56 protein-coding genes and 3 pseudogenes (2 of these 59 cut by a window edge) are annotated in these 54,648 nt (G+C 71.9%); 34 read left to right on the forward strand and 25 right to left on the reverse strand.

Going from position 1 to position 54,648, the window contains the following annotated elements; translation table 11 throughout:
* Positions 1–540 carry the 5' portion of a YhjD/YihY/BrkB family envelope integrity protein gene (locus ACIBJC_RS06275; protein ID WP_399289795.1) on the reverse strand. 285 nt of this gene lie to the left of the window's left edge, so the window shows 540 of its 825 coding nt (coding positions 1–540); its start codon is at positions 538–540; its stop codon lies off the left edge, out of view.
* Positions 541–670: 130 nt separating this feature from the next.
* Positions 671–1,027, reverse strand: a complete 357-nt coding sequence (locus ACIBJC_RS06280; RefSeq protein WP_399288671.1) for a PRC-barrel domain-containing protein — start codon at positions 1,025–1,027, stop codon at positions 671–673.
* Positions 1,028–1,197: 170 nt separating this feature from the next.
* Here ACIBJC_RS06280 and ACIBJC_RS06285 point away from each other — a divergent pair, with 170 nt between their 5' ends.
* Entirely contained in the window at positions 1,198–1,686 is a 489-nt protein-coding gene (locus ACIBJC_RS06285; protein ID WP_399288674.1) for a GNAT family N-acetyltransferase, read from the forward strand.
* 45 nt (positions 1,687–1,731) lie between these two features.
* On the opposite strand, the gene ACIBJC_RS06290 is transcribed toward ACIBJC_RS06285, so the two are convergent.
* From ACIBJC_RS06290 to ACIBJC_RS06305, 4 genes are all read right to left on the reverse strand, one after another.
* Positions 1,732–2,103 (reverse strand): VOC family protein, encoded by a 372-nt coding sequence (locus tag ACIBJC_RS06290; protein WP_399288677.1) that lies wholly within the window; start codon positions 2,101–2,103, stop codon positions 1,732–1,734.
* Between the two features lie 90 nt (positions 2,104–2,193).
* On the reverse strand, positions 2,194–2,895 hold the full coding sequence (locus ACIBJC_RS06295) for a phosphatase PAP2 family protein (RefSeq protein WP_399288680.1): 702 nt from the start codon (positions 2,893–2,895) through the stop codon (positions 2,194–2,196).
* Entirely contained in the window at positions 2,892–3,512 is a 621-nt protein-coding gene (locus ACIBJC_RS06300; protein ID WP_399288684.1) for a phosphatase PAP2 family protein, read from the reverse strand. The genes ACIBJC_RS06295 and ACIBJC_RS06300 overlap by 4 nt, the downstream gene beginning before the upstream one ends.
* Positions 3,512–4,204: a DedA family protein gene (locus ACIBJC_RS06305; RefSeq protein ID WP_399288687.1), complete on the reverse strand. Its 693-nt coding sequence runs from the start codon at positions 4,202–4,204 to the stop codon at positions 3,512–3,514. Before ACIBJC_RS06305 ends, ACIBJC_RS06300 begins: the two co-directional genes overlap by 1 nt.
* A gap of 115 nt (positions 4,205–4,319) precedes the next feature.
* Here ACIBJC_RS06305 and ACIBJC_RS06310 point away from each other — a divergent pair, with 115 nt between their 5' ends.
* Positions 4,320–4,691 carry a BlaI/MecI/CopY family transcriptional regulator gene (locus ACIBJC_RS06310; RefSeq protein WP_329825809.1) on the forward strand — a complete coding sequence of 124 codons (372 nt, stop codon included), beginning with the start codon at positions 4,320–4,322 and terminating at the stop codon, positions 4,689–4,691.
* On the forward strand, positions 4,688–5,635 hold the full coding sequence (locus ACIBJC_RS06315; RefSeq protein ID WP_399288690.1) for a M56 family metallopeptidase: 948 nt from the start codon (positions 4,688–4,690) through the stop codon (positions 5,633–5,635). The genes ACIBJC_RS06310 and ACIBJC_RS06315 overlap by 4 nt, the downstream gene beginning before the upstream one ends.
* A gap of 186 nt (positions 5,636–5,821) precedes the next feature.
* On the opposite strand, the pseudogene ACIBJC_RS06320 reads toward ACIBJC_RS06315, so the two are convergent.
* Positions 5,822–6,214: pseudogene (locus ACIBJC_RS06320) on the reverse strand (hypothetical protein); the annotation flags it as partial.
* 307 nt (positions 6,215–6,521) lie between these two features.
* Here ACIBJC_RS06320 and ACIBJC_RS06325 point away from each other — a divergent pair.
* The 3 genes from ACIBJC_RS06325 (at position 6,522) to ACIBJC_RS06335 (ending at position 8,980) form a co-directional block, all read left to right on the forward strand.
* Complete coding sequence (locus ACIBJC_RS06325) at positions 6,522–6,839, forward strand: metalloregulator ArsR/SmtB family transcription factor (RefSeq protein WP_329825811.1); 318 nt, start codon at positions 6,522–6,524, stop codon at positions 6,837–6,839.
* Positions 6,836–7,708: an SRPBCC family protein gene (locus ACIBJC_RS06330; protein WP_399288693.1), complete on the forward strand. Its 873-nt coding sequence runs from the start codon at positions 6,836–6,838 to the stop codon at positions 7,706–7,708. The genes ACIBJC_RS06325 and ACIBJC_RS06330 overlap by 4 nt, the downstream gene beginning before the upstream one ends.
* A 159-nt stretch (positions 7,709–7,867) precedes the next feature.
* A complete protein-coding gene (locus tag ACIBJC_RS06335) occupies positions 7,868–8,980 on the forward strand; it encodes an acyltransferase family protein (RefSeq protein ID WP_399288696.1) in 1,113 nt (370 codons plus the stop codon).
* A 74-nt stretch (positions 8,981–9,054) separates the two neighbouring features.
* On the opposite strand, the gene ACIBJC_RS06340 is transcribed toward ACIBJC_RS06335, so the two are convergent.
* Positions 9,055–9,510, reverse strand: a complete 456-nt coding sequence (locus tag ACIBJC_RS06340) for a tellurite resistance TerB family protein (RefSeq protein WP_329825814.1) — start codon at positions 9,508–9,510, stop codon at positions 9,055–9,057.
* A gap of 83 nt (positions 9,511–9,593) precedes the next feature.
* On the reverse strand, positions 9,594–11,603 hold the full coding sequence (locus ACIBJC_RS06345; RefSeq protein WP_399288700.1) for an ABC transporter ATP-binding protein: 2,010 nt from the start codon (positions 11,601–11,603) through the stop codon (positions 9,594–9,596).
* Positions 11,604–12,226: 623 nt separating this feature from the next.
* Between ACIBJC_RS06345 and ACIBJC_RS06350 the strand changes: the two genes are divergently transcribed.
* Positions 12,227–12,868, forward strand: coding sequence for an alpha/beta hydrolase (locus ACIBJC_RS06350; protein WP_399288703.1), 642 nt, complete (start codon positions 12,227–12,229; stop codon positions 12,866–12,868).
* Positions 12,869–13,045: 177 nt separating this feature from the next.
* Complete coding sequence (locus tag ACIBJC_RS06355; RefSeq protein ID WP_399288706.1) at positions 13,046–13,747, forward strand: dienelactone hydrolase family protein; 702 nt, start codon at positions 13,046–13,048, stop codon at positions 13,745–13,747.
* 30 nt (positions 13,748–13,777) lie between these two features.
* On the opposite strand, the gene ACIBJC_RS06360 is transcribed toward ACIBJC_RS06355, so the two are convergent.
* Positions 13,778–14,656: a UbiA family prenyltransferase gene (locus ACIBJC_RS06360; protein ID WP_399288709.1), complete on the reverse strand. Its 879-nt coding sequence runs from the start codon at positions 14,654–14,656 to the stop codon at positions 13,778–13,780.
* A gap of 119 nt (positions 14,657–14,775) precedes the next feature.
* Between ACIBJC_RS06360 and ACIBJC_RS06365 the strand changes: the two genes are divergently transcribed.
* From ACIBJC_RS06365 to ACIBJC_RS06375, 3 genes are read left to right on the forward strand one after another with little or no spacing between them, the layout of a single operon-like run.
* Complete coding sequence (locus ACIBJC_RS06365) at positions 14,776–15,828, forward strand: type III polyketide synthase (protein WP_399288712.1); 1,053 nt, start codon at positions 14,776–14,778, stop codon at positions 15,826–15,828.
* Between the two features lie 36 nt (positions 15,829–15,864).
* On the forward strand, positions 15,865–16,389 hold the full coding sequence (locus ACIBJC_RS06370) for an isoprenylcysteine carboxyl methyltransferase family protein (protein ID WP_399288714.1): 525 nt from the start codon (positions 15,865–15,867) through the stop codon (positions 16,387–16,389).
* The gene (locus ACIBJC_RS06375) at positions 16,386–17,411 is read left to right on the forward strand and encodes an NAD(P)/FAD-dependent oxidoreductase (RefSeq protein WP_399288716.1); all 1,026 of its coding nucleotides are present in this window, start codon (positions 16,386–16,388) and stop codon (positions 17,409–17,411) included. The genes ACIBJC_RS06370 and ACIBJC_RS06375 overlap by 4 nt, the downstream gene beginning before the upstream one ends.
* Before the next feature lie 68 nt (positions 17,412–17,479).
* Here the strand turns inward: ACIBJC_RS06375 and ACIBJC_RS06380 are convergent, their stop codons facing one another.
* Positions 17,480–18,736, reverse strand: a complete 1,257-nt coding sequence (locus ACIBJC_RS06380) for a DUF4032 domain-containing protein (protein WP_399288719.1) — start codon at positions 18,734–18,736, stop codon at positions 17,480–17,482.
* A 233-nt stretch (positions 18,737–18,969) separates the two neighbouring features.
* Here ACIBJC_RS06380 and ACIBJC_RS06385 point away from each other — a divergent pair, with 233 nt between their 5' ends.
* On the forward strand, positions 18,970–20,472 hold the full coding sequence (locus ACIBJC_RS06385; RefSeq protein WP_399288722.1) for an MFS transporter: 1,503 nt from the start codon (positions 18,970–18,972) through the stop codon (positions 20,470–20,472).
* Positions 20,469–21,047, forward strand: a complete 579-nt coding sequence (locus ACIBJC_RS06390; protein ID WP_399288725.1) for a TetR family transcriptional regulator — start codon at positions 20,469–20,471, stop codon at positions 21,045–21,047. The genes ACIBJC_RS06385 and ACIBJC_RS06390 overlap by 4 nt, the downstream gene beginning before the upstream one ends.
* Before the next feature lie 60 nt (positions 21,048–21,107).
* Here the strand turns inward: ACIBJC_RS06390 and ACIBJC_RS06395 are convergent, their stop codons facing one another.
* Positions 21,108–22,850, reverse strand: coding sequence for a TIGR03767 family metallophosphoesterase (locus ACIBJC_RS06395; protein ID WP_399288727.1), 1,743 nt, complete (start codon positions 22,848–22,850; stop codon positions 21,108–21,110).
* Positions 22,851–24,096: 1,246 nt separating this feature from the next.
* On the opposite strand from ACIBJC_RS06395, the gene ACIBJC_RS06400 reads away from it, so the two are divergent.
* Together ACIBJC_RS06400 and ACIBJC_RS06405 are read left to right on the forward strand one after the other, a co-directional pair.
* Positions 24,097–25,104: a hypothetical protein gene (locus ACIBJC_RS06400; RefSeq protein ID WP_399288730.1), complete on the forward strand. Its 1,008-nt coding sequence runs from the start codon at positions 24,097–24,099 to the stop codon at positions 25,102–25,104.
* Positions 25,105–25,206: 102 nt separating this feature from the next.
* Complete coding sequence (locus tag ACIBJC_RS06405; protein WP_399288732.1) at positions 25,207–26,736, forward strand: amino acid permease; 1,530 nt, start codon at positions 25,207–25,209, stop codon at positions 26,734–26,736.
* A 79-nt stretch (positions 26,737–26,815) separates the two neighbouring features.
* On the opposite strand, the gene ACIBJC_RS06410 is transcribed toward ACIBJC_RS06405, so the two are convergent.
* The 3 genes from ACIBJC_RS06410 to ACIBJC_RS06420 form a co-directional block, all read right to left on the reverse strand.
* On the reverse strand, positions 26,816–27,616 hold the full coding sequence (locus ACIBJC_RS06410) for a glycoside hydrolase family 75 protein (protein WP_399288735.1): 801 nt from the start codon (positions 27,614–27,616) through the stop codon (positions 26,816–26,818).
* Positions 27,617–27,765: 149 nt separating this feature from the next.
* Complete coding sequence (locus ACIBJC_RS06415; protein WP_399288738.1) at positions 27,766–28,260, reverse strand: NUDIX domain-containing protein; 495 nt, start codon at positions 28,258–28,260, stop codon at positions 27,766–27,768.
* 289 nt (positions 28,261–28,549) lie between these two features.
* On the reverse strand, positions 28,550–29,479 hold the full coding sequence (locus tag ACIBJC_RS06420; protein WP_399288741.1) for an oxidoreductase: 930 nt from the start codon (positions 29,477–29,479) through the stop codon (positions 28,550–28,552).
* A gap of 231 nt (positions 29,480–29,710) precedes the next feature.
* On the opposite strand from ACIBJC_RS06420, the gene ACIBJC_RS06425 reads away from it, so the two are divergent.
* Both ACIBJC_RS06425 and ACIBJC_RS06430 read left to right on the forward strand, forming a co-directional pair.
* Positions 29,711–30,364 (forward strand): GntR family transcriptional regulator, encoded by a 654-nt coding sequence (locus ACIBJC_RS06425; RefSeq protein WP_399288742.1) that lies wholly within the window; start codon positions 29,711–29,713, stop codon positions 30,362–30,364.
* A 36-nt stretch (positions 30,365–30,400) separates the two neighbouring features.
* Positions 30,401–31,255 carry a hypothetical protein gene (locus tag ACIBJC_RS06430; RefSeq protein ID WP_399288744.1) on the forward strand — a complete coding sequence of 285 codons (855 nt, stop codon included), beginning with the start codon at positions 30,401–30,403 and terminating at the stop codon, positions 31,253–31,255.
* A 100-nt stretch (positions 31,256–31,355) separates the two neighbouring features.
* On the opposite strand, the gene ACIBJC_RS06435 is transcribed toward ACIBJC_RS06430, so the two are convergent.
* The 3 genes from ACIBJC_RS06435 to ACIBJC_RS06445 form a co-directional block, all read right to left on the reverse strand.
* Entirely contained in the window at positions 31,356–32,249 is an 894-nt protein-coding gene (locus ACIBJC_RS06435) for an ABC transporter substrate-binding protein (protein WP_399288747.1), read from the reverse strand.
* Between the two features lie 128 nt (positions 32,250–32,377).
* Positions 32,378–33,037 carry a response regulator gene (locus tag ACIBJC_RS06440; protein ID WP_399288750.1) on the reverse strand — a complete coding sequence of 220 codons (660 nt, stop codon included), beginning with the start codon at positions 33,035–33,037 and terminating at the stop codon, positions 32,378–32,380.
* A 2-nt stretch (positions 33,038–33,039) separates the two neighbouring features.
* Positions 33,040–34,023, reverse strand: coding sequence for a histidine kinase (locus ACIBJC_RS06445; protein ID WP_399288753.1), 984 nt, complete (start codon positions 34,021–34,023; stop codon positions 33,040–33,042).
* Positions 34,024–34,244: 221 nt separating this feature from the next.
* On the opposite strand from ACIBJC_RS06445, the gene ACIBJC_RS06450 reads away from it, so the two are divergent.
* The 3 genes from ACIBJC_RS06450 (at position 34,245) to ACIBJC_RS06460 (ending at position 36,750) form a co-directional block, all read left to right on the forward strand.
* The gene (locus ACIBJC_RS06450; protein ID WP_399288756.1) at positions 34,245–34,535 is read left to right on the forward strand and encodes a DUF3040 domain-containing protein; all 291 of its coding nucleotides are present in this window, start codon (positions 34,245–34,247) and stop codon (positions 34,533–34,535) included.
* A gap of 420 nt (positions 34,536–34,955) precedes the next feature.
* A complete protein-coding gene (locus ACIBJC_RS06455; RefSeq protein WP_329825836.1) occupies positions 34,956–35,441 on the forward strand; it encodes a TrkA C-terminal domain-containing protein in 486 nt (161 codons plus the stop codon).
* Between the two features lie 7 nt (positions 35,442–35,448).
* Positions 35,449–36,750, forward strand: coding sequence for a cation:proton antiporter (locus tag ACIBJC_RS06460; protein WP_399288759.1), 1,302 nt, complete (start codon positions 35,449–35,451; stop codon positions 36,748–36,750).
* Between the two features lie 121 nt (positions 36,751–36,871).
* Here the strand turns inward: ACIBJC_RS06460 and ACIBJC_RS06465 are convergent, their stop codons facing one another.
* Complete coding sequence (locus ACIBJC_RS06465) at positions 36,872–37,447, reverse strand: TerD family protein (protein WP_399288762.1); 576 nt, start codon at positions 37,445–37,447, stop codon at positions 36,872–36,874.
* Between the two features lie 218 nt (positions 37,448–37,665).
* Between ACIBJC_RS06465 and ACIBJC_RS06470 the strand changes: the two genes are divergently transcribed.
* Both ACIBJC_RS06470 and ACIBJC_RS06475 read left to right on the forward strand, forming a co-directional pair.
* On the forward strand, positions 37,666–38,109 hold the full coding sequence (locus ACIBJC_RS06470) for a BlaI/MecI/CopY family transcriptional regulator (protein WP_399288765.1): 444 nt from the start codon (positions 37,666–37,668) through the stop codon (positions 38,107–38,109).
* A 4-nt stretch (positions 38,110–38,113) separates the two neighbouring features.
* On the forward strand, positions 38,114–39,100 hold the full coding sequence (locus ACIBJC_RS06475; RefSeq protein WP_399288768.1) for a M56 family metallopeptidase: 987 nt from the start codon (positions 38,114–38,116) through the stop codon (positions 39,098–39,100).
* A gap of 38 nt (positions 39,101–39,138) precedes the next feature.
* Here ACIBJC_RS06475 and ACIBJC_RS06480 read toward each other — a convergent pair whose 3' ends face one another.
* Positions 39,139–39,354: a hypothetical protein gene (locus ACIBJC_RS06480; RefSeq protein WP_399288771.1), complete on the reverse strand. Its 216-nt coding sequence runs from the start codon at positions 39,352–39,354 to the stop codon at positions 39,139–39,141.
* 83 nt (positions 39,355–39,437) lie between these two features.
* On the opposite strand from ACIBJC_RS06480, the gene ACIBJC_RS06485 reads away from it, so the two are divergent.
* Entirely contained in the window at positions 39,438–39,872 is a 435-nt protein-coding gene (locus tag ACIBJC_RS06485; RefSeq protein WP_399288774.1) for a hypothetical protein, read from the forward strand.
* 354 nt (positions 39,873–40,226) lie between these two features.
* On the opposite strand, the gene ACIBJC_RS06490 is transcribed toward ACIBJC_RS06485, so the two are convergent.
* The 3 genes from ACIBJC_RS06490 to dhaK form a co-directional block, all read right to left on the reverse strand.
* Positions 40,227–40,634, reverse strand: coding sequence for a PTS-dependent dihydroxyacetone kinase phosphotransferase subunit DhaM (locus ACIBJC_RS06490; RefSeq protein ID WP_399288777.1), 408 nt, complete (start codon positions 40,632–40,634; stop codon positions 40,227–40,229).
* Positions 40,634–41,260 (reverse strand): dihydroxyacetone kinase subunit DhaL, encoded by a 627-nt coding sequence (gene dhaL / locus ACIBJC_RS06495; protein ID WP_399289797.1) that lies wholly within the window; start codon positions 41,258–41,260, stop codon positions 40,634–40,636. Before dhaL ends, ACIBJC_RS06490 begins: the two co-directional genes overlap by 1 nt.
* Positions 41,261–41,375: 115 nt before the next feature.
* Entirely contained in the window at positions 41,376–42,368 is a 993-nt protein-coding gene (gene dhaK, locus ACIBJC_RS06500; protein ID WP_399288779.1) for a dihydroxyacetone kinase subunit DhaK, read from the reverse strand.
* 572 nt (positions 42,369–42,940) lie between these two features.
* Between dhaK and ACIBJC_RS06505 the strand changes: the two are divergent.
* From ACIBJC_RS06505 to ACIBJC_RS06525, 5 genes and pseudogenes are all read left to right on the forward strand, one after another.
* Positions 42,941–43,143 (forward strand): annotated as a pseudogene (locus ACIBJC_RS06505) (IS5/IS1182 family transposase); the annotation flags it as partial.
* A 411-nt stretch (positions 43,144–43,554) separates the two neighbouring features.
* Positions 43,555–43,914, forward strand: a pseudogene (locus ACIBJC_RS06510) (phosphotransferase); the annotation flags it as partial.
* Between the two features lie 498 nt (positions 43,915–44,412).
* The gene (locus ACIBJC_RS06515) at positions 44,413–44,775 is read left to right on the forward strand and encodes an alcohol dehydrogenase catalytic domain-containing protein (RefSeq protein WP_399288782.1); all 363 of its coding nucleotides are present in this window, start codon (positions 44,413–44,415) and stop codon (positions 44,773–44,775) included.
* Positions 44,776–45,274: 499 nt separating this feature from the next.
* On the forward strand, positions 45,275–46,327 hold the full coding sequence (locus tag ACIBJC_RS06520; RefSeq protein ID WP_399288785.1) for a zinc-binding alcohol dehydrogenase family protein: 1,053 nt from the start codon (positions 45,275–45,277) through the stop codon (positions 46,325–46,327).
* Between the two features lie 404 nt (positions 46,328–46,731).
* The gene (locus ACIBJC_RS06525) at positions 46,732–46,881 is read left to right on the forward strand and encodes a hypothetical protein (protein ID WP_399288788.1); all 150 of its coding nucleotides are present in this window, start codon (positions 46,732–46,734) and stop codon (positions 46,879–46,881) included.
* A gap of 213 nt (positions 46,882–47,094) precedes the next feature.
* On the opposite strand, the gene ACIBJC_RS06530 is transcribed toward ACIBJC_RS06525, so the two are convergent.
* Positions 47,095–48,765 (reverse strand): thiamine pyrophosphate-binding protein, encoded by a 1,671-nt coding sequence (locus ACIBJC_RS06530; protein WP_399288791.1) that lies wholly within the window; start codon positions 48,763–48,765, stop codon positions 47,095–47,097.
* Entirely contained in the window at positions 48,758–50,248 is a 1,491-nt protein-coding gene (locus tag ACIBJC_RS06535; protein ID WP_399288794.1) for an aldehyde dehydrogenase family protein, read from the reverse strand. The genes ACIBJC_RS06530 and ACIBJC_RS06535 overlap by 8 nt, the downstream gene beginning before the upstream one ends.
* A 175-nt stretch (positions 50,249–50,423) precedes the next feature.
* Between ACIBJC_RS06535 and ACIBJC_RS06540 the strand changes: the two genes are divergently transcribed.
* The 6 genes in view from ACIBJC_RS06540 to ACIBJC_RS06565 are tightly spaced (at most 37 nt apart) and all read left to right on the forward strand, a layout consistent with a single transcriptional unit that may run on beyond the window.
* Positions 50,424–51,845, forward strand: a complete 1,422-nt coding sequence (locus ACIBJC_RS06540) for a Rieske 2Fe-2S domain-containing protein (protein WP_399288797.1) — start codon at positions 50,424–50,426, stop codon at positions 51,843–51,845.
* Entirely contained in the window at positions 51,842–52,462 is a 621-nt protein-coding gene (locus ACIBJC_RS06545) for a 3-phenylpropionate/cinnamic acid dioxygenase subunit beta (protein ID WP_399288800.1), read from the forward strand. Before ACIBJC_RS06540 ends, ACIBJC_RS06545 begins: the two co-directional genes overlap by 4 nt.
* A complete protein-coding gene (locus ACIBJC_RS06550) occupies positions 52,459–52,800 on the forward strand; it encodes a hypothetical protein (protein WP_399288802.1) in 342 nt (113 codons plus the stop codon). Before ACIBJC_RS06545 ends, ACIBJC_RS06550 begins: the two co-directional genes overlap by 4 nt.
* A complete protein-coding gene (gene hcaB, locus ACIBJC_RS06555) occupies positions 52,797–53,582 on the forward strand; it encodes a 3-(cis-5,6-dihydroxycyclohexa-1,3-dien-1-yl)propanoate dehydrogenase (RefSeq protein ID WP_399288805.1) in 786 nt (261 codons plus the stop codon). Before ACIBJC_RS06550 ends, hcaB begins: the two co-directional genes overlap by 4 nt.
* Before the next feature lie 37 nt (positions 53,583–53,619).
* A complete protein-coding gene (locus ACIBJC_RS06560) occupies positions 53,620–53,817 on the forward strand; it encodes a ferredoxin (protein WP_399288808.1) in 198 nt (65 codons plus the stop codon).
* Positions 53,814–54,648, forward strand: the 5' portion of a protein-coding gene (locus tag ACIBJC_RS06565; protein ID WP_399288811.1) for an NAD(P)/FAD-dependent oxidoreductase. It continues 401 nt past the right edge of the window; only the first 835 of its 1,236 coding nucleotides appear in the window; the start codon lies at positions 53,814–53,816; the stop codon falls past the right edge of the window. Before ACIBJC_RS06560 ends, ACIBJC_RS06565 begins: the two co-directional genes overlap by 4 nt.

The following is a 54,648-nucleotide window of genomic DNA, read 5'->3' on the forward strand; positions in this document are numbered from 1 at the left end:
CGCCCGCCAGCGCACCCGCCCGGCGAGCAGGACGTGCTGGGACCACCAGAAGAAGAGAAACGTTCCGATCAGGTCGCCGATCGTGACGAGCGTCAGCTCGATGAGCGAGTCCGATGTCACCGGCGTATTGACGAACACCACCAGGAAGACGACGAGCACCGCCAGCCACACCACATGGCGCCACATCGTGTGCCAGCGGGCCGTCGGCAGCTCCCAGACCCGCTCGTACCCCGTCTGCACGGCGGCGCCGAACGTCAGCCCGAACGCGGCGAGCGCCGCGAGCCCGAACGCCGTCGTCCGCTGCAGCGCCTGCCCCGGCCGGCCGAACAGCTCCTGGATCTGCTGCTGCGACGACGCGGAGACCCCGAGCCCCTGCCCCAGCCAGCGCGCGAACCCCTGCCCGCTCGCCGGGTCCGCCGCGGCGACCAGGATCAGCAGCGGGACCAGGGTCAGAAAGCCCAGTGCGGCGAAGCTGGTGGCCCGGTGCATCAGCTCCATCTGGCGCCCGCGGTTCCAGGCGAGCACGGTGTACGACGCCATCCGCCGGGGCAGGACCGTGAGCCGGTGCCTGGCCTCCGGCGCACCGAAACGTCGACAGGTCATGTCACGTCCCTACCCCGGTTCCGGGCGCGGGGGCGCGGCGCGGCGCCGACGGCCCCCGGATGGCTCCTCAGCGGCGGCCGAGCCTGCGCTCGCCGCTCGCGCCGGTGCTGTACGGAAGTCCGTAGTGGGCGAAGATCTCCGGCTCGTTCTCCGCGAGCAGTTCGCCGTCCGTGTCGATCGAGGGGGCTTCCTTGGCCAGCTTCCTGTCCCACGGGACCTTCAGATATCCCGGTCCGACCGTGGCCCCGGCCAGCGGTACGAAGACCAGTCGCCGCTTGGTCGGCAGTCCGATGGTGACCGTGGCGAACGAGGGGGTGTCCGTCGCCGTGTCGACGTAGACCGCCTCCAGGGAGCCGATCTTCCGCTTCCCGGTGTCCACCACGTCGTGGCCCCGCCACTCCCGGATGTCTTCCGCTTCGAACATGTCCGTCCCGCCTCTTCGTCCGCCGGCCCGCTGAGTGGGTGCGGCGCACGCCGCCCGGCTCCCGCGTACCCCAGATTTCCAGGACCAGCGCCGGATCAGCGGTGCGAACCGCCGACGCCCGTGCGAAAAAGTACTGGTGGACGCCCGGGTCGTACCGGCATCCTGTCCCCATGTTGATCAGGGAAGCCACCACCGAGGACTGGCCCGCCATCTGGCCGTTCTTCCACAAGATCGTCGCGGCCGGCGAGACCTTCACCTATCCGACCGGGCTCAGCGAGACCGACGGCCGCGACTGGTGGCTGCAGGTGGCGCCGAACCGTTCCGTCGTGGCCGTGGACGACGCCGGTACGGTCCTGGGCACGGCGAAGATGAACGTCAACCACCTCGGCAACGGCTCGCACATAGCCGGCGCCAGCTACATGGTCGACCCGGCGCGGGCGGGGCGCGGCGTGGGCCGGGCGCTCTGCACATATTCCATCGACTGGGCCCGCGCGGCCGGCTTCCGCGCCCTGCAGTTCAACGCCGTCGTCGAGACCAACACGTACGCGGTGAAGCTGTACCGGTCGCTCGGCTTCGAGATCCTCGGCACGCTCCCCGAGGGGTTCCGCCACCCCACGGAGGGCTATGTCGGCCTGCACATCATGCACCTCAAGCTCTGAGCCCGCGGCGGGCTCACCGCTCCGTGGGATCACCCCTCCGTGCGATCAGCGTTCCTGGAGGACGGAGAGGATGTTCCCCGCCGGGTCCGTGAACCACGCGATGTACGGGCCGCCGCCCCGGAAGACGCCCTGGTCGTCCGTGTCCATCCCGGGGTAGCGCTCGAAGCGCACGCCCCGGCCGGTGAGTTCGGCGACCGCCGCGTCGATGTCGTCCACCGGGAAGTTGAGGATCGTGAACGTCGCCGGGGTGTGGCCCGGCTTGGGGTAGACGAGCACGGTCGCGCCGCCGGCCAGCCCCAGGTGGAGCATGCCGTACTCCTCGGTGACCGCCAGCCCCAGCGTCTCGCCGTAGAAGCGCCGCGCCGCGTCGATGTCGTCGACGGCGAACCCGCTGAACGCCTTGCTGCTGCCGAACATGGTCCTGTCCTTCCCTCGCACGCTTCGCTCCCGTCGTAGGGGTAGACACCACCGGTCCCCAGGACTCATCGGCCGGCGGCGCGCCGCTCGTCAGGGCCCGGGGCGCCGCCGCCTGACCAGGGTCGCCCCGAGGCCGAGCCAGGCACCGGCGAACAGCCAGCCCCCGAGCACATCGGTCGCCCAGTGCACCCCCAGAAAGATCCTGCTGAGCCCCACGGCCACGGCCCAGCAGCCGAGGAGCACCATGAGCGCATACGCCGTGGGCAGCCACCCGGCGGCCCGGCCGCCCGCGCGGGCGCCACGCCGGCTCGCGCGGGCCACGCCCCAGATCAGCACCCCCGCCACCAGCGCCGATGTCGTGGTGTGCCCGGAGGGGTAGGCGTAGCCGGACGCGTGCGTGGCCCAGTCCTCCACCGGGGGCCGGGGGCGGGCGATCGTCCGCATGAGGCCGTACCGTACGGCCTGCCCCGCGAGCAGGAACAGCAGCGCGCCCGCCGCCCCGTACAGCCGCCGCCGGGTGCCGCTCCCGGCGAGCACCCCGGCGACCACGGCGCCCAGATAGGGGAGGGGCCCGGTGCCGCTCGCGGTGACCGCCCTGGCCAGGGCCTTCACCAGCGGCGGGCGGTGGTGCACCGACCAGTCGAGCGCGCTCCGGTCCACCGGGAACGGTGCGCCGTGCCGGCCGGCCACGGCCACGGTCAGCAGGGCGAAGGCCGCGCCGCAGAGCACGACGACGACGATCGGCGGCGGCCGCCACCGGGTCCGCCGGTCCACCGTCGCCGGTCCGCTCACCGCTTCGCCACCGGCGGACGCAGCCGCGTGGTGTGCAGCCGCTCGGCCACCGGCGCGGCGGCGCGGCGCGCCCCTGTCATCAGGGCCCCGGCCACGGCTGCCCCCACGACCAGCCCGAGCACCACGTCATGCGGATAGTGGGCCCCGACCCAGACCCGGGAGGCCGCCATCGCCACGGCCGCGGGTACGGCGAGCGCGGCGAGCCGGCGGTCCGTGAACAGCAGCGTGGTGGCGACCGCCGCCGCCAGTACGGCGTGGTTGCTGGGCAGCGACCAGTCACCCACGGCGGGACACGCCTCGACGGTGACCGTGCGCAGGGTCTGGCAGGGGCGCTGCTCCCGCAGCAGCGCCTTGAGCGCCGTACTGACGACGAAGGCCGCGAGGACGACCAGGGGCGCGGCCAGCGCCAGGGCCGCGCGCGCCGGATCCACCGGACGGGCGCGCCACCACGCGGCCATCAGCAGGGCGCCGAGCAGGACGAGGCCGTACGTCGACCAGAGGGAGACCGCGGTGTCCAGCCAGCCGGGGGAGCGGTGGGCCAGCTCGTTGACGGAGGTGTACAGCCCGTCGTCGAACCAGCGGTCGCCGCGGGGGAGGGACGAGGAGGCGGGTGTCATCACCGCGGCCCCTCTTCCGGCGTGCCGCTCGCGGGCGTCCCTTCCCCGGCCGTCCGGCGGGAGCGCCGTACCTCCAGGGCCACCGGGATCAGGGAGACCAGCACCACGAGCGCCACGAGGGGCAGCAGATAGCGGTCGACGTTCGGCACGGACGAGCCGAGGGCGTACCCGGCGAGGACGAGCCCGACGGTCCAGAACGCGCCGCCGGCGATCTGCCAGAGGGTGAAGACCCGGGCGGACACGTTCAGCGCGCCGGCGAGCGGGTTGAGCACGGTCCGTACGACGGGGACGAAGCGGGCCAGCACGATGGCCTTCGCATGGCCGTACCGGTCGAGCAGTTCCTCGGCGCGGGCCGCCGCCTCGTGCAGCTTGCGGGCCCGGCTGCGCGCGAGCAGGGCCCGGCCACCGCGCCGGCCGATCCAGAAGCCGGTCTGCGCGCCGATCAGCGCTCCGGCGACGGAGGCGACGAGCACCTGCCCCAGCGCGAGGTGCGCGGAGCCGTTCGCGCCCGGGACGCTGAGCAGTCCTGCGGTGAACAGGAGCGAGTCGCCGGGGAGGAAGAAGCCGACCAGAAGGCCGGTCTCGGCGAAGAGGACGACGGCGATGCCGAGGGCGCCGAACGCGGAGAGCAGGGATCCCGCGTCGAGGAGGTTCACGGCCTGCGGCATCGTCGCGAGCGCGGATACGGCCATAGAGGGGCTGCTCCCATAATGGTGGGCAGGGATGTCCTGCATGACGATCTGATTGACTACAGATCTGTAGACGGTCTACTTCACTGTAGACGAAAGAAGTGGGAGGAGCGTTCCCATGGGCGAGGAGAGCCCGGAGCGGCGTCCGGCGGGCGAGCTGGAGGCCGGTGTGCTGGCGGCGCTGTGGGCCGCGGACGGGCCGCTCACGCCGGGCAGGGTCCAGAAGGAGCTCGGCGGGTCGCTCGCCCGTACCACCGTGACCACCATCCTGTCGCGGCTGTACGAGAAGGGCAGCGTCACCCGCGTCAGGGCCGGGCGCGGCTACGCGTACTCCCCGACCGAGGACGCCCCCGGACTCACCGCCCGCAGGATGCACTCCGAGCTGGCGAAGGACGAGGACCGCGGCGCGGTCCTGGCCCGGTTCGTCTCCCAGCTCAACGACGAGGACGAGCGACTGCTGCGCTCCCTCCTGGACGGCGGCGCCGCGTGATCGCCTTCACCTGGGTACCCCTGCTGATGCCCTTCCTCGCGGTGCCCGCCGCCCGCCGGGCCGCGGCGCTCCTCGCCCCCCGCCACGCCGCCTGGCTGCTCACCGTCGCCGCGCTCGTCCTGGCCGCGAGCAGTACGGCCGCCCTGGCGCTGCTCGTCGTCCCCGGCTCGACGTACCTCCCCGCCGTGGCCGTCCTCGGCGACCTGGTCCGCCCCCTGGCCGAGGGGCCGCCGGCCGTGACCGTCGCGCTCGCCTCGGCCGCCACCGGCCTGCTGCTGTGGCGTACGGCCGTCCTCGGCGCCGCGATCCGCCGGGGCCGCGCCGAGCTGCGCCGGGCCAGGGCCGCCGCGGGCGACGGGGGCGCGGAGCTGGCGGTGCTGCGGGACGAGCTGCCCGACGCGTACGCGCTGCCCGGCCGCCCCGGCCGGATCGTCGTGACCACCGGAATGCTGCGCGCCCTGGAACCGGCCGAGCGCGAGGCACTGTTCGCCCACGAACGCGCGCACCTGCGCGGCCGTCACCATGTCCTCCTCCAGGCCGTCGAGCTGGCCGCCCTCTGGCACCCGGCCCTGCGGGCCCTGCGCGAACCGCTCGGCTACGCGCTGGAGCGCACCGCGGACGAGGCCGCCGCGGCGGCCGTGGGTGACCGGCGGCTAGCGGCCCGCGCCATCGGCCGCGCCGCCCTGGCCACCCGTGGCGCGCCGGCCCCCGGAGCAACCAGACCGCGCGCCGCCCTGGCCGCCGCCGCGGGCCCGGTGCCCCGGCGGGTCGCCGCGCTGCTCGGCCCCGCCAGGACCGGCGGGGCGGGCCCGGCCCCGGCCGGCCGCCTCGTCGCCGGCGCGCTGCTGGTCTGTCTCGCGGTGTCCGGGGCCACGGCGGTAGGGGCGGCGGACGACCTGCACACGCACATCGAGATCGCCCAGGGGGAGATCCCCGGGCGCTGACCGGCCCGCGCCGATCCTCCCGCCGGCCCTCCCGCCGTCAGGGGCTCAGCCGAGCAGTCTCCCCAGTTGCAGGGTGTCGCCCGGCGACCCGCCGGGCGCCCGGTACTCGTGCAGCGCCGCCGGATACGGGGAGCGGAGCGCGGGCTCGCGGTGCGCCGGTCTCTCCGGTCCCGGGGCCCGCGCGCCGAGCGTGGGCAGCGCCCGGTCCATGCGCAGCGCGTCGACCGACTCGGCGAGCAGTTCGTACTCCGTCGTGTCGTCGCGGGTGGCCACGCGGATCAGCCGGCCCGCGGCGAGATGCTCCGCGATCATGTCCTGGTGCGCCACGTCGTCGCGCCAGGCGCGGAGCGCGGTCGGTACGTCCGGCACCCCCCGGCCCACCGGCGCGAGCGCCTCGGCCGGAAAGTGATGGCTCTCGGGGCTGGGATCGAGTCTCTCCGCGATCCATGTCGCGCGATCCCGCAACCACCACAGTGCAAGTGCCAGAGTGGGGGCGCGATAGGTGCCCAGAGGAACGCCGATACGCTGTCCGCCGCATACGCCGTACGCGGTGACATGGCACAGGAATTCGTCATGCACGGCCGCTCTCCTTGCGCCGTTCTGTGGAGCCGGGTGGCCTGGGCCGCAGTGCTGGGGCGGTGCTGAGGATGGTGCCGGGGCGGTGCTGTGGGGGGCGTGCGCGGGTGGAGCGCCCGGGCGGATCCGTGAGGCCGTTCTCCCTTGCCGCGGGGGCTGCCCCTTCTATGGCTCTCATACCCGAACTTCCAACTATGCGCGCTGTGTTGACTGGTTGTCACCATGTGGTTCCGGACAGAATCCGGGACCGTGTGCGACCCACCCGTACATAACCGTGAGGCTATATGCCTGATGAGGTATATTGGGGCTCATGCCCATACCGTTCGATGTCCTCGCCGAGCCGAACCGCCGGAAGATCCTCGACCTCCTCCTGGAGCGCCCGTACACGGTGGGCCAGCTCACGGAGCGCCTCGGGCTGAGCCAGCCGGGCACCTCGAAGCATCTGCGCGCGCTCCGCGAGGCCGGACTCGTCCGGGTCAGGCAGGAAGCCCAGCGCCGCTGGTACGAGCTGCGGCCCGAGCCTCTCGCGGAGCTCGACGCCTGGCTCGCCCACTACCGGCATCTGTGGTCCGGCGCGTTCGACGCGCTCGAACGGCATCTCGACGCGATGGAGGACGACCCCTCATGAACACGACCCCGCACGACTCCACGCTGACCACGGCAGACGGCCGCAGCGCACTGCGGATGGAGCGCAGGCTCCCGCACCCCCCGGAGAAGGTCTGGGCCGCGCTCACCGATCCCGCCGCGCTGCGCCGGTGGTTCCCCTCCGAGGTCACGGTGGACCTCACCCCGGGCGGCGCGATGGGCTTCCATTTCCCCGGCGCCGCGCCCGGCGACCCGGGGATGACCGGCACGGTCACGGACGTCGAGGAGCCCCGCCTCTTCGCCTTCACCTGGGGCACGGACCATCTGAGCTGGACCGTCACCCCGGACGGCGAAGGCTCGCTCCTCACGCTCGTCCACACCTTCGGCGACCGGCCGGGCGCGGCGAGCTTCGCCTCCGGCTGGCACCTCTGCGTCGGCGCCCTCGCCCGGTTCCTCGACGGCGCCCCGGGCGGCACCGACCGGGACAGGGGCGCCCTCCACGAGTCGTACATCGGCCGGTTCGGGCTCGACCGGGGGACGGCCGAGCCCGTCGGCCCCGACGGCTCCGAGGGGTGGCGGGTCCGCTTCGAGCGGCAGCTCGTCCGGCCGGCCGAGACGGTCTGGGAAGTGCTCTCGGCCGGGATCGAGCCGGTGGCCGGGCTGCCCGTCCCCGAGGGCTTCACCGCCGGTACGGCCCCGGCGGGCCCGGTCACGGAGGTGCGGGCGCCCCGGTCGCTGACGTACGCCGTCGAGCCGCACTCCTCGGTGACCTGGGAGCTGGGCGAGGGCACAGGACACGGCGCCCGCCTCGTCCTCACCCAGACCGGGCCCGCGGGGTGGGACACGGAGGGCGCGCTCGCCGCGTGGCGAACCCGGATCGAGCAGCTCGCGGCGGCACTCGTGGACGTCTGACGTCTCCCGCCGCTCTCCGGTCGCGTGCCGCCCGGCGCCACCCGATTGGAGAGACGGCGGGGTGCCTCGTTAGGGTGCCCTGATGTTTGCTCCGCACTTTCCCCCCACGAACTTGCCAAGAGGCGTGCGCGCCGCCCCGGGTTCCCTCCGGGAGGCGATGTGACACAGACAACCGAACAACTCACAGGTCAGACACAGGACGTACACTCCCCGCCGGACGCGGAGGCGGCATCGGCGGCGCCGCCTCAACCGGCCAGGAAACGCGACGCGTTCTTCGACAATGCGAAGTACCTGGCGATCGTCCTCGTCGCCATGGGACACGCGTGGGAGCCGCTGCGGGACGACAGCCGGGCGGTGTCGGCGCTCTACATCGTCCTCTACAGCTTCCACATGCCGGCGTTCATCATCATCTCCGGCTATTTCTCCCGCAGTTTCGACTTCCGCCCCGACCGGGTGCGCCGTCTGATCACCGGCGTCGCCGTGCCGTACATCGTGTTCGAGATCGCGTACAGCCTCTTCCACCGGTGGGCCGCGGACGACCCGTCGATGCCGATCAGCCTGCTCGACCCGTGGTACCTGACCTGGTTCCTGCTCGCCCTGTTCGTCTGGCGGATCACGGCGCCGATCTGGCGGCTGGTCCGCTGGCCCGTCCCGGTCGCGCTGTGCATCGCGGCCCTCGCGACCACCTCACCGAACATCGGTGACGACTTCGACCTCCAGCGGGTCCTTCAGTTCCTGCCGTTCTTCGTGCTCGGACTGCGGCTCAAGCCCGAGCACTTCCAGCTCGTACGCCGGCGCGAGGCGCGGATCCTGGCCGTTCCGGTCGCCGTGCTGACCGTGGTCTTCGCGTACTGGGCCGTCACCCGGATGAACATGGGGTGGTTCTTCCACCGCGACAGCGCGCAGGAACTGGGCTCCCCGTGGTGGGTCGGCGTCCTGATGACGTTCGCCCTGTTCGGCTGCTCGCTCGTGCTGACCGCCTGCTTCTACGCCTGGATCCCGGGCCGGCGCATGTGGTTCACGGCGCTGGGCGCGGGCACGCTCTGCGGCTATCTGCTGCACGGCTTCCTCGCCCAGGCCGCGGGCACCTGGGGCTGGTACGGCGCGGAGTGGCTGCACACCCCGCAGGGCGCGGTCTTCGTGACGCTCTTCGCCGGAGCCGTCGTCACCCTGCTCTGCACGCGGCCGGTCCAGCGGCTCTTCCGCTTCGCCCTGGAGCCGGAGATGGCCTGGGCCTTCGAGAAGGATCCCGTGGAGCGTCACGGGAAGTAGCCCCTGGGGGAAGCGGAGGGGCGGGGCGGTGGCCGACCACCGCCCCGCCCCTCCGTACTCGGAACCGGGTGGTCTCAGAGGTCGAACTCGTGCGGCGGCAGGTCCAGCGCGAAGCACGCCTCGCGGACCATGGCCCGCTCCGTCGCGTCGAAGTCGCCGTCGGCGCCGCCGATGACGATGCCGATCTGGACGACGGCCCGCGCCTCGGCGGGCTTCTTCTTGGCCTTGGCGACCTCCTGGAGGACGTTGACCTTACCGAACGCGAAGTCGGCGGTGAGCTGGTTCAGATAGCCGTCGAAGCGCCGCTGAAGGTCCTCCGCCGGGAAGTTCTGAAGCACCTCGTTGGAGGCGATCAGCGCGGCGACCCGCTGCCGCTCCGACGGGTCGACGGAGCCGTCGGCGGCGGCGACCAGGGCGCACATGGCCATGCTCGCGTCGCGGAAGGAGCCGCTCTTGAGATCGTTCTTCTTCGCCATGAGCTGCGTCTGCATCGTCGCGGCGGATTCCTTGAACCGGTCCCACAGGGCCATTCGTTCATCTCTCCTCAGGTGTCACACAGAACACTCCGTCAACGTCCGGCCGGGCCGTGACGTGCCCGTACGGGCGAGCCGGTTCATTCCGTACCGCCGTGTGCCCGGTTCTGTGCCGGTACGGCCGTCTCCATGCCGGTCTCCATGTCCGTCTCCACGCCCGTCCGGTACTGCTCCGACTGGAGCGAGAACAACTCCCGGAAGACCCCGGGGCCCTCGTGGTCCCGGCCCATCAGCGTGGCGAAGTCGCCGCACTCCACCAGCCGGCCCCGGTCCAGCACACAGATCAGGTCCGCGGACCGCACGCTGTGCAGCCGGTGCGTGACGAGGATGACCGTCTGCCCGCCGCCCGCGAGCCGCCGGATCTGCTGGAACGCGGCGATCTCGGCCGCCGGATCCATGCTGCTGGTCGGTTCGTCGCAGATCAGGAGGGCGGCCCGCCGGTAGTACGCGCGGGCCAGCGCCAGCCGCTGCCACTGCCCGCCCGACAGGTCCACCCCGCCCTCGTACCCCTTCTCGCACAAGGTGTCCCAGCCGCGCGGCAGCTCGCCGACCACGGTGTGCGCGTCCGCCAGGTCCGCGGCCGTCTCCAGCCGTTCGGGGTCGTGGATCTCGGAGGGCCGGCTGATGGCGACATTGGCGCGCGCCGTGAACGGCCACCGCTGATAGTCCTGGAGCACCAGCGCCACCTGGTCGAAGAGCTGGTCCCGGTCGAGTTCACGCACATCGGTGCCGTCCCAGCGGATCTGCCCCCGCGACGGCAGGTAGAGACCGGCCAGGAGCTTGCTGAGGGTGGTCTTGCCGCTGCCGTTGACCCCGACGAGCGCGACCGTCTGACCCCGGCGGATCGTCAGGGACACGGAGTCCAGGGCCGGGGCCTGACGACCCGGATAGGTGAAGGAGACCTGGTCGAACTCGATCAGCGCGGGCGCCCCCGGCACCGGGACGCCGCCCGAGGGGATGGCCCGGAGCCGGGCCTCGTCCCCCGCCTTGATCAGATCGGTCATGAACAGCGACTGCTCGTAGAGCTGATGGATGTGGGTGACCATCCGGCGCAGCCCCGCCGTGCCGTTGGAGAGCGCGAGGGCCGCCGTCGCGCCCGAGGCGAGCGGCATGTGGCCGTGGGTGAGCAGCCAGGCCAGTAAGCCGTACGTCGCCGCCGCGGTCAGCCCGGAGAGCGCCGAGGTACCCAGATCCGTGCCCGCCTCGCGCTGCGCGAGCCGGGTCTGCTCCTCGGCCGCCTCGACGCCCATCCGGTCGAACTGCTCCAGCAGGAAGGGCCCCGCGCCGTGCACACGCAGTTCGGGACCGGCCTTCTGGGAGATCATCAGCCGCCGCAGCTCGCTCTGCTGCCGTACGTGCTCGATCCAGACCTGGATCGACTCGTAGGCACGGCGGGCCGCCCTGACCGTGCCCCACGCCTTGGGTACGACGACGGCGACCAGCAGGGGCAGCAGCACCGGATGCAGCACCGCGAGGACCCCGCTGACCGCGATCAGCGCCATCAGGGAGTCGACGATGCCCAGGGTGTGCTGGATCAGCCGGCGCGCGGCGATCTGGCCGTGCTGCCCGGAGTCGAGGATCTTGTGGAAGTCCGGCTGTTCGAGATGCTCCATCTCGACCCGGATCACCGGCGTCAGCATGGTCAGCGCGGCGAGCCGCTCGACCTTCGGCTCCAGCCGGCCGGTGCCGCCGAAGGAGACCGCGCGCAGGGTGGCCGCGAGCGCGCCGGCGCCGCCCACCCAGAGCAGCGAGGGCAGCGCCGCGCCGATCCGGTCGGCGGTCGGGCCCACGGCGAAGAGACTGACCAGGACCCGGTTGGCGGCCAGCAGTCCGAAGACGGTCGCCAGCGCCTGGCCGAGCTGGGCGAGCGCCACCACGATCAGCGCGGGGCGGTCGGCGCGCCAGGCCAGGGCGACGGTGTGGCCGATGAGCCGGGGGATCTGCCGCAGGATCGTCAGGAACGAGGTCCGCAGCCGCGCCCCCTCATGGGTGGTCCACCCCCAGGAGCCCTTGAGCCGGCCGCCGAAGAGCAGTTGTTCCGGCGGGGAGTTCTGGACGTACGGCTTGGGGCCGAAGCGGCGGGGGCTCATACGGCCACACCGCCCTCGGCGTCAACCGGGTGTACGGCGCCGCGGAGAGCCCGGCGGCCGTACTCGAACGCGGCGGACCCGGCGGGGGAGCCGGAGGGAAGGGGAACGGGGAACATGTGTCCTCCTGAAGTGACGGCAACGGATGCGCGCGCCCGGACAACTGACCTGATCAAGGCGGTGTAACGGGGTACGCAGGGCGAATCGTCGGACGGAGTTTCGAGCGGGGGAGGGTGAACCCGCGGGGGCCGGGCGTGTCCGGCCGTCGGCCCGCGTTCGAATCACCCGGGAGGGGTGCGTTCACCTGACCGGGGGATTGAGTTGCGCCCGTGAAGCCGTGGCGCGCGGTGGTTGCCGGGCGGTGGCGGGGCCGGGGCCCCGACGGTCTTCGCCCCCTTGCGAAGGCACAGGCTCACGCGCGCCCGGGTGTGGCGGAGATACGGGCTCACGCCGCGCCCGGGTGCGCCGGACGTGCGCCGCCGGACGCGCCCGCCCGTGCTGATTGAAGATTCAATAATGGTGGGGCGTAGGGTGCGTACGGATGCGACGGCGGCGCGTCGCGCGTCCTCGGGACGCGTCCCCGGACCGGCCGCGGCCCGCACACGGAAGAGGGAAGTAGCGCCACCATGCCCCACACAGACCACTCCCCCCTGGTCGTCTCCTGGTCACGGGCGGAGGCCGACCGCGAGGGCACACCGCTGCTCGTGGCGCTGCACGGCCGCGGCTCGGACGAGCGGACCTTCGCCGAGATCGCCCCGTACCTCCCCGAGGACACCACCATCGCCTTCGTCCGCGCCCCGATCGCCGAGGGCGGCGGCTACGCCTGGTTCGCCAACCGGGGGATCGGACGGCCCGTCGCCGCGTCCCTGGCGGCCGGCACCGCTCTGCTCCTCGACTGGCTCTCCACCGTCGCCGCCCGGCACCGCTCCGTCTCGCTGCTCGGCTTCTCCGGGGGCATGGCCATGGCGGGCGGACTGCTGCTCGCCGAGCCCGCGCGGTTCGCCTCGGCGGTCCTGCTCTCCGGCACCCTGCCCTGGGACGCCGGACTGCCCGAGGAGCCGGGACGGTTCGACGGCGTCCGGGTCTTCTGGGGGCGCGACGACGCCGACACGGTCATCCCCGCCGACCTCGTGACCCGAACCGGACAGTGGCTGCGCGAGAAGTCCGGCGCGGAGCTGACCGAGCGCGTCTATCCGGCGCTGGGCCACGCCGTCGGAGCGGCGGAACTCCACGACGCACGGGCCTTTCTCACCGGAACGGGCCACTGACCCCGCCGGAGCGCCGCGCGGACTCGGCTCCGCCCGCTTCCCTACGATCCCCCTGTCACCGACCCGACCCGCCTGCCACCGCCGCCCCGGAGTGACGCGCCCGCCGACCACGGACCGAACCCGGTACCACCGACCGAACCCGACACCACCGACCTACAGCCCGCTGGGAGCACCGTCATGCCGACCGAGCCGACCCTCCAGAACGTCTCCTTCCCGAGCGCCGGGACCACCGCGTACGGCTATCTCGCCGTACCGCCCGCCGGACACGGCCCCGGCATCATCGTCATCCAGGAGTGGTGGGGGCTGACCGCCCACATCAAGGACATCGCCGACCGCTTCGCGCAGGCCGGCTATGTCGCGCTCGCCCCCGACCTGTACGGCGGCCAGGTCGCCCACGACTCCGACGAAGCCCTGCGGATGATGATCGAACTGCCCACCACGCGGGGCGTCGAACTGCTCTCCGGAGCGGTCGGCTACCTGCTGGAGCGCCCCGAGACGGAGGGCGGCACCGTCGGCACCGTCGGCTTCTGCATGGGCGGCGGCTTCGTCCTCGGCCTCGCCGCCGCGGACCCGCGCGTCTCCGCCGCCGTGCCGTTCTACGGCGTCAACAAGGACGGCGTGCCGGACTTCTCCGGGCTCAAGGCGGAGATCCTCGGCCACTACGGCGAGCGGGACGACAGCGTGCCGGTGGACACACTCGACGAGCTGAAGGAGACCATCGAGGCGCAGTCCGGCATCGTCCCGGTCTTCCACGTCTACGAGGGGGCCGGCCACGCCTTCTTCAACGACGGCCGCCCCGAGGCGTACCACGCCGAGGCGGCCGGGCGGGCGTGGGACCGTACGCTCGCCTTCCTCGGCGCCCGGCTCGGCTCCGCCTGACACGCGGGCGGGGGAGCGGGGGACGGCACTTCAGGCGAGCGCCGTCCCCCGCCACAGCAGCAGCGCCACATCGACCCCCGCGACGAGCACGGCCGCCAGGAACGGCGCCCTCGGCCGGTGACGCCCCAGCAGCGCCCCGCCGGCCGCCGCGACCAGCGCCACCGCCAGGGCGAGCGCCCCCGCCGCGCCGGGACCGCCCAGCGCCAGCAGCGCCGTGGCCGCCACCAGCGGGGCCGGCAGCAGCAGCCGTACGGCCGCCGGGCCCAGCCGCTGCGGCCAGCCGCGCACCCCCGCCGCCAGGTCGTCCGCGATGTCCGGCAGGACATTGCCGAGATGCGCCCCGACCCCCACCAGCGCCGCAGCGGCCACCACCCACCAGGCGGGCGGCGGTCGCCCCGGCAGACCGAGCGTCACGAAGGCGGGCAGCGAGGCGAACCCGATCGCGTACGGCAGCCAGGACGCCGCGGTCGCCTTCATCCCCAGGTTGTACGCCCAGCCCGCCGCCACGCCCACCAGATGCACCACTCCGGCGAGCGCCCCGTACAGCAGCGAGAGCGGTACGCACAGGGCCAGCGCGACCAGCGCCGCGCCTCGTACGGTGCGCGCGGTCACCGCCCCGCCCGCCACGGGCTTGGCACGCCGTCCCGCCGCGCCGTCCCGTACCGCGTCGACCGCGTCGTTGCTCCAGCCGATGGAGAGCTGCCCCGTCAGCACGGCGACGGTCGCGAGGACGCAGCCGGGACCGTCCTGCCCCGCGGCCACCGCGAGCCCGGCCACCAGCAGCGTCACCACGGCCGTCGGCCCCGGGTGACACGCCCTCAGCAGCGCGCCCGCGGAGCGCGGCCACCGCCCCGGCACCCCGCCGAGCGGGCCACCGACCACGATGCCCGATTCGTCCGTCACGTCCACGGGCCCATCGTAGGGCCGCCCGTCCCGCCACCGGGGGGCCGTACAGGCGACTTCGCGTGTGGCGCGGCGGTGCGGGGGCAGGGATTGCACGTCAGTCGCCCTCCGACCCCGGACCGCAGATGACCCGCATCGCAGCCGTCCACGGAGCCCTGGCTCCCCATCAGCACAGCCAGCACGACCTCACGGACACCGTCGCCAGGAGCTGTCTGCCCGCGGGGGCCGACCGCCGAGTGCTCGACCGGCTGCACCGCGGCGCCCGCGTGACCACACGTCATACGGCCCTGCCGCTCGACCGGTACGGCGCCCTCCAGGACTTCGGCGCGGTCAACGACGTCTTCATCGAGACGGCCGTCCCGCTGGGCGCCGAGGCGGTCACCGGCGCGCTGGACGCCGCGGGGTTCTCCCCGCGCGATGTCGACCTGCTGATGTTCACGTCCGTCACCGGCATCGCCGCGCCCTCCGTGGACGCGCGTCTGGTGGGGCGGCTCGGGCTGCGCCCCGACGTCAAGAGGGTGCCGGTGTTCGGCCTCGGCTGTGTCGCGGGAGCGGCCGGGATCGCCCGGCTGCACGATTACCTGCTGGGCCACCCCGACGATGTCGCCGTGCTCCTCTCGGTCGAGCTGTGCTCCCTCACCTTCCAGCGGGACGACCCCTCCACGGCCAACCTCGTCGCCTCCGGGCTCTTCGGCGACGGCGCGGCGGCCGTCGTCGCCTGCGGCGCCCGGCGCCGCGCCACGGGCCCCGCCGTCGTCTCCACCCGCAGCCATCTCTACCCGGGCACGGAACATGTGATGGGCTGGGACATCACCGGCTCCGGCTTCCGGATCGTCCTGGACGCCAGCGTTCCGGACGTCGTACGCAAGAATCTCGCCGAGGACGTGGACGGCTTCCTCGCCGGCCACGGGCTGGGGCGCGAGGACATCACCGCCTGGGTGTGCCACCCCGGCGGGCCGAAGGTCCTGGAGGCGATCGAGGAGGTCCTCGCCCTGCCGCCCGGGGCCCTCGACCTCACCTGGCGCTCGCTGGCCGCCGTGGGCAACCTGTCCTCGTCCTCGGTCCTGCACGTCCTGCGCGACACCCTGGAGCAGCGCCCGCCACCGGCCGGTACGGCGGGGCTGCTGCTCGCGATGGGGCCCGGATTCTGCTCCGAGCTGGTCCTGCTCCGCTGGTAGCCGCGGTGCCACGAGGACAGAGAGGCAGGGGAAGAGATGATCTGGTACACCGTGCTCGTCCTGGCCGTCGGCGCGGAGCGCGTCGCCGAACTGGCCGTCGCCCGCCGCAACGCCCGCTGGAGCCTGGCGCACGGCGCCGTCGAGCGGGGGCGCGGACACTATCCGTCCATGGTCGTCCTCCACACCGGCCTGCTGCTCGGCTGCCTCGCCGAAGTGGCGCTCGCGGACCGGCCGTTCACGCCCGTGCTCGGCTGGACGATGCTCGCGGTCGTGATCGCCGCGCAGGCGCTGCGCTGGTGGTGCGTCCGCACCCTGGGACCACGCTGGAACACCCGTGTCCTGGTCGTGCCGGGGCTGCCCCTGGTGACGGGCGGCCCGTACCGGCTGCTGCGCCACCCCAACTACGTGGCGGTCGTGGCCGAAGGCGTCGCGCTGCCCCTGGTGCACGGCGCCTGGCTGACCGCGCTGGTGTTCACCGTGCTCAACGCCGGTCTGCTGGCGGTCCGGATACGGTGCGAGAACGGCGCCCTGCGGATGGCCGAGGCCGGGGCCCTGCCGTGATCGACCTGCTGGTGGCCGGCGGCGGACCGGCCGGACTCGCCACCGCCGTGCACGCCGCCCTGGCCGGTCTGGAGACGGTGGTGATCGAACCGCGCCCCACCCCGGTCGACAAGGCGTGCGGCGAGGGCGTGATGCCCGCCGGGGTGCGCGCGCTGGCGGAGCTGGGCCTCGAAGGGCCGGGCGGCCACGCCCTGCGCGGGATCCGGTACGTCCACGGCGCGCACCGCGCGGAGGCCGCCTTCGACGCGGGCCCCGGCCTCGGCGTACGCCGCACCGCCCTGCACGCGGCGCTCGCGCGGCGGGCCGAGGAGACCGGCGTACGGACCGTCACCGGCCGGGTCGGGGACATCGAGCAGAGCGCCGACGGGGTGACGGCGGGCGGGCTGCGGGCGCGCTGGCTGGTGGCCGCGGACGGGCTGCACTCACCGGTACGCAGCCGCCTCGGCCTGGAGCTGCCGGGACGGGGGCCCCGGCGCTACGGGCAGCGGCGCCACTACCGCGTCGCGCCGTGGACGGACTTCGTCGAGGTGCACTGGTCGGCGACGGGCGAGGACGGCGAGGCGTATGTGACACCGGTGGCCGGTGATCTGGTGGGGGTGGCCGTGCTGAGCACGGTGAGGCGCGGTTACGACGACCATCTCGCCGCCTTCCCCGACCTGCGGGCCCGGCTCGCGGGCGCGCCCGCCGGAGCCGTACGCGGCGCCGGCCCGCTGCGCCGCCGCGTACGCCACAGGTCGGCGGGGCGGGTGCTGCTCGTGGGGGACGCGGCCGGCTATGTCGACGCCCTCACCGGCGAGGGCATCGCGCTCGCGCTGGCGTCGGCCCGGGCGGCGGTGCGCTGTCTGCGGGCGGGGCGGCCCCAGGCGTACGAGGGGCAGTGGCGCGCGCTGACCCGCCGCCACCGGCTGCTGACGGAGGGGCTGCTGCGGGTCGCGGGCCGTCCTGCGGGCGCCCGGCTGCTGGTCCCCGCGGCGGCGCGGGCCCCGGCGCTCTTCAGGGCGGTGGTGCGCGCCCTTCAGTGACCGCGCGCGGGACTCAAGGGGACAGGGACGGTGCGCGGGACTCAAGGGGACAGGTCGGCGCGCGGGACTCAAGGGGACAGGTCGACCGACGGATCCGTCACCGGCGGGGTCATCGCGGCCACCGCGTGGGGCAGCACATGCGCGAGATAGTCCTCGATCGTCGCCTCCAGACCGACGTCGCGCCCGGCCGCCTCCGACAGGTACCAGCGGTGCTCCAGCACCTCGTGGTAGATCTGCGCCGCGTCCATCTCGCCGCGCAGCTCCCGCGGTACGGCCCGTACCGTCGGCCGGAACACGTCACGCACCCAGCGGTGCGCCAGCACCTCGGGCCTGGCCCCCAGCGGATCGCCCGGGGCGTAGTCGTCCTCGCCCGCCATCCAGCTCTCCAGGTCGTTGAGCAGCCGCCGCGCCTGGTTCTCCTCGGCGTCGAGACCGGTCAGCCGCAGGAGCTGGCGCTGGTGGTGGCCCGCGTCCACGACCTTCGGCAGGAACGTGACGGTGTCGCCCTGCGGGGAGCGCTCGATCTGCATCTCCGCGACGTCGAACCCGAGATCGTTGAGGCGGCGGATCCGCCGGTCGATGTAGTGGCGCTTGTCCACCGGATACACCGACTCGCGTGTCACCTCGTGCCACAGGTCCTCGTACCGCCGCACGATCGCCGTACCGAACGGCACGGGGTCGACCGAGGGGTGCAGCGCGCCCGAAGCCTCCAGGTCCATCAGCTCGCCGGCGATGTTGACCCGGGCCAGCTCGATGTCGTACTCGCGCTGGCCCCGGCTGAGGTTCTGCTGGAGCTGACCGGTCTCGGCGTCGACCAGGTAGGCGGCGTACGCCCCGGCGTCCCGCCGGAAGAGCGCGTTGGACAGCGAGCAGTCGCCCCAGGCGAACCCGGCGAGATGCAGTCGTACGAGCAGCACGGCGAGCGCGTCCATCAGCCGCTTGACCGTGCTCGGGCGCATCGTCGACTCGAACATCGAGCGGTAGGGCAGCGAGCCCTTGAGGTGGCGGGTGATCAGCGTCGGCTCCAGCGGCGCGCCGTCCGCGTCCACCCGGCCGGTCACCACCGCCACCGGGTCCACGGCCGGGATGCCGAGCCGGTGCAGATCGCGCAGCAGCCCGAACTCGCGCACCGCGCCCCGCTCGGATATCTCCTTGACCGCCACGACCTCGGGGCCCGCCGACGCGAAGCGGACCACATGGCGCGAGATGCCGCGCGGGAGCGCGACCAGGCAGGCGTCGGGCCACTGGTCGAGCGGGATGTTCCAGGGCAGGTCCAGGAGTACGGCCGGCTGCTCCGGATTGGTCGCGCTGATCTGGAGCGCCATCGTGCCTCCCACGGCGGTCGTTTCGAGCGGTCGTCGAGTGGTCGTCGAGCGATCGACGGGCGGGCACCGGGTCCCCGGCCGCCGAGGACAGTGTGCCGGGTCGGATTGTGTCACCCGCAGGCAGGACGAGGGGACCGCCCGTACGTCTCCGGTGCCGCAGGGGGGTGCACATATGTTTACCCTGGGGGTGAACGCTTGTGCACCCCTGCCGGTCTCCCACCGTACGGAGCGAGATGTCCGAAGCGATACCCGTGACCGACCCCGCAGAGCCCCCGGCCGATCCGCCCACCGAGCCGGCCGCGGAGGCCCCGCACCCCCGGTTCCTCGTCGCCGTCCTGGCGTTCTGCGGGGTGGTCGTCGCCGTCATGCAGACCCTCGTCGTTCCCCTGCTCCCGCACATCCCCGCGCTCACCGGCGCCACCCCGACCGCCGCGAGCTGGCTCGTCACCGTCACGCTGCTCACCGGCGCCATCTGCACCCCCGTACTCGGACGGGCCGGCGACATGTACGGCAAGCGCCGCGTCCTCATCGCCTCCCTCGGCGTGCTCGCCGCCGGGTCCGTGCTCTGCGCCGTCAGCTCCCACATCGGCGTACTGATCGCGGGACGGGCCCTCCAGGGCGCCGCGCTCGCCGTCGTACCGCTGGGCATCAGCATCATGCGCGACGAACTGGCGCCCGAGCGCATCCTGTCCTCCGTCGCGCTGATGAGTTCGACCCTGGGCATCGGCGCGGCCGTCGGCCTGCCCGTCGCCGCACTGGTCGTCGAGCACTACGACTGGCACACCATGTTCTGGGCGTCCGCCGCGCTCGGGCTCCTCGACATCGCGCTCGTACTGCTCTGCGTACCGGAATCGCCGCGCCGCTCGCACGGCCGGTTCGACGCCCTGGGCGCGCTCGGCCTGTCCGCCGCCCTGGTCAGCCTGTTGCTGGCGGTCACCCAGGGCGGCGACTGGGGCTGGACATCGGTCCGTACGCTCGGACTGCTGCTCCTCGCCGTGGTGATCGGGCTCGTCTGGGGCCGCTACGAGCTGCGTGTCACCTCACCCATGGTCGATCTGCGGGTCTCCGCGTGCCCCGCCGTACTGCTGACCAACATCGCCGCCCTGCTGATCGGCTTCGCCTTCTACGCCAACTCCCTGTCCACCGCGCAGATGGTGCAGGAACCGAAGGCCACCGGCTACGGCCTCGGCGCCTCGATCGTCGTCAGCGGACTCTGTCTGCTCCCCGGAGGTCTTTCGATGGTCGCGCTGTCGCCCGTCTCCGCGCGGATCTCCGCCACGTACGGCCCGAGGACCACCCTGGCGCTCGCCTCCGGCATCCTCGCCGTCGGCTACGGCGTGCGCTTCTTCACCAGCCACCGGCTCTGGACGATCATCCTCGGCGCCACCGTCGTCGCCGCGGGCACCGCGATCGCCTACTCGGCCCTGCCCGCGCTGGTGATGCGCGGGGTGCCCGTCGGCGAGACCGGGGCGGCCAACGGCCTCAACACCCTGATGCGCTCGGTCGGCCAGGCCTTCTGCAGCGCTGCCGTCGCCGCCGTACTGGCCCATATGACCTTCGAGGCCGGCGGGCGCACCGCCCCCACCCTCGGCGCCTATCTGCTGATCTTCGTGCTCGCCGGTACCGCCGCGCTGCTCGCGCTGGCCGTCACCCTGTGTCTGCCGCGCCGGCCGGAGGGGACCACCGGTACTGTCGGCAGCGACCCTGCGAAGTCGCTGGCCCAGGAGGGCACATGAACGGGCGGACGACGGACGCGCCGGCAACCGCAGTCCCCGACGCCGGGACGGGCCGGGACGCGATCCTGCGCGCCGCGCGCCGCGCGTTCGCCTTCCGCCCGTACGCGGAGGTGACCCTGCGGGGCATCGCCGCCGACGCGGGCGTCAGCGCTTCCCTGATCGTCAAGCACTTCAGCACCAAGGAGCGGCTGTTCAACACGGTCGCGGACTTCGGCCCCGCCGCCGACCTGCTCCTCGCAGCGCCCCTGGACACGCTCGGCCGCCATCTCGTCCTGACGCTGGTACGCAACCGCCGTGAGCAGCAGGGGGACCTGCTGCTGCGCGTGGTGTTCTCGCTGGGCGACGATGATGAGCGCACCCTGCTGCGGGAACGCTTCGACCAGCAGATCACCCGGCGCCTCGCCGCACTCCTGACCGGCCGTGACCGCGCGCTGCGCGCCGAGCTGATCGCCGGACAGCTTCTCGGCCTCGGCGCCGTACAGAGCCTCTACCGCACCGGCGCCGTCACCCACGCCACCCCGGAGGGGATCGCCGACCTGTACGCCCCCGCCATCCAGCGCCTGATCGACGGCTGACCGGCGACCGGCGACCGGCGACCGGCGCGGGGGACCGGCGGCCCCGCGGTGTCAGCGGCGTCAGCGGGTCAGCAGCAGCTCGGTGTTGCGGTCCGTCGAGGTGCCCGCCGGAGCCGTGGTGGAGCCCGGCGCGTTGTGCGACAGCTCCCGGTAGAGCGCCGCGAGCCCGGTCTGCGAGAGATCCCCGAAGTCGGTGCGGTGCGGCGCTGACGACTCGATCAGGGTGGTGAACAGCGACAGCGTGCCGTCCTTGTTGTCCGCGATCTCGATGACCCGGGCGAGCTGCGGGAAGTCGATGTGCGACGCGGTGGAGATCTCCCAGAAGCCGTCGCGCGGCGCGACCGCGTTGCGGTGGCTGTGCCCGTTCACCCAGGCCAGCACCTGCGGACTGCGCCCGAGCAGCTCCAGCACCTCGTCGCCGCTGTGGCGCGCCTCGCCGGGGTGCGCCGGGTCGGGGTGGGTGTTGGTCATCGTCCAACTGTTGTGGTGGCTGAACACCACGACGTAACTGTCCTTGTACTCCTTGAGTGTCCGCTTCAGCCAGGTGAACTGGGCGGTGTTGAGCGAGCCCGTGAAGTGCCCGCCCCGGTCGGTGGTGTCGAGGCTGATCCCGGTGACGTTCTCGCCCATCGGGAACGTGTAGTACAGCTTGTCGCCGTCGAGGTTCGCCGCCGTGTAGCCGTGCCCGGCCGGACCGGCACCGGCGCGCGCCGGATCGAGGTGCGCCTTCAGATAGTCGCGCGGACCGAACGGCGCCCGCCCCGGGTCGGGCGTGATCGTGCGCATCCGCCGCTTCGAACGGCGCAGCAGATCGATCAGCTTGGCGCCGGAGGGGTCGCCGCCCTTGGAGAGCAGCCTCAGCATCTCCTTGGCCTCGGCGTCCGGGACGCCGTACAGCTTCTTCCCTCCGACGGCGAACTCCGCGAGGTATCCGCTCGGGTCGGCCATCGCGCCGCTCGCCAGACCGTCGTGGTTGCCGGCGGTCGAGTACCACGGGATCCGCAGCCCCGGGCTGTTCACCGAGCCGATCGCGGCGTCGAGGAATCCGTCGATACGGGGGTAGCCGAGCCGCTTGTCGGTGTCACGCAGGGCGTCCTCGGGGTGCCAGAAGAGCCGTTCGCCGGAGTTCTGCACCCCCTCGTAGCGGCGCGGGTCGCCGGTGTTGGGGGAGATACGGCCCCCGCTCATCACCGTGAGGAACCAGTCGAGTTCCGCGTGCGAGTTGTTGTCGGTGTTGTCGCCGGTCGTCACGGCGAAGGAGAGCGGCGCCCCCGTGGCGGGACCGTTCCTGAGCGCGTTGATCTGCTCGATCAGGGCCACCGCGCCCGGCACCGTCAGCGCCTCCTGCGGGCGCCACCCCGAGAGCTGCTGCGAGCGCAGGTACTCGGTGCGCACGGGGTGCTGGACGTCCACCAGGTGCAGATCGGTGAGCTGTACGAAGGAGGTGAGGACGGTACGCCGCCCGGCGCGCCCGGCCCGCGGGGCCGCGAGCTGCTCCCGTACGACCCGGCGCCACCCCGGCCCGTCGCCGAGCCGGCGGAAGGCCGCGGCCGTGTCGCGCGGCGCGGCGACCGTGTCCAGGGTCGTACGGGCGGGCACGGTGGGGGTACGGACCGGGGCCACCGTGGCTGTCGGGGCCACCGGGCCACGGGGACCCGGTACGGAGGACGCGGCGGAGGCCTCCCCCGAACTGCCGCCGGCGCCGAGAGCCAGCCCGATCCCCGCCGACACACCGACGGCTCCGGTCGCGGTGAGGAAGGAACGGCGGTCGACGGCGGTGACTGCGGAGCGTATGCGTGTCATGGTCCGGTCTCCCGAGTACGAGCGCGTCAGCGAGCGCGCCGGGGGACGGCCCCCTGGCTGCCCTTTGATGCTTGACATCGGGCGTGGCCTGCGCGTGAACGACGTTCCAACGTCCGACACCCATCTCCGCACAGGGATCACCGCGGCGGCGAAGCGTCGCCGTACCCTCGGCCGCAGGACCGGAAGAGGTCACTCACCGTTCACCGCGCGGGGAAGGGGGCGCAGCGGCGCACGGACGCCGGGGCCGGAAAACCTGGCCCGCGTCGGACGCATACGTGGCGCGGGAGCGGGCACACGCATCATCGAGCCAAGCTCACGGCCCTTCCCCCTCGGCCGCATGAGCCTTCCCGGCCCCACCGGCGCACCCCCTCGCCGGTGGGGCCGCCCCTTTTCTGTACGCGGCTCTGTGTACGCGGCCTCGTTCTGTACGCGGCCCCCGCGCGCCCGTTGTGGGTAGACCGGCGGCAGGTGCCGTCGTGTGCGCCTGCAATGCCGGGGCCGGGAACGGTCGTCCCAGGTCGGCGGGGGAGCGGAGGGGGGAGCGGCGGCCCGCTGGTTGCCCTCCCGTCCCCGACGCCCACTTCATAGATTCCGGTTGGGTCACAGTTCCACGCCGACGGCGTGGCCTGTTCGCCCTGCGCGGACGAACGCCCCGTCCGCACCGCGGGACACACACCGGCCGAGCGGTGGACGCCGAGCCCGGTCCGGGCGTGGCACAGATCACTGCGGTGCAGGTCAGAGCGGGAGTCGGTCCGCACCGGGACCGGACGCTCCCGGTGCGGACCGATCCGTACCGGCTGTGCCGTGGCGCTCCCGTTACGTCACCGTCACACGCGAGCGGGACAGCCCCCGTGGGACACAGGCGTAACCTCGCTTGATCAACGGAGAGTTGCGAAAGATCAGCAAAGTGTTCGAAGGACCGGACCGGGCCCCTACACTGATCGCCGCGGCGGCAGGGTGTGCTCGATCAGCTCGCCCGGCCGGTGGGCGTGGTGACGACCGCGCCTTCGCATGACCCAGCCGGAACGTTTCACCCCCCACTGTCCTTGAGGATCTATGTCGACCATCCATTCATCCGGGCGCCTCCTCGGCGGTCTCCTGGACCACGGCACCGCCCGCCATCTCCGGGTCCCAGGACCACCAGGGACCGGGGTGGAGAGCCGGTGCTAGTCCCTTCCGCCCTCCAGCCCGCCCCCCGGTTCCCCCGCGCACGGACGGAGCCCAACCGGCGGACGGAGCACCACTGATGGCGAGTGTGAACTTCCGACCCGTCTACCACCCGGCAGGCCACGACAACGAGCTGCGCGCGGCCGTGCAGGAGTTGCGCACCGGACGCTGGGTCTCGATGCGCAACCTCCTTGACGGGACCAGCGACTGGCCCCTGTGGACCCAGCGCACCCAGGTGCTGGCCGCCGTGGCCGCCGGATCCGACGCCGTACAGGCGTGGCGGAGCGAGGAGCCGGGCAGCGTCGCCGCGACCGTCATGCACACCCGTGTCCTGGTCGAACGCGCCGTACGCGCCCACCGCGAGGGCCACGCGCGCACCCAGGAGCTGTGGCAGCAGGCGTGGGAGGCGTGCGGCACCGCCGCCCGGCTGGCCCCCGACGATCCGGTGCCCTGGGTGTGTCTGCTGGCGCTGGCCCAACTCGACACCAAGCAGCGGCTGGAGGAGCACCGGCTGCCGCCCCCCGGACCGATGCTGTTCCCCGGACCCTGGGCCCTGCTCGCCGAGGTGGACAAGCGCGACCCGTACAACCGCGAGGCGTACCACCGCATGCTGCAGTTCGTGTACGCGCGGCGGACCGACGGCTCCCTCTCGGAAGCGGTCAACTTCGTCCAGTGGGCCGCCTCCTCCGCCCCCGAGGGCTCGCCGCTGCACGCCATGCCGCTGTTCGTCAGGACGGAGCGCTACCGCCGCGACAACGGCCATGAGAAGGCCCTCGACCTGCACTGGGTCACCGAGGACGCCACCCGAGACGCGCTGCGGGCCCTGAACCTCTGGTTCGACCGCGCCGTCCTGGCCGAGGCGTCCCTGCTCGACCTCAACCACCTCGCGCACGCCCTGTGGGGCGCCCTCCAATTCGGCGAGGCGGCCAGGGTGTTCGAGGCGCTCGGCCCGTACTACGTCTCGCTGCCCTGGGCGTACCGTACGCGCAGACCCGGCGACCCCGCCGAGGCCGAGGACGTGTTCCTGCGGGCCCGGAGCCGCTGTCTCAGCGCCGTACGCGAGCCCCGCAAGGGCCCGTCCGGCTGAGCCGCGCCCCGTACCGCTCATCATCTTCTCCCCGCGGCCGTCCCCCTCCGTCCGCTCTGTTCCCGTCCCCGTTTGTGTGTGTTTCGTTCCGGAGGTAGTTCCATGTCCGTTTCCCCGCCGACCTGGTCGAAGACCGAGCCCGCGCCACCGGTGGACGAAGAGAAGCGGCTGCGCGAGCTGGGTTATCAGCCGGTGCTCGCCCGGCGCATGGGCGGCTTCGGCAACTTCGCCATCAGCTTCTCCGTCATATCCATCCTGTCCGGCTGCATGACGCTCTACGGCTTCGGCATGGGCACCGGCGGTCCGGCCGTGATGCTCTGGGGCTGGGCGGGCGTCGGACTCTTCGTGCTCTGTGTCGGCATGGCGCTGGCCGAGGTCACCAGCGCGTACCCGACCTCGGGCGCCCTCTACTACATGGCCGACCGGCTCGGTGGACGCAAGTGGGGCTGGTACACCGGCTGGCTCAACCTGCTCGGACTGCTCGGCGCGATCGCCGGAATCGACTACGGCGCCGCGCTGTTCACCGGGGCCTTCCTCAATCTCCAGTTCGGATTCAGCCCCACACCCGGCTGGACCTTCGTCATATTCCTCTGCATCCTCTTCCTGCACGCCGTGCTGAACCTCTTCGGCGTCAGGCTGGTCAGTGTGCTCAACTCCATCAGTGTGTGGTGGCACCTGGCCGGTGTCGCCGTCATCGTCGGCGCCCTCGCGATCGTTCCGGACAGCCACCAGTCGCCCTCGTTCGTCTTCACCGAGTTCGTGAACGACACCGGCTGGCAGAACCCGCTCTACGTCGCGGCCATCGGCCTGCTGCTCGCCCAGTACACCTTCTGCGGTTACGACGCCTCCGCCCACCTCTCGGAGGAGACCTCGAACGCGTCCGTCACGGCGGCGCGCGGCATCGTCCGGGCCATCTGGGTCTCCTGGATCGCCGGGTTCGCCCTGCTGGCCGGTCTCACCTTCGCGATCCAGGACTACGCCGGCGCCCAGAACAGCGCCACCGGTGTGCCGCCCGCGCAGATCCTCATCGACGCCCTCGGCACCAGCGGCGCTACGGCGCTGCTCCTGCTCGTCATCGTCGCGCAGCTCTTCTGCGGCAACGCGGAGGTCGCGGCGGCCAGCCGGATGGTGTTCGCGTTCAGCCGCGACAACGCGCTCCCGGGCTCCGCGCTGTGGCGGCGCGTCAGCAGCCGTACGCAGACACCCGTGCCCGCGGTCTGGCTGTCGGTCATCGTCGCCGGTGTGCTCGCCATACCCTCCCTGTACTCCGCGACCGCGTACGGCGCGGTGACGGCCATCAACGTCATCGGCATCACGCCCGCCTACGCCATCCCGATCTACCTGAAGCTGCGTGCCAAGGACCGCTTCGAGCCGGGCCCCTGGACCCTGGGCCGCTGGAGCAGGCCCATCGGCTGGATCGCCGTGGTGTGGGTGGCCCTGGTCACCGTGCTCTTCTGCCTGCCCCAGACCAACCCGGTGACCGTCGACTCCATGAACTACGCGGTGATCGCCCTGGCCGTCGTCCTGGTCCTGGCGACCGTCTGGTGGTACATCGCCCGCGGCTCGTACAGCACCCCGCAGGCGTACGGCAACGCCCGCGAGCAGTCCGAGATCTCCGAGGGCATCGTCTGAGCGCCGGACTCCGTCCCTCCGGGGGTGGTGGTGTGCGACGGGCTCAGGCCCGCACACCACCACCCCCTTCCTGTTGTTCTCAGTTCTCCCTGAGGAACTTGTTCGCCAGCTCGTTGCCGAGCCGTACGGCGGCGTCGTGGTCCTCAAGAGGGGAGACCTGGGAGTGCTTGAAGACGATGTACGTGACCCCGGAGGGGACCCCGCCCCCGGCCGGGTCGGTCAGGATGCCGAGACCGCGCGCCGCGGCGTGCGAAGCCTCACCGATGATCCCGGGCGGCCCGATGTCCCCGACGACGGCGTACTGCACCTTGTTGGCGTGGATGACGGCCGCGACGGACCCGCCGTGGATCCCCGACGAGGAGTGGTCCCAGATCGAACTCGTCATCGGAACGACGATGTACGGCAGCTTCTCCGCGTTGAGATGCCGGCCGTCGCTCTGGGTGAAGGCGGTCTGCTCCTGGTAGTACGGGTCCGCCTCGTGGTTGCACCGCGCCGTGAGCTGACCGTCGCAGTCGATGTCCATGTCGGCCTTCCAGAACACCGCGCCCTTCGTGTCGCAGACGGCGACGGTGGGCGGTGTGTCGTCGCGGGTGCGGTAGAGCTCGTTCGAGATCCGGTCGCACTCCCCGGCCCGGGCGAGCAGCGCCGCCGCACTGGCCGTGCCCTCGGCGGGAGGCCCGGCCGCGCCCTGTCGTACGGGCGCCCGCGCGGCGGACGGCGCGGTGGACGGGAAGGCGGCGGACGACGGTTCGGCGGTGGGCGGCGGGGCGGGCAGCGGGCCCGTGGGTACGGCGAGGGCGGGCAGCACCGTGGCGGGGACCACCGCGGCGGCCAGCAGCGCGGTGCCGGCGGTGAGGAAGACATGCGTGCGTGGGTGCACGGAGAAGTTCCCTTTCCTGGATGTCCGGGGAGGGCGGGGGAGGGGCGGTGCCGCGTGCGGTGAAGGCTCACCGGCGGGGCGCGGCGCACCGTGGGGCCGCGGGGGGCTCGTTGCCGGCGCGGGCCCGGTGGCCCGCTCGGGGACGTGTCTCAGCCACCGGGCCGGGACGGAGGACGGCCGTCGGCTATGTACCGGCGCAGGCGGTCGAGGAAGACGCGCTGGCCTGCCACCAGCGGCTGTACGGCGTCCGCCAGGGAGAACCAGGCGAAACGGTCCAGCTCGGGGAAGTCCCGCAGCACGCCGGAACCCCGGGGCCATTCCATGGTGAAGGTGCCGGGCACGGCCAGGTCCGGGTCGAGATCTCCCTCGACGGCCCAGACGGTGACCGTCTTGCCGCCCCGCTGCCGGGACTCGCCGAGCGGGATCCAGGGCCCCTGGGGCACCGGCAGCCCCAGCTCCTCCCGGAACTCCCGGCGCGCCGCCGCCTCGGGCGCCTCGCCGGCCTCGTACTCCCCCTTGGGGATCGACCAGGCGGCGTCCTCACGGCCGGACCAGAACGGCCCGCCCATGTGTCCGAGAAGCACGGCGGCACCGGAGTCCGTGACCCGGTGCAGCAGCAGTCCCGCGCTTCGTTTGCCCGACATGCCGTCAAGTCTGTGCACCAGCAAACCAGGTCGCCATGCGAACACCACGCCGAGAGCGCACGCGGCGGCGGGCGTGGCTCGGGAGTGTCGCCCGCGTTTCCCCGGCGTGACGCGGTAAAGGAGGGGCCGGTGGCACGGAAGAGGGCGCCCCGGTCCTCGGGTGACCCCATCGGTCCGATCGTATGAACGGTTGCGCCGTACGGGGGCGGCGCGGGCCGCGTCCGGCGGGGAGGAAGAGGCGGTCGGTGCTACGGGACGGCCCCCTCCTCCTCGCCTTCCCGGCCCCCGATCAGCCGAAGTCCGGCGTCACGCCGGTCAGCCGGGCCGACACCTCCCACAGCCTCTCGGCCGTCGCCTCGTCCCGTGCCCGGGACGAGGACCGCGCGATCCCCGGGGCGCCCCGTACCTCCAGCGGTCCGCGCGGGCCGTAGTACTCCCCGCCCCGCGCGGCGGGATCGGTGGCCGCCCGCAGTACCGGCAGCGCGCCGGCCGAAGCGGTCTGGGTGAACAGACGGGTGAGCCGCTCCGCCTTCGCGGCCAGCGGCTTGCCCGCCATGACGGGCCCCGCCTGGCCGAGTTCGGTCGCGGAGAGCCCGGGATGGGCCGCCAGCGCGTGGATGTCACGCCCGGCGCGCCGCGCCCTGCGCTCCAACTCGGCCGTGAACAGCAGATTGGCGAGCTTGGCCTGGCCGTACGCGGGCCACTTGCGGTAGCCGCGCTCCCCGGCCAGATTGCCGAAGTCGATCCCGCCGATGCGGTGCGCGAGCGAGGAGACCGAGACCACCCGGGACGGCCCCGACGCCCCCAGTGCCGGCAGCAGCAGGCCGGTCAGGGCGAAGTGCCCCAGATGGTTGGTGCCGAACTGCATCTCGAAACCGTCGGCGGTGTGGCGCAGCGGCAGCGCCATCACCCCGGCGTTGTCGACCAGCAGATCGAGCTGACCGTCCACGGTCCGCGTCAGGGTCCCGGCCGCTTCGCGCACGGACGCGAGATCGGCGAGATCGAGCCGGACGAGGCGGAGCTCGGCGCCGGGGACCGCCGCCCGTACCGCCGCCACCGCGCGTGCGCCGCGCTCCGGACTGCGGCAGGCCAGCACGGTCAGCGCGCCGGCCCGGGCCAGGGCGAGCGAGACCGCCGCCCCGATCCCGCTGTTGGCGCCGGTGACGACCGCGCTGGTGCCGGTCAGGTCGGGGATGTCGTCCGTGCTCCAGGCTCGCATGCCTCCTTCTTACTCCAGGGAATGGAACAGATGCACGGAGGGCGCACCCCGGAACGGCTGTCGGCGCTCAGACGTGACGCGTTCGGGCGACGGTGACGGGAACCTCTGCCGACGGTGACGGGAACCTCCGTCACCGTCGACGGCCGGGGCGTGTGGACGCGGCGAGCGGTCCTCACCGTGGCTTGTAATCGATTATTCCATTGATAATCGATTATCTGTTACGGTCGGCCCATGGCGGAACACGGATCACCGTCGGAGCGGCTCTACGCCACGCTGCGCGCGGCCATCCTGCACGGGGTGTTCGTGCCGGAGCAGCCACTCAAGCCGCAGGAGCTGGCGAGCGAGGAGAAGGTCAGCCTCGCCGTCGCACGCGAGACCCTGCTCCGCCTGGTGGGCGAGGGCCTGGCGACCCGGCTGCCGAACCGGGGGTTCGCGGTCCCGGCGGTCGACGCCGAGCGCCGGCAGCAGATCGCGGAGGCACGTGCCGTGACCGAGCCGGCGATGCTCCGGCTGTCCGTCGAGCGGGGCGGCGTCGACTGGGAGGTACGCGTCCGAGCCACCCACCACCACCTCGCCCGCACGCCGTTCAGGGAACCGGGGGGTACGTACGTCTCCGACGAGTGGTCCGAGGCGCACCGCCGGTTCCACCGCGCGCTGCTGGAAGGCTGCGGCAACCCGGTACTTCTGGACGGGTTCGACCGTCTGTGGACGGCGAGCGAGCTGGCCCGGCGCTGGTCCGGCACCCTCGTCCCGGAGCGGGACGGCGGGCAGGAGCACGCCGCTCTGGAGGAAGCCGCCCTGAGCCGGGACGCCGAACGCGCGGCCGACCTGCTCGCCCGGCACGTCCTGCACACCACCCGGAACCTGACCGTACGCGGGGACTGAACCCCGCGTCACCTCAGACGAATTCAGGAGACACCCATGGACCTCACCGCCGGCCGTCGCTGTCACGGCGTCGTCAACCCCCTGCACTCGGCCATGTACTTCGCACCGGAGGTGGCGGACGAATTCGCCGCCCTCGGGCTGGAGCGGAGGGCCATGGCCTACTTCGCGGGCCGCGCGGCCCCGCTCGGGCCGGTCGGCGCTGGCACGGTCACGGCGACGTTCTACAACTTCAACCACGACCACGTGGCCCGGCACATACCCGCGGCGTGGACGGTCACCACGCCGGAGGCGGTGCTCGCCGCGCGGCTGCGCGGCGCGGACCGGATGCTGCGGCGGCTGCTCGGGGAGGAGGCCCTCGCGTCGAAGGGGATGGCCGAGGCGGCCGAACTGGCGCTGCGCGCCACCGAGGCGTGTCGCCGCGAGGCACGGCCGCTGTACGCCGCGAACGCCGGCCTTCCCGTGCCCGAGGCGCCGCACCTGGCCCTGTGGTACGCGGCGACCCTCCTGCGCGAGCACCGGGGCGACGGTCACCTCGCCGCTCTGGTGGTGGCCGGCCTCTCCGGGATCGAGGCGCTGGTCCTGCACAACGCCACCGGCAAGGCGGTGGCATCGGCCGTGCTCAAGCAGACCCGCGGATGGTCCTCGGAGCAGTGGGCCGCCGCCCAGGACGGGATGCGCGAACGCGGTCTGCTGGACGAGGCGGGGGACCCCACGCAGGAGGGGACGGCCCTGCGCGGCGAGGCCGAGGCGCTCACCGACCGCCTCGACGCCGCCCCGTACGACCACCTCGGCGCGGCAGCCACCGCGCGCCTCACCGAGCTGGCCGACGGCTTCACCCGGACCGCGGTGGCCGCGGGCGCCTTCCCCGCGCAACTCTTCGGCAGGGGCTGAGGCGCCCGGCCACTCCGGTCCCTCCGGCCACGAGAGGCGCCGCCCGACCGGGGTGCGGGCCAGGCCGCCGGCGGATGCCCGCACGTGGCGGACGGCGCGCCTACCCGCCGTCCGCCGCGTCCGCCCCGACCGCCGCCAGGGCGTCCGTGACGGTGTCGAGGGAGCGGGCGTGCGCGCGATGGCTGGACGGCGTCTCCGGGTTCCACGCCACGATCCGCGCCCGCTCCTCGATGGCCCGCCAGTGCGCGTTGTCCTGGAGCAGCTCGCGCGGCGCCGCGTTCGCGCGTACGTCCGCGAGCACGATGTCCGGGGCCAGCGCGGCGGCCTCGGACCACTCGACCGTACGCCAGTTGGCCCCGCCGCCCTCCTCCGGCGAGATGAGGTCGACGCCCAGCTCCGTCAGCGCCCGCAAGTCGGGCCAGGTGTCCGGGCGGGCCAGGTACGCCGTCTCGGGCCCGGCCGCGGAGAGCGCCAGCACCCGGGGGCGCACGGGCCCCGCCGCCTGTGCGCGCAGCCGCGCCTCCGCGCGCTCCAGCTCCGCCACCGCGGGCTCCAGCGGCGCTTGCAGCGAGCGCGCCAGCTCCGAGAACCGGTCCCTGATGGAGTCGAGCGAACGGTCCTTCCCCACCTCGATCACGACGACCGGGATCTGCTCCTCCAGGTGCTTGGCGGCCTCCGGGTCGATGCCGTACACCTGTCCCGTGCCGTAGCCGACGGCGACCGCCAGATCCGCCTCGGCGGCGTGGACGCCCTCCAGGTCGAAGGCGCTGCCCGCGCCGAAGGAACGCACCTCGGCGAGGGGCAGCTCGCCCGCCTTCGCCGGGTCCTGCGTCTCTCCGTCATGGTGGGAACCGAAGATCCCCAGCGGGCGCACTCCGTGGTCCCACAGCGTCGCGCCGGCCTGTATGTAGGCCACCACCCGTGTCGGACGATCCGGTGCCGCGGTGAGCCGGCCGCGATCGTCCGTGAACTCCCAGCTGTTGCCCGGGTTCATGCCTCGCCTCGTTCCGCTCGTGTTGGTGCGGTGTCCGGGGCGCCGTATCCGTACGCGGGTTCGTACGGGGCCGCCCCTCAACTCTCTGCCCAACAGGGGGCGCGCGGACTCCCCACACGGGAAAGAGCCTAGGGCTCGATCAGACCGGCCCGGATCGCGTACCGCGTCAGTTCCAGCCGGTCACGCAGCCCCAGCTTCTGGAGGAGGTTGGCGCGGTGGCGCTCCACGGTCTTGGCGCTGATGAGCAACAGACCGGCGATCTCCTTGGAGGTGTGTCCCTCCGCCACGAGCTTGAGGATCTCCTCCTCCCGGGGGGTGACGGCGCTGTCCGGGATGCTGTCGCCCTGCCGTACCCGGTCGAGGTAGTTACGAATCAGGGCCGTCACCGCCCCCGGGTAGAGGAAGGGCTCGTCGCGCATCGCCGCCCGGCACGCCTCCACCAGGTCGCGGTCCGCCACGGACTTGAGGACGTAGCCGCTCGCCCCGGCCTTCAACGCCTCGAAGAAGTACTGCTCGTTGTCGTACATGGTCAGCATCAGGATGCGGGTCCCCGGCTGGAGCCGGGAGAGCTCGCGCGCCGCCTGAAGGCCGGTCAGCCGGGGCATCGCGATGTCCAGGATCACCAGGTCGGGGCGTTCGGCGCGGGCCAGTTCGATGGCCTCGGCCCCGTCGCCGGCCTCGCCGACGACCGTCAGGTCCGGCTCGTTGTCGAGGATCAGCCGGACCCCGCGGCGGACCAGCGCGTGGTCGTCCGCGAGCAGGATGCGGGTCGGTGTCGTCTCGGCCATGGTCAGTTGCTCCCGTTCCTGATCGGCACACGCAGGCGTACGCCGGTTCCGCCGCCCCGTCCCGCGTGCTGTCCCCGCTCTTCTCCCTGGCCGGGGTCCACGGTGATCTCGGCCCCGATGAGCAGGGCCCGTTCCCGCATGCCCCTGATCCCCGCGCCCTCGGTCGCCGTACCGACGCCCCGGCCGTCGTCCGCGAGGAGGAGTTCCACGCCGGTGGGCGTGCGCCGGAGCGCGAGATCGACCCGGCGCGCGTCCGCGTGACGGACGATGTTGGTCAGCCCCTCCTGCGCCACCCGGTAGACGACCAGCTCGACATCCTCGCCCAGCGCCGGCAGATCGCCGTCGAAGCGCTGGCGGACCGTCAGCCCGGTGTGCGTGGTGATCTCCGTGGTCAGCGCCTTGAGTGCGCTGATCAGTCCCAGCTCCTCCAGGACGCCGGGGCGCAGCCGGCGCGCGATCCGGCGGATCTCGTCGAGGCTGTCGCGCGTCGTCTCCTGCACGTGGAGAAGGTCGGCGCGCAGCGGGGCCGGGGCTCCGTCGGCGACCCGCTTCAGTTCGAGCAGGACGGCGGTGAGGGTCTGGCCGACCTCGTCGTGCAACTCCTGTGCGATCCTGCGGCGTTCGGCCTCCTGCGCGGAGAGCGCGAGTCCGCTGCTCGCCGCACGTTCGGCCTCCAGCCGGTCGAGCATGGTGTTGAACGTCATGATCAGCTCGGCGATCTCGCCGTGTCCCGACACCGCGGGGCGGCGGCCGGGGCGCAGCAGATCGGTCGTCGTCATCGCCCGGGTGAGCCGTTGCAGCGGAGAGAGCCCCACGCGCAGCAGCGCGGCGTTGGCGACGAGCATGGCCACCAGCCCGAGGGCCATGATCAGGGCCTCTGTGAGCAGTACGGGGGCGGACACGGTGACGGGGCCGAGCAGCAGCAGGGCGGTGGCCGCGAACAGGACCGCGGCGTTGAGCAGAAAGATCCGCCAGAACAGGGACACGGGGCATGGCCTCCTCGCAGGTGACGTCCCCACTATCACCCGTGCGGGAGGAGTGGCCCGACCACCGCCCCGGCACCCCCACGCGTCTACATGTCGCGCCCCCGCCGATGTGGGTGTCGATGCGGATGGCGGGGGAGGGCCACGACGGGCGACCGTAGAGGGACGCCGTCCGGGGAGACGGCGCGGGTACGGGAGCGGGTACGGCGGCGGGGAGGCGGACCATGGCGACGAACGAGGACCGACGACTCGGTGATCTGGCGGAGCAACTCCGCCACGACGACCCCCGGTTCTTCCACGCGCTGGAGGCCGGCACCCCGTGCCGCCCCCGCGAGTACCGGCACGGCACCGCCTGGCTGACGCTGGCCGTCGCGCTCGGCGGGCTGGCCCTCGGTATCGTCCTCGGCCATGGGCTCCTCATCGCGGGAGGACTGGTACTGGCGGGGATCGCCGCACATCGCTTCGACCCCGACCGCGCCCGGGTGAGGCAGGGCATCGGGCCGCCTCCCGGGTAGCCCCCCTGGCCCCGGCGGGCTTGCGTCGCCGGGAACGACGAGCCGCCGGAGTCTCCGGCGGCTCTTTTCGTTGTATAGGCCACAAACCTCACAAATTATTTTACGTTAAAATAGTTTGCAGGTGACCAACGCTCTCTTGAGCATTGGCGCGCCCATTACTTGAGATGCTGGGCGGTCGGTCGAATTCGCGGGGGCGGAGGGGGCGGTTCCATGAGACGCGCACCCCTGTCGGCCCGTCGCGGCCGGTCGGCCGGCACGGTGTCCGTCGCGTCGCGGGTCCCCTTACAGGTGCTTCCTCGCGACGCATGATGCAGAATCCCTGTCCGGTGGCGGACGGCTGACGCAGTCGTGCCCCGTCGCCGTACCAGGGGTCAGCATGCCCGCACACCCTCACGCCACGCCCGCATGGAGCCGTTTCCTATGGAGCACACCGCTCACGTCAGCAAGACCACCCTGCCCGGGGTCGGCACCCGCTACGACCTCAACACGGAAGCGGGAAAGCATCTCTCGGTCGTCGTGCACCAGGACGGGCGCCGCATCCTGGCCTTCCACGACCCCGAGGACGACGACAACTGCCGGGACGCCGCGACCCTCGCCCCGCACGAGGCGACCGCGCTCTGCAAGCTCCTGACGCCCGACCCCGTCGCCCATCTCCACCAGCACATCGAGATCGACCTGGTCACCGAGCACATCCCGGTCACCAAGCGTTCCCCCTATGTCGGCCGGACGCTCGGCGCCACCCAAGTACGCAGCCGCACCGGCGCCTCCATCGTCGCCGTCCTGCGCCGCACCGACGCCTTCCCCTCGCCCACCCCGGACTTCCGCTTCGCCCTGGGGGACACGCTCGTCGTCGTCGGCACCCGGGAAGGCGTGGACGCCGTCGCCGAACTGATCACCGGAGGATAAAGCGCCCGTGCACGAGACCACCGCACTGCTCATCGAACTCGGGGCCATCATCCTGGCTCTGGGGATACTCGGCCGGCTCGCCGGCCGCGTGGGCTTCTCCGCCATTCCCCTCTACCTGCTCGCCGGACTCGCCTTCGGGCACGGCGGACTCCTCCCGCTCAACGCGAGCGAGGAGTTCGTCGCCACCGGCGCCGAGATAGGCGTGATCCTGCTCCTGCTCCTCCTGGGGCTGGAGTACAGCGCGTCCGAACTCGTCTCCAACCTCAAGACGCAGTACCCCTCCGGCATCGTGGACTTCGTCCTGAACGCCGTGCCGGGCGCCGTCGCCGCGCTGATCCTGGGCTGGGGACCGGTCGCCGCGGTGGCGCTGGCCGGTGTCACCTGGATCTCCTCCTCCGGAGTGATCGCCAAGGTCCTCGGCGACCTCGGCCGCCTCGGCAACCGCGAGACCCCCGTGATCCTCGGCGTCCTCGTCATCGAGGACCTCGCCATGGCCGTCTACCTGCCGCTGCTCACAGCCCTGCTCGCCGGGCTCAGCCTCGCGGGCGGCAGCCTGACGCTGCTGATCTCGCTCGGCACGGTCGGCGCGGTGCTCTACCTGGCGCTGCGCCACGGCCGGCTGATCAGCCGCGCGGTCTCCTCCGACAACCCCGAGATGCTGCTGCTGGTCGTCCTCGGCCTCACCGTGCTCGTCGCCGGGGTCGCCCAGGAGCTCCAGGTGTCCGCCGCCGTCGGCGCGTTCCTCGTCGGCATCGCGCTCTCCGGAGAGGTCGCCGAGGGCGCGCACAACCTGCTGGCCCCGCTGCGCGACCTGTTCGCCGCCGTCTTCTTCGTCTTCTTCGGCCTGAACACCGACCCGGCCGCCATCCCGCCGGTCCTGGTGCCCGCCCTCCTCCTGGCGACCGTCACCACCCTGACGAAGATCGCCACCGGTTGGTACGCGGCGAAGCGCGCCGGGGTCAGGACGGCCGGCCGCTGGCGGACCGGCGGCACCCTCGTGGCACGCGGTGAGTTCTCCATCGTCATCGCCGGTCTGGCCGTCGGGGTGGAGCCGCGGATCGGCCCGCTGGCCACCGCGTACGTCCTCATCCTGGTGATCCTCGGCCCGCTGGCCGCGCGCTGGACGGAGCCGCTGGCCCGCCGGATCACCGGTGGCTCCAAGGCCCCTGCCCCGGCCGCCGCCGCGCCCGTACCGCTCGTGAAGGCCGAGCCGTCCGCGCAGGCGGAGCCGTCGGCCCCGGCCGAGCAGTCCGCACGGGCCGAACCGCCCGTGCCCGAGGCGAACGACACGGCGACCAGCCACAGCTGACCGCCCGGCCCGCCGTCGGGCCGTCCCGGCCGGAACCCCGGAAGGCGAACGGGGCACAGGACGCGCGCCCTGCGCCCTGTGCCCCTGTCCTGGTGGTGCCGGCCGTGGGCCGGCACCGGTGTCAGACCCCGACGCCGAAGTCCGCGGCGATGCCCGAGAGACCCGAGGCGTACCCCTGGCCGACCGCGCGGAACTTCCACTCCGCGCCGTTGCGGTACAGCTCGCCGAAGACCATCGCCGTCTCCGTGGCCGCGTCCTCGCTCAGGTCGTAGCGGGCCAGCTCCGCGCCGCCCGCCTGGTTGATCACCCGGATGTACGCGTTGCGCACCTGGCCGAAGCTCTGGCCACGGTTCTCGGCGTCATGGATCGACACCGGGAAGACGATCTTCGAGACCTGGGCCGGCACATTGGCCAGGTCCACCTTGACGGTCTCGTCGTCGCCGTCGCCCTCGCCGGTCAGGTTGTCACCGGTGTGCTCGACGGAACCGTCCGGGCTCTTGAGGTTGTTGTAGAAGATGAAGTGCTGGTCGGAGGAGACCTTTCCGGACTCGTCGCACAGCAGGGCGCTCGCGTCGAGGTCGTAGTCGGTACCGGTCGTCGTCCGTACGTCCCAGCCGAGGCCGACAAGGACCGCTGTCAGTCCCGGCGCCTCCTTGCTGAGCGAGACATTGCCGCCTTTGGACAGGGAAACTCCCACGCTGCTCCTCCTGAGCTGAGCCGAATCGGTCATGCGGAAGTAAAATCTACAGGAGTGTAGAAGCGAACGGGAGCGAGATCCGGCCCGCCCTCCTGGCCGGTGTCCGACGGCTGGTCCGACCCGCTACCGGTCCACCCGGCCGGACGCCGTACACCACCGGCTCCGTAGCATGGTCCGTTCGCCCCGTGGTGCGTCCGCGCGGCCGGAGGGAGACAACGGTGACGGTGCACGGCAGTCCTGACGAGCGCCCCCGGCGGCGCGGCCAGGGCGAACTGGAGGCGCAGGTACTCGCCGCGCTCCGGCAGGCGCCGGGGCCCGTCACGGCGGCCTGGGTACAGGAACGGCTCGGCGGGAACCTCGCGTACACGACGGTGATGACCATCCTGACCCGCCTCCAGGCCAAACGGGCGGTCACCAGGGAGCGCGCGGGTCGCTCGTTCGAGTGGCGCGCGGCCTCGGACGAGGCGGGGCTCGCCGCCCTGCGGATGCGCAAGGTGCTCGACGGCGAGACGGACCGTGAGGCCGTCCTGGCCCGCTTCGTCACCGCGCTCTCGCCGGACGACGAACGGATGCTGCGCGATCTGCTCACCCTCCCCGAGGACGGCTTCCCCGAAGGCGGATTTCCCGGGGACGGCTTCCCCCAGGGCGGGACGGAGGGCTGACGGGATGGGGGTGTTCGTCTTTCTGCCGCTCGTACTGCCGCTGACCGCGCTGCCCGTCGCGCGCCTCGCCGAACTCCATCTGCACCCCCGGGTCGCCACCCGGCTGCTCTCCGCGCTCGCCGCCGTCCTCGCGGTGTGCAGCACGCTCTGCCTCGGCCTGCTGGTGGTCGTCGGTACGGCGCAGCTCCCCGGCAACCCGCTGCCCGACGCCTGGTCGGACCCCGAGGTCCGCGAGGCGGTCCCGTACGACGAGATCGCGGGCAAGGCGGCCATCGTCGCGCTCGCCGCGGTCGCCGTGGGGTGCCTGACCGCCGCCTGGCGCCACCGGCGCGTACGCCGCAGCGCGCAGGAGGCCCTGGCCGGTCTGCCCGGCGGCGAGCTGGCCGTCCTGGCCGACGAGGCACCGTACGCCTACGCCCTCCCGGGCCCCGGGCCGTCCCGAACCGAGCCAGGGGACGGCACGGGCGCGGCGGCCGGGACGCGCGGGCGGATCGTGGTGTCCACGGGGATGCTCGCCTGCCTGGACGACCAGGAGCGGGACGCCCTGATCGCCCACGAACGCGCCCATCTCGCGGGCCGGCACCACCGGTTCCTGCTGACGGTACGGCTGGCCGCCCGCGCCAACCCGCTGCTGCGCCCGCTGCGTACGGCGGTCGCCTACACCAGTGAGCGCTGGGCGGACGAGGAGGCGGCCCGGGTGACCGGCGAGCGCACGGTCGTGGCCCGCGCCATCGGCAAGGCCGCGCTCGTCTCCCGGGGCACCCCGGCGCCGACACTGGCCGGGTTCGCCGCGCCGAGCCCCGGACCCGTCCCGCGCCGGGTGGCCGCGCTGCTGGGGCCCGCGCCGACGGCCGTCCACTGGCCGTCCGTACGTACCGCGGTGGGGCTGGCCGTCTGGGCCGCGGCGGCCGGAACGGTCGGCTCCGCCCTGTCCTCGGCGAACGCCATGGTCACGCTCTTCCTCGTCCTCCAGGCGGCCACACCCTTCTGAACGCGGGCTCCGTCCCCGGCCCCCGCCCGGTGCGCGGATCAGCCCGCCACGGGCCGGGAGGCGTGCCTCCCCGGCTCCCGGCGCCCCGGATCCGAGAGCACGGGCGCGACCTGCCCGAACAGCACCGCGCGCACCACACGGGGCGCGAAGAGCACACCGACCGTCGAGTTCAGATGGGTCACTCCCCGGAACGCGTCCCCGACGACCGGATCCTCTCCCACGCGCTCCATCACCCGCTCCAGATACCAGGCCACCGGCCGGTCCGCCGCACGGACCCGCGCCGCGTTGCCCCGCGCCCCCGGCAGCCCCCGGCAGCACCCGGTCGGCCCCGGCCGCGATGTCCCAGGCCTGCCGCGACGCCCCGGCCAGCGCGCGCTGGACGCGCCGGGTCGTCGGTGTACGGCGGGGATCCGCGAGCGCGTTCGCCAGCGCGAGCGCGCCGAGCGCGGCCACCGCCCTGCCCTGCCCGTACACCGGGTTGAAGGAACACAGCGCGTCCCTGGTGGCGAGGAACCCGGCGGGCCGCCGCCCCGGCCTGTCGTACCGCCGCCGTACGTTCGCCGTCGAACGGAACGCGTGCACCGGCGACGCCGGCTCCGCCTTCAGCAGCCATTCGTGCAGCGCCGGATGGGGGAGCCGGGCCGTGAAGCCGAGGAAGCCGGTGTCGTCCGAGGGCGGTTCGCTGCCGCGCAGCCCGCTGAGTGTGACCAGGTGCAGACCGCTCTCGACGGGCATCACCGACCCCCGCCCGGGGCTCGGGCCCGTCGGGTAAGCGGTCACGCTCGACGACGGTCACCCGGTCGGCGTGGTCGCTCAGCACCCGGGCCGTCAGCAGGGCCGACAGGCTCCCTCCCACCACGACGGCGTGCCGCGTCCGGCGGCCCGGTGCGCCTTCCGTTCCCTCGCCCGCGCCGCTCGCGCCCCGTACACCGGTGTCCGCGCCTGCCGAATCCGCCATGCCTGTCCCTCCGGGGGTCCTGGGGCCTGCCCGGCCCTGAGCCGCCACCCGGCGCAGAGGGCACCGGTGCCCGCGTAGCGGCTCAGTATTCCGGTGGCGTGAGGCCAGGATCACGACGACTACGCGCCGTTCTCCCCGGTCCGGGGCGGATTCCGTACGCGTACGGGGTCACTCCTTGCGGTACTGGTACGCCTCCGCCGCCGCGGCCACCACCGCGTCCAGATCCCCGCCCGCCGAGGCGGTGACATACGCGGCCACGGCGCCCTCCACGAACGGCGCGTCCACCAGCCGCGCTCCCTCCGGCAGCTCCTCGCCCTCGGCCAGCAACGCCTTCACCGTCAGCACGGCGCTGCCCAGATCCACCAGGAGAGCGACCCCCGCACCGCGGTCCACCTCCGCCGCCGCGGCCGAGATCAGCTCCGAACTGGTCCCGAGCCCGCCGTCCTCGGTGCCGCCCGCGGCCGCGACCGGGGCCGCCCCGCCGCCCGCCAGCCCCCGCGCGAGGTCGGCGACGGCCGTGGCGAGCGCCGCGCTGTGGGACACGAGCACGATGCCGACCGGCTGTCCGGCACTCATCACGCCGCCTCCGCCGTGTCGGCGAGGGCCGCGATCAGCAGCGCGGACGACGTGGCGCCCGGGTCCTGGTGCCCGATGCTCCGCTCACCCAGATAGCTCGCCCTGCCCTTGCGCGCCTGGAGGGGTACGGTCGCGAGGGCGCCCTGTTCCGCGGCCTCGGCAGCCGCCCGGAACGACGTGCCGGCCGACATCGGCGCCGCGCCCAGCGCCTCGACCGCGGGCTCCAGCGCGTCGATCATCGTCTTGTCCCCGGCCGCGGCCCCGCCGAGCTGCGCCACCGCCGCCACACCGGCGCCCAGCGCCTCGGCGAACTGTGCGGGCGTGACCTCCGCAGCGTCCCCGAGCGCCTTGCCCGTACGCCGCAGCAGCGTCCCGTACAAAGGGCCGGACGCGCCGCCCACGGTGGAGATGAGCCGGCGTCCCGCCAGGGTCAGCACGGCGCCGGGGGAGTCGGGCGCCTCCTCCTCCAGAGCGGCCGCGACGGCGCGGAAACCGCGCTGGAGATTGCTGCCGTGGTCGGCGTCCCCGATGGCCGAGTCCAGCTCCGTGAGCCGGTCCGCCGCCTGCTCCACCGCGTCGGCCGCGACCACCCCCAGCCAGCGGCGGAAGAAACCGGCGTCGAGCATGCGCTCCGATGTCTCGTCAGTCACGTGATCTCCTCACCCCGTGGAACGTTCCCCACGTCCCGGTCCCGCCCAGTCTGCCCTGCTGGTGACGGGCGCTCACCGTGGCGACGGGCGCTCAGCGGCCCCAGCGGAGCGCGGGGGTCTCGACCGGCGCGTCCCACAGCCGCAGCAGTTCCTCGTCGACCTGGCAGAGGGTGACCGAGCAGCCCGCCATGTCGAGCGAGGTCACATAGTTGCCGACGAGGGTGCGGGCCACCGCCACGTTCCGCTCGCCCAGTACCCGCTGGACCTCGGCGTTGAACCCGTACAGCTCCAGCAGCGGCGTACCGCCCATGCCGTTCACGAGGGCGATCACAGGGCCCGAGGGGCGCAGATCGTCCAGTACGGCGTGCACGGCGAAGTCCGCGATCTCCCGCGAGGTCATCATCGGGCGCCGCTCGCGCCCGGGCTCCCCGTGAATCCCGATGCCCAGCTCCAGCTCGCCCTCGGGCAGGTCGAAGGTCGGGCTGCCCTTGGCGGGCGTGGTGACGGCGCTCAGGGCGACCCCGAAACTCCGGGACAGCTCGTTCACCCGCCGCCCGATCGCCTCGACCCGCTCCAGCGGCGCCCCCTCCTCGGCGGCGGCGCCCGCCATCTTCTCGACGAACAGCGTCGCCCCCGTACCGCGCCGACCTGCGGTGAACAGACTGTCGGTCACCGCCACATCGTCGTTGACCAGCACTTTCGCGATTTGGATGCCTTCGTCCTCGGCCAGCTCGGCGGCCATGTCGAAGTTCAGGACGTCACCGGTGTAGTTCTTGACGACGAACAGCACCCCGGCACCGCTGTCCACGGCCGCGGCGGCCCGGACCATCTGATCGGGCACGGGGGACGTGAACACCTCACCAGGACAGGCGGCGGCCAGCATTCCGGGTCCGACGAACCCGCCGTGCAACGGCTCATGCCCGGACCCGCCCCCGGAGACGATCCCCACTTTCCCGGCCACGGGCGCGTCGCCCCGTATCACCACGCGACGGTCCACATCGACGGAGAGCTCGGGATGCGCGGCGGCCATGCCCCGCAGAGCGTCCGCGACCACGGTCTCCGGCACATTGATGAGCATCTTCAACGGTATCTCCTAGGTAGGCTGGCAGATGTGCCTCTGACCGGCGTTTTTGCAGGTCAAGGTGTGTGTGCACGCTTTGCGATCTTGGCGGTCTTCGGCGCTCCGAAGCGAGGTCCGGCGGTACTGATGCTGACCTCATGCCGACTTTTCTGATACATCGTCAGCCCCCTGTGAGGTGGTCCGACGCGGCGGGCTGCCGCCCCTTCCAGTATCGATCGAACCCGGCCAGGTGGCACGGCCGACGGCGAGATCGGGGGACGAGGTGAGCGTGGCTCTGATTTGTTTCAAGCGAGGCTGAGGGTGTCCGGTAACTGTTGGTCGTCGCTGGGGAGCGACGCGCAGGTCCCGGACGTACCAGTGGAACCGTGTGCCGTCCTTGCTGTGCGGCTGCTTGCCGGGGGCGAATCCTGCCCGCCGTGCGACTGCGGTGGATGGGGGGATTCTCCGGCGCCACCTGGATTACCGCCTCCTCCCTCCCCTCGTTGGCCGTGCACTGGGACACCAAGAGGACCGCCCGGGTAGCCAGGCCACGCCCCCTCCGTGACGGATAGTGGCTGTGGGTGATATCTGCTTGGCCGGACCGCCGAAGAAAAGGCGAAGACCTGCCCGACTGAAACCAGGCGCACAACACGTCCCATAAGCAGGTCCGCGCCAGCGTCGAGCACGTCCTCGCCCGCATGTACACCTCGAAAATCTCCGTGACTGCCGCATCAAAGGCAAGGGCGTCCACCACGCTACGCTCGGCATGGCCGGCCTCCACAACCTCGCCCTTGCGGGATTGGTGAGCGGCCCGCACCGCGACAGATACAGCCTCCGGCAATTCAAGAATTATTTACGGGGTACCCCTTAAGTTGCTTCCCTGGGGATCGGCCCAGTTTGTCTTTCATGACCTGCGTTTTTGTCTTCTGGAGGTCCTCCGGACTGTGTCGGTGGACCTTTCTGATCTTTCAGGAACCTGTCGAATTGATTTCATCTGTCTATTCTGATCTTCATGTCCGCGCGTGGTTCGTCGGCGGTAATCGACTCATTCTGCTCAGACTCGTGGTTGGCCGTCGTGCTCAGGCGCCGTACAGGTGGGGCCCTGAGCGCCGACGGCCTTCCGTGGTACAGCTGGCCCAGTGGTCAGGGAGCCGTGGTGTCTTCTGGATTCTCGGGGAGGTGGCCGTAGTGGGTACTCGCGGCCTGGGAAAAATCGCTGGCGGCCGCACCCTGGGACGGCGCTCCGGTCTGGATCCACGGCGACCTGCTGCCAGGGAACCTGCTCACAGCCAAGGGCCGGCTGTCCGCAGTCATCGACTTCGCCACGCTGCGCGCCGCTGCCCCGGCTGGCGACCTGCTGGCCGCGTGGTACGTATTCACCGGTGAGTCACGGCGGGTGTTCCGCAACGAGCTCGGTGTCGATGATGACACCTGGGCTCGTGGGCGAGGCTGGGCCCTTTCTCTCCAGCTGATCGCGATTCCGTACTACCGGAAGCGGCACCCTGACGCGGTGCGCGGACCGTCGCGAGTGATCGCCGATGCCCTGGCCGACTTCGCCGCCGAAGGCTAGAAGCAACGTTCACCTTGCGCCTACCACAGGAATCCGCCTCAGAGGGCGGCAGGCCTCAGGCTCCCGCTGACTCCTTCGACCCTTCGCCCCCGGAGCGGCGGTGATGAGCGGGTCGGGGTCGTGAAGGACGCCGAGCAGTGCGCTCAGTGCACGTCGCCGACCTCGGGGACGGTGAGGGCACGTGTGGCTGCCGAGGCGCGTGACACGGCCAGTGTCCCGGGAATCGCTCGGTCCGCAGGCATTCCCCGTGCGCGGTCAGCAGACCCCACTGCGTGTGAGCGGGCGTCAGACGCTCCTCGGGCAGGGGGGGCCTTAGTCTTACGACGACCAGCAGAGGGCGGGCGTCTGTGACGCCGCTGATCAGCAAGGCACGTCGGCGCCCGCAAGCCGCCCCTACCGAGGATGGAGGCGCTGTCTAAGATCCCCCCCGGCGGTGATACGTCTATGACGGAAGTATCCGGCGATCGTGTATGAGGAGTTCGGCCGCTCCGAGGTCCTGTGGCTCGCGGAGATCGAGGAGTCGAGCGCCCACCTGGCCAGGTCCGGCTGAAGGTCAAGGCCGTCGGCGTCAACAGTTTGGACCACAGAGTCCGCCGCGGTTGGCTGCAGCGCTTGTTCCCCGTGACCTTCCCCGTCACTCTGGGCTCGGAAGCGGTCGGCATCGTCGGCTGGGTCGGTGAGGGCGTCACCGACATCTCGGTCGGGGACGGGGAGTGGGCGCCAGCGTGGAGAGCCGGCTTCATGGAAGCTTCATACGCCCAGTGGTACGTGCTTTATGAGGCGGCTGTTGCCTGGAGGGCATGGATGTCATCCTCGTCCCGCCATCGACCGCCGTTGGTCACCATGATGTGCGGCACCTGACGACGGCGGTTGACATCGCACTGTCCGGGTCCGTCGTGCTCGGCGCGCTCCTTCATCTGGAGTCGAGCGGGCACGTGGATCCGGTGGGGTACACGCTCAGCGAGTACGCGCCGTATGAAGGAACCGCTGGCCTTTTCACGGCCGGTGCGGGGGCAGCGGCGGCGTTGCTCGCGGGTCCGCTCCACAATCGACTGACAGCAGTACCGGCTGCCTTGGGCGTCGGGTGCGCCGGACTCGCGCTCAGCCGTAGATCTGCTCGTGAACCCGATGTCGTCGCTCGACCCGGCCACGGCGGGGCGGAACTTCGAACTGACGCTCACCGGCCCCGAGACCAAGTGGCCGATCGTCGGACTGTTCAGTTCCCGATCCATCCCTGGTAAGCCGTCTGGCCGAGGTGCGCTCGCCCATGGTCTCACCAGGTGGGCGAGGCACAGGCGGCTCCATGGAGTCCTAGATGAACCGCGTAACGATCTGAAGGAACGTGAGAGTGGAACAGACCATGATGGCGGTCCGCCTGTTCGAGCATGGCGGGCCCGAGGTGCTCAAGTACATCGAGGCGCCGATTCCCGAGGTCGGCCCGGACGACATCCTGATGCGCGTGCATGCCACGGCCGTCAACAGCTGGGACCTGCGCTACCGGTCGGGCAACCTGCCGCAGCCCCTCCCGGGACGCCCGCCGTGGCCCCTGCCGTTCCAGCTCGGCCGGGACGCGGCCGGTGAAGTCGTCGCCACCGGCGAGAACGTCACCAGGTGGCGCCCCGGCGACAGGGTGGTGCAGCTTCCGCACCCGCCGTGCCGTAACTGCGCCTTGTGCCTACGCGGACTCGAAAACCTGTGCATCGACACCGCCTACCCCGGACACCAGGTCTTCGGCGGGTACGCCGAGTACGTCGCCCGCCGCCAGGACGCGATCCTGCCCATCCCCGACGGCGTCGAATTCGAGACAGCCGCAGCCACCATGTGGACCTACACCACTCCGCTCAACTGCGCGCGGCAGGCACCTGTCGGTCCCGGCGACACGGTGGTCATCACCGGCGCCAGCGGCGGAATGGCCATCGCCTGCGCACAACTGGCCAAGCTGAGCGGAGCCACCGTCATCGGCACCACCACCAAACCGGACCGCGACGAAGCGCTCACCAAACTCGGCTACGACCACATCGTGCACTCCACCGATCCCCGACTGCCGGCACAGGTCAGGGAGCTGACGCGCGGTCTGGGCGCGGACGCCGTCTGGGACTGTGTCGGCGGCAACGACTTCTTCCAGCTCTCCCTTTCCTGCATACGCCTCGGCGGCACTGTCATCGTCCTGGGCACACCGACCGGCCAGGGATCCCGGCTTGAGCTGGACGCACTCGCCCTCATCGGCCAACAGGTGACAATCGCCAGCGTGCGCGGCGCCACCCTGCGCGACCAGCAGCTGTGCCTGGAACTGCTGGCAGACGGAAAGATCAACCCGATCATCGACCGGGCCTTTCCCCTGGCAGAGGCAGCCCAAGCTCACGCATACCTGGAAAGTCAACGACAGACCGGCAAAGTGATCCTCCTGCCATGACACCCGGGTCGATTGCTGACGCCCGCAGAAGGCGCGCTGAGCACGCCATCCTCGACCTGGCCGGAACTCCAGGGACTGGAGAAGGGGGTCAAGGGGTCGCAGGTTCACATCTTGTCGGCGTCAATCAGGAGGACAAGCCCGCCTGATTGACGCCGGTAGGTGACCGCCCAAGATGCCCCGAGCCGCCCGCCGTCCTTGGCCATGCCTGGTCGCGGGGTCGACTCGGGGCGTTCGGTGTCAGGGCCCTTGCCCTGAGGAGCTGCTGTCGCGCATGCAGAACATGTTCGACCTGAACTCCTTCGACAGACGATCAAGGAGATCCTGCAGGAGTACTTCGTCGATACTTCTGGATCACCACCAGCGGCAATTTCTCCGACCACGCACTCACGAACGCCATCCTCACCGTGGGCGCGGACCACATCCTGTTCTCCGTCGTCCATCCCTACTCGGACAACGCCGCAAGCACCGACTGGATCGAGAGGACGCCCATAAGCGAATTCGACCGCCGCAAGATCGCACACGGCAACGCGCGCTCTCTGTTCGGCCTGGGCTGACGCGAGCTGAACGTGTCGTGTGATCGAAGCGGTCGGCCGGTGCAATCGGGCAGGTGGGGAAGGGCGGCATCCCGCTGAGGTCGAACGGGGCTGCGGAGGGCGGCCGGCCCGACTCGATGGTTGCGTATTTTGCCGGCGGTCCTGGTCCACACGAACGGCTTCGGGGTCGCTCCTGGGCCGAAGGGAGCGCGAGTCCGGGAAAGAGCCGTTCTGTCAGCGGGCCTTGAGCGGGGTGAGTCCGCTCGGCAGTCCCTCCATCCGGTCCTGCACGATGTCGATGATGCTGGGCCCGGGCTGGGCCAGGGCTTCGTCGATCGTGGCCCGGAGATCGGTGTCGCGGGTGACACGCGCTCCGTACCCACCGAGCATCCGTGCGAACGCGGCGAAGTCCGGGTTGTCGAGGAAGACGCCGGAATAGCGCTCGTCGTGGGCGAAGCGCTGCCGGTCGCGGGTGTTGCCGTAGGCGAAGTTGTTGACGACGAGATTGACCACGGGAATGCGCTCACGCACGCAGGTCTCGAAATCCTGGGCGACCATCCAGAAGCTGCCGTCCCCGCTCAGCGCGACGACGCGTTCATCCGGCCGGGCCAGCGCCATCCCCATCGCCGCGGGCAGGCCCCATGCCATCGCCCCGCCCGGAGAGCCGTACTGGCTGCGCGCCCGGTCGAAGCCCACGTGACGCAGGATCCAGGGCCCGAAGGTGTGGACGTCCTGGACGAGGACCAGGCCGTCGCGGTCGGCGAGCCGCTGCACAGCCTCCGCCAGCGCGACGGAGGACACGGTCTCGGAGGGAGCCGGCAGTGGGGGCAGAGCGGCCGCGTCGTCGTACTCCTTGCGCAGCGCCTCTCGACGCGCCGTCCGGCGGGCCGCGCGTGCCGGGTCGGCGGCGATCAGCGGGGTGAGTGCGCCGGCCAGTTCGCGTGAGGCGGCGGCCGCCTCGGACACGAGACCGACGCGCGGCGGGTATATCCGGCCCAGCTCGACCGGATCGATATCGACGTGCACCAAGTCCGCCTCGGGCGGCACGAGTGTCCACCGCTTCGTGGTGAACTCGGAGAACCGGCATCCCAGAGCCACCACGAGGTCCGCGTCACGCAACGCCTGCTCGGACACCTCGTGCGCGCCGTACCCGAGAGTTCCGAGGAAGGCGGGATGGCGGTTGGGCACGGCGTTCTTGCGCAGCCATGTGGTGAGGAGCGGGGCGCCGGCGGACTGTGCGAGCGAGAGGTGTGCCTCCGCGCTCCCCGCGCCGCCGCCGACAATGATGACCGGTCGTTCGGAGGCCGCCAGGAGCCGTGCGGCTTCCGTGATGCCGTCGGGGTGGGGAGCCGAGGGGTAGCTGCGCACCCTCGGGCCCGGTGACAGCGTCACCGGTTCCTGCAGTACGTCGAGCGGCAGTGACACCACGACCGGGCCGGGTCTGCCGGTGACCGCGGTGCGGACCGCGCGTTGCAGCAGCTCCGGGATCCGGTCCGGCCGGTGGATCTCCACGACCCACTTGCACATCGGCCGGAACGCGGACACCACGTCCATCTCCTCGAAGGAGCGGCGCTCGGTGATGGAGCCGGGCACCTGCCCGATCAGGACGAGCAGCGGGATCGACTCGTCGTGGGCGTTCTGCACCGCGATGGACAGGTTGGCCGCTCCCGGACCGCGCGAGGCCAGACAGACGCCCAGCGGCCCGCCCGCACGGGAGAAGCCGTCGGCCATGAAACCGGCGACCTGCTCGTGGCGGGTGGACAGATAGCGCACCGTCTCCTGCCGGGTGAGCGCGTCGATCAGGTCCATGACGGTGGTGCCAGGCAGCCCGAAGACATGGGTCACACCCTCGGTGGCAAGGCACTCGACGACGAGGTCGGCGCCCCGGCGTGGCTGCTCAGACAAGGACGTTCACCGCCTTCAGTTCCGTATAGCTCAGCATTTCCTCAATACTCTCCTCGCGGCCGAGACCTGAGGATTTGATGCCGCCGAAGGGCATCCCCCAGAAGTGCCGGGAGGCCCCGTTGATCCAGACGTATCCGGCTTCGACGCGGTCGGCGAGGGAGAGAGCGGTCGAGACGTCACGGGTCCAGATGCTCGCGGTGAGGCCGTAGTCCACGCCGTTGGTGATGGCAACGGCCTCGTCCAGGTCGGTAAAGGTGAGCACGGACATCACCGGGCCGAACACCTCCTCCTGCTCGATCCGCATCCCGGGCCGCACGTCGGTGAAGACCGTCGGCTGCAGGTAGTGACCGCGCGCGAACGCCTCGCCGGGCGGCCGCCGACCGCCGTGGAGGAGCGTGGCTCCCTCGGCGAGGGCCACGTCGATGTACTGGCGGGCCTTGTCGTACTGCGCCGGGGACGCGAGCGGGCCCATCTGGGTGCCGGGGTCGACGGGGGAGCCGATCCGGATCGCGGCGACCCGGTCGCGGACCAGGGGCAGAACCTCTCCCGCGATCGAGGCGTGCAGCAGCACCCGTGAGGTCGAGCCGCAGGACTGGCCCGCGGACCACGCGAAGTTCATGCCGTTGACGATCCCCTCGGCCGCGGCCTCCAGGTCGGCGTCCGGACACACGATCAGCGCGTTCTTGCCGCCGAGTTCGAGGCTGATGTCCTTGACGCCGACCTCGGCCGCGTCTCGCTGGATGATGCGCCCCACCCGGTCACTGCCGATGAATCCGATCCGGCGGATCAGCGGGTGGCGCACAAGAGCGCTGCTCGCGGCGGGACCGTTCCCGGTGACCGTGGTCAGTACTCCGGGCGGCAGGACGCCGGCGGCGATCTCGGCCAGGCGCAGCGCGGACAGCGGAGTGATGTCCGAGGGCTTGAGGACCACGGTGTTGCCTGCCATCAACGGAGCGGCCACCTTGCTCGCCGCGAAGAAGACCGGATGGTTGAAGGGTACGATCCGCGCCACGACCCCGAAGGGTGAACGCCGCGTGAAGTGCAGGTTCTCAGGTGTGGCGGGGATGGTGGCCCCGCCCAGGTGTGAGGCGAAGTCGGCGAAGAGGTCGATCACCTCGGCACCCCACTCCACGTCGTTGCGCATCGCGGTCACGGGGTTGCCGGAGTCGAGCGCGTCGAGCAGCGCCAGTTCCTCGGCGTGCTCACGTACTGCCTCGGCCAGAACGCGCAGCCTGCGGCCTCGTTCCCGGACGTTGAGCGCTCGCCACGAGGCCCCCGCGTCGGAGGCCACGCGCACCGCTTGGTCGACGTCCTCGGCCGACGCGTCCGGTGCCACAGCGATCGGTGCCTCGGTCGCGGGACATTCCACGCTGTAGGTGCGACCGCTCCGGGCCAGCCGGGGTCGGCCGCCGACCGTGAGGAGCCACTCGCGGTCCGCCACCGCCTTCACCGCCTCGTCGATCGGTCCACTGGTCGTCGGCACAGTCTCTCCCTTCGACAGAATGACCCTCTGGTGTGCAGAAATCTAACGCCGGCCGCCCCGGCCGGTCAACGCACGACGCGGGCGGTTGACATGAAGTGAGGCAGAGTGGATTCTTCTGGGCAGATAGTTATTCTGCAAAGCAGAGCAATGAGCGATCTGTGAGTTGGAGTCAGCCATGACCGATATGGACCGTCTCCTTGCGGACGTGCGGCGGGGAATGATCCCGGCGCACATCTACAACGACGAGGAGATCTTCCGCCTGGAGCGCGAGCGGTTGTTCAACCGCGCGTGGGTGTTCGTGGGCCACGAGTCCGAGATCCCACAGGCTGGTGACTACGTTGTGCGCCGCGTCCTGGAGGACTCGTTCATCGTCGCGCGGGGCGAGGACGGACAGGTGCGGGCGCTGTTCAACATGTGTCTGCACCGCGGAATGCAGGTGTGCCGGGCGGAAATGGGCAACGCCTCGCACTTCCGCTGCCCCTACCACGGCTGGTCCTACCGCAACGACGGTCGCATCGCGGGACTGCCCTTCCATAAGGAGGCCTACGGCGGTGAGGCGGGCTTCCGGCGCAAGGGCCAGACGCTACTGCCGGCCCCGTCGCTGGACACCTACAACGGGCTGATCTTCGTCAGCATGGACCCCGACGCTCCGCCGCTTCGGGAGTACCTCGGCGACTTCGCCTTCTATCTGGACTACTACACCAGGCAGTCCGAGAGCGGGATCGAGCTGCGCGGCCCGCAGCGCTGGCGGGTCAAGGCGAACTGGAAGATCGGCGCGGAGAACTTCGCCGGCGACATGTACCACACGCCGCAGACCCACACGAGCGTGGTCGAGATCGGCCTGTTCCGGGAGCCGAAGGCGGAGAAGCGCAAGGACGGCTGCACCTACTGGGCGGACAACGGGGGCGGCACGACCTACAAACTGGCGCCCGGCACCCTGGAGGAGAAACTGGGCTACGTAGGCTACCCCGACGTCATGGTCGAGAAGATGAAGAAGACCTGGTCGCAGAGCCAGCTCGACCTCATCGGCCGTGACGGTTTCATGATCTCCGCCGCCTCACTGTTCCCTAACATGAGCCTTGTGCACAACTGGCCCAAGGTCGAGGACTCCGACGACGTTCTGCCGTTCATCTCGCTGAGGACCTGGCAACCCATCGGCCCGGACGAGACCGAGGTGCTGTCCTGGTTCATGGTCGACGCCGAGGCGCCGGAGGAGTTCAAGGCGCTGTCGTACAAGGCCTATCTGATGTGCTTCGGCAGCACGGGGATGTTCGAGCAGGACGACGTCGAGAACTGGGTCTCGCTGACCAACACCGCCGCGGGTTCGATGGCCCGGCGGCTGCTGCTCAACAGCCGGATGGGCCTCCTGGAGGACGGGAGCGCCGTCGTACCCCCGCTCCCCCCGGAGGAGTTCGCGGGGCCGGGACAGGCGTATGTCGGTTACGGCGAGTACAACCAGCGGCACCTGCTGGAGCGGTGGGCGGAGCACATGGAGCGCCCGGCCGCCCCAGTGCGTCAGGTGCAGGTGAGCGGTGTGCACGAGGATGACACCGCGGTGTCTCAGGCCGCCGGTGGCGCGAAGGGGGCCGAACGATGAGCACCTCGCGCGCGGACACCCGTCCGACCGGTAACGGCGGCCCCTACTCCAGGGAGTCGGCCCTCGGCGGACACGCATCGAGGGTCCAACGGGCCGGCCGGTCGCTGCCGTTCTCCGACGAGCGGCATCTGGAGGCGCATCACTGGCTGGTCGAGGAGGCCTACATCCTCGACGCCCAGCACTACGACGACTGGCTCGACGTGCTGGCCGAGGACATCCACTACATCATGCCTGTACGGGTCACCACCGCCCTCGGCGCCGGATACGACTCCGCGCCCGGCATGGCCCACTTCGACGAGAACAAGTACTCGCTGTCGCGGAGGGTCGCGCGGTTCCAGACCGAGCATGCCTGGACCGAGGACCCGCCCTCCCGACTGCGGCACTATGTCGCGAACGTACGCACCTTCGCCACCGAGGACCCGGACCACCTCGTCGTGGACTCGGCCGTCCTGCTCTACCGCAGCCGCGGTGACGTCCAGGAAGCCGCGGTCATCTCCGCCGGACGGGAGGACCTCCTGCGCCGCGCCCCCGGTGGAGAGGGCTGGCTGCTCGCCCGGCGCTCGATCCTGGTCGACGACTCGGTGCTGCGCACCCAGAACCTGGCGATCTTCCTGTGAAGCCGCGCTGGGAAGGAGAAGAGGAGGACGCGCGGGCCGCTGCCCGTGCGGCCGCCGAGCGCAGCGCGTTCCTCGCTCACCAGGAGGGCGAACCGATCGTCCTGGGCAACGAGTTCGCCGAGGTCCGAGTCTGCCGGGTGGAGACCCGCAACGGTTCACGGCTGCTGATCGAGTCACCGAAGTCGGGCCAGTGGATCGCCCTGTGCCCACTGGAGGTCGAGGCTTTGACCTGGCAGAACCCGGCAACGTTCTCGCGGATGATCGGCAAGCCGTTCGGTCCCCTCATCGAAGCGGAGACGGAGACGGACAGGGATACGGGGCGGGAGGAAGAGTCATGACGGGGTGGCTGGAGGGCAGGCGTGCCCTTGTCGTCGGCGCGGGTTCGGGAATCGGTCGGGCCGTCGTCGACGCCTTTCGGGGTGAGGGCGCGCAGGTGGCCGTCCTCGAACGGGACGCGGCCAAGTGCGCGAAGCTGTCCAGCGAGGTCCCCGGCACACCGGTCGTCACCGGTGACGCCACCACCCGCCGGGCGAACGAGCAAGCCGTCGAGGCCGCGGTGTCCGCGTTCGGAGGCTTGGACATCCTGGTCAACTGTGTGGGGGTCTTCGACTTCTACCAGGGCCTCGGGGAGTTGGACGCCGACCGGATCGACGACGCCTTCGCCGAGATGTTCGCCGTCAACGTCAAGAGCCATCTCCACTCCGTCAAGGCCGCTCTGCCCGCGCTGAGGGACAGCCGTGGGTCGATCGTTCTCACCGAGTCGGCGTCGTCGTACTACCCGGGGCGAGGCGGCGTGCTCTACGTGTCGTCCAAGTTCGCGGTACGGGGGCTGGTCACCGCCCTCGCCCACGAACTCGCCCCGGATGTCCGGGTGAACGGAGTGGCTCCGGGCGGGACCGTCGGCACCGACCTGCGCGGTCTGGGCAGCCTCGGGCTCGACACCCGAAGCCTGGGCGACACACCGCGCCGAGCGGAGGAGATCGCCGACCGTGTACCGCTGCGCGTTGCCCTGTCAGGTGCCGACCACGCCTGGAGCTACGTCTTCCTGGCATCCGAACGATCGCGCGGCATTACCGGCGGGGTCGTGCATCCGGACGGGGGGATGGTCGTCAAGGCATGAGAGGACTGCCCATCACTGTGTTTCAGGAGGAACCGACATGGCCGTGATCAAGGCCGACCTGGATCTCTGCCAGGGCTACGCCAACTGTGTCGTGGCGGCCGACGACGCGTTCGACATCGACGACGACGGGCTCGTCGTACTGCTCAGGACCGACATCCCGGCGTCCGAGCGGGCCCGTATCGAAGAGGCCGCCCGCACCTGCCCGGCATCTGCGCTGAGAGTGGAGGACTCATGACTTTGACCACGGTGGTCGTGGGGTCCTCGGTCGGCGGCGTGCGGACCGCACAGGCACTGCGCAGCGCCGGGTACGAAGGGGAGGTCGTGCTCGTCGGCGAAGAGGAGACGCTGCCGTACGACAAACCGCCGCTCTCCAAGGCGCTGCTGAGCGGGGACGCCACTGCCGGGAGCATCACCCTGCTGTCCGAGGGGGAGGCGTCCGACGTGGACATCCGCCTGCGGCTCGGCTGCGCCGCCACCCGACTCGACACCACCGAACGGTTCGTGGAACTCGCCGACGGCGAGCGCCTCGCCTACGACAATCTCGTCATCGCCACCGGGGCACGGGCCCGGTCATCTCCCTGGGGCCAACCGCCCGGCGTGCATGTGCTGCGTACCCTGAGCGACGCCACGGCGCTCGGCCGGGACCTGCGTCGTGGCGGCCCGCTCGTGGTGATAGGGGCCGGCTTCGTCGGCGCCGAGGTCGCCTCCACGGCCCGCACCATGGGTATCGCCGACGTCGCCGTCGTCGATCCCGTCGCGGTGCCGCTCAGCCGGGTGCTCAACCCTCCCGTCGCGGCACTGTTCACCCGACTCCACACCGAGCGCGGGGTCATGACCCACTTCGGCGTCGGCGTCACAGGCATCGACGCCACGGACGACGGGCTGACCGTTCACCTCGGTGACGGGTCGGAGCTGGCCGCGGCCACCGTCGTCGTCGGTATCGGCGCACTGCCCAACGACGAGTGGCTGCTCTCGTCCGGGTTGCGCATCGAGGACGGTGTGGTCTGCGACCAGTACTGCCGTGCCATCGGCGGACCGGGCGTGTACGCCGTCGGCGATGTCGCGC

The organism is Streptomyces sp. NPDC050509 (assembly GCF_044457965.1).
Taxonomy (GTDB): domain Bacteria; phylum Actinomycetota; class Actinomycetes; order Streptomycetales; family Streptomycetaceae; genus Streptomyces.

Excerpts from the sequence above, each read along its gene's own strand:
- ACIBJC_RS06280 (WP_399288671.1), bottom strand. The coding sequence starts at position 1,027 with ATGTTCGAAGCGGAAGACATCCGGGAGTGGCGGGGCCACGACGTGGTG.
- ACIBJC_RS06285 (WP_399288674.1), top strand. The coding sequence starts at position 1,198 with ATGTTGATCAGGGAAGCCACCACCGAGGACTGGCCCGCCATCTGGCCG.
- ACIBJC_RS06290 (WP_399288677.1), bottom strand. The coding sequence starts at position 2,103 with ATGTTCGGCAGCAGCAAGGCGTTCAGCGGGTTCGCCGTCGACGACATC.
- ACIBJC_RS06300 (WP_399288684.1), bottom strand. The coding sequence starts at position 3,512 with ATGACACCCGCCTCCTCGTCCCTCCCCCGCGGCGACCGCTGGTTCGAC.
- ACIBJC_RS06305 (WP_399288687.1), bottom strand. The coding sequence starts at position 4,204 with ATGGCCGTATCCGCGCTCGCGACGATGCCGCAGGCCGTGAACCTCCTC.
- ACIBJC_RS06310 (WP_329825809.1), top strand. The coding sequence starts at position 4,320 with ATGGGCGAGGAGAGCCCGGAGCGGCGTCCGGCGGGCGAGCTGGAGGCC.
- ACIBJC_RS06325 (WP_329825811.1), top strand. The coding sequence starts at position 6,522 with ATGCCCATACCGTTCGATGTCCTCGCCGAGCCGAACCGCCGGAAGATC.
- ACIBJC_RS06330 (WP_399288693.1), top strand. The coding sequence starts at position 6,836 with ATGAACACGACCCCGCACGACTCCACGCTGACCACGGCAGACGGCCGC.
- ACIBJC_RS06340 (WP_329825814.1), bottom strand. The coding sequence starts at position 9,510 with ATGGCCCTGTGGGACCGGTTCAAGGAATCCGCCGCGACGATGCAGACG.
- ACIBJC_RS06345 (WP_399288700.1), bottom strand. The coding sequence starts at position 11,603 with ATGAGCCCCCGCCGCTTCGGCCCCAAGCCGTACGTCCAGAACTCCCCG.
- ACIBJC_RS06350 (WP_399288703.1), top strand. The coding sequence starts at position 12,227 with ATGCCCCACACAGACCACTCCCCCCTGGTCGTCTCCTGGTCACGGGCG.
- ACIBJC_RS06355 (WP_399288706.1), top strand. The coding sequence starts at position 13,046 with ATGCCGACCGAGCCGACCCTCCAGAACGTCTCCTTCCCGAGCGCCGGG.
- ACIBJC_RS06365 (WP_399288712.1), top strand. The coding sequence starts at position 14,776 with ATGACCCGCATCGCAGCCGTCCACGGAGCCCTGGCTCCCCATCAGCAC.
- ACIBJC_RS06370 (WP_399288714.1), top strand. The coding sequence starts at position 15,865 with ATGATCTGGTACACCGTGCTCGTCCTGGCCGTCGGCGCGGAGCGCGTC.
- ACIBJC_RS06380 (WP_399288719.1), bottom strand. The coding sequence starts at position 18,736 with ATGGCGCTCCAGATCAGCGCGACCAATCCGGAGCAGCCGGCCGTACTC.
- ACIBJC_RS06385 (WP_399288722.1), top strand. The coding sequence starts at position 18,970 with ATGTCCGAAGCGATACCCGTGACCGACCCCGCAGAGCCCCCGGCCGAT.
- ACIBJC_RS06390 (WP_399288725.1), top strand. The coding sequence starts at position 20,469 with ATGAACGGGCGGACGACGGACGCGCCGGCAACCGCAGTCCCCGACGCC.
- ACIBJC_RS06395 (WP_399288727.1), bottom strand. The coding sequence starts at position 22,850 with ATGACACGCATACGCTCCGCAGTCACCGCCGTCGACCGCCGTTCCTTC.
- ACIBJC_RS06400 (WP_399288730.1), top strand. The coding sequence starts at position 24,097 with ATGGCGAGTGTGAACTTCCGACCCGTCTACCACCCGGCAGGCCACGAC.
- ACIBJC_RS06405 (WP_399288732.1), top strand. The coding sequence starts at position 25,207 with ATGTCCGTTTCCCCGCCGACCTGGTCGAAGACCGAGCCCGCGCCACCG.
- ACIBJC_RS06415 (WP_399288738.1), bottom strand. The coding sequence starts at position 28,260 with ATGTCGGGCAAACGAAGCGCGGGACTGCTGCTGCACCGGGTCACGGAC.
- ACIBJC_RS06420 (WP_399288741.1), bottom strand. The coding sequence starts at position 29,479 with ATGCGAGCCTGGAGCACGGACGACATCCCCGACCTGACCGGCACCAGC.
- ACIBJC_RS06425 (WP_399288742.1), top strand. The coding sequence starts at position 29,711 with ATGGCGGAACACGGATCACCGTCGGAGCGGCTCTACGCCACGCTGCGC.
- ACIBJC_RS06430 (WP_399288744.1), top strand. The coding sequence starts at position 30,401 with ATGGACCTCACCGCCGGCCGTCGCTGTCACGGCGTCGTCAACCCCCTG.
- ACIBJC_RS06435 (WP_399288747.1), bottom strand. The coding sequence starts at position 32,249 with ATGAACCCGGGCAACAGCTGGGAGTTCACGGACGATCGCGGCCGGCTC.
- ACIBJC_RS06440 (WP_399288750.1), bottom strand. The coding sequence starts at position 33,037 with ATGGCCGAGACGACACCGACCCGCATCCTGCTCGCGGACGACCACGCG.
- ACIBJC_RS06450 (WP_399288756.1), top strand. The coding sequence starts at position 34,245 with ATGGCGACGAACGAGGACCGACGACTCGGTGATCTGGCGGAGCAACTC.
- ACIBJC_RS06455 (WP_329825836.1), top strand. The coding sequence starts at position 34,956 with ATGGAGCACACCGCTCACGTCAGCAAGACCACCCTGCCCGGGGTCGGC.
- ACIBJC_RS06475 (WP_399288768.1), top strand. The coding sequence starts at position 38,114 with ATGGGGGTGTTCGTCTTTCTGCCGCTCGTACTGCCGCTGACCGCGCTG.
- ACIBJC_RS06485 (WP_399288774.1), top strand. The coding sequence starts at position 39,438 with ATGTCCCAGGCCTGCCGCGACGCCCCGGCCAGCGCGCGCTGGACGCGC.
- ACIBJC_RS06490 (WP_399288777.1), bottom strand. The coding sequence starts at position 40,634 with ATGAGTGCCGGACAGCCGGTCGGCATCGTGCTCGTGTCCCACAGCGCG.
- dhaL (WP_399289797.1), bottom strand. The coding sequence starts at position 41,260 with ATGCTCGACGCCGGTTTCTTCCGCCGCTGGCTGGGGGTGGTCGCGGCC.
- ACIBJC_RS06520 (WP_399288785.1), top strand. The coding sequence starts at position 45,275 with ATGATGGCGGTCCGCCTGTTCGAGCATGGCGGGCCCGAGGTGCTCAAG.
- ACIBJC_RS06540 (WP_399288797.1), top strand. The coding sequence starts at position 50,424 with ATGACCGATATGGACCGTCTCCTTGCGGACGTGCGGCGGGGAATGATC.
- ACIBJC_RS06545 (WP_399288800.1), top strand. The coding sequence starts at position 51,842 with ATGAGCACCTCGCGCGCGGACACCCGTCCGACCGGTAACGGCGGCCCC.
- hcaB (WP_399288805.1), top strand. The coding sequence starts at position 52,797 with ATGACGGGGTGGCTGGAGGGCAGGCGTGCCCTTGTCGTCGGCGCGGGT.
- ACIBJC_RS06560 (WP_399288808.1), top strand. The coding sequence starts at position 53,620 with ATGGCCGTGATCAAGGCCGACCTGGATCTCTGCCAGGGCTACGCCAAC.